The sequence below is a fragment of the Citrobacter sp. ANG330 genome, from assembly GCF_047467925.1.
GTDB lineage: Bacteria > Pseudomonadota > Gammaproteobacteria > Enterobacterales > Enterobacteriaceae > Citrobacter_A > Citrobacter_A amalonaticus_G.
The window spans coordinates 345,103-399,145 of record NZ_JASJUI010000001.1; the positions used below are offsets into that span (position 1 = coordinate 345,103).

69 protein-coding genes and 1 pseudogene (2 of these 70 running past the window's edge) are annotated in these 54,043 nt (G+C 51.8%); 19 read left to right on the top strand and 51 right to left on the bottom strand.

What is annotated here, in order from left to right:
• On the top strand, positions 1-694 hold the 3' portion of the coding sequence (locus QNN88_RS01670) for an alpha,alpha-trehalase (RefSeq protein WP_414238686.1). The gene continues 1,013 nt to the left of window position 1, outside the view; 694 of the gene's 1,707 nt are visible here — the last part of the coding sequence; its start codon lies beyond the left edge, outside the window; it ends in the stop codon at positions 692-694.
• A gap of 50 nt (positions 695-744) precedes the next feature.
• Here the strand turns inward: QNN88_RS01670 and QNN88_RS01675 are convergent, their stop codons facing one another.
• The 5 genes from QNN88_RS01675 to QNN88_RS01695 all read right to left on the bottom strand — a co-directional run bounded on the left by QNN88_RS01675 (position 745) and on the right by QNN88_RS01695 (position 7,548).
• A complete protein-coding gene (locus tag QNN88_RS01675) occupies positions 745-2,856 on the bottom strand; it encodes a TonB-dependent siderophore receptor (RefSeq protein WP_414238687.1) in 2,112 nt (703 codons plus the stop codon).
• A gap of 266 nt (positions 2,857-3,122) precedes the next feature.
• Positions 3,123-4,004, bottom strand: coding sequence for a protease HtpX (gene htpX, locus QNN88_RS01680; RefSeq protein ID WP_042318474.1), 882 nt, complete (start codon positions 4,002-4,004; stop codon positions 3,123-3,125).
• Positions 4,005-4,198: 194 nt separating this feature from the next.
• Positions 4,199-6,247 (bottom strand): carboxy terminal-processing peptidase, encoded by a 2,049-nt coding sequence (gene prc, locus QNN88_RS01685; RefSeq protein WP_414238688.1) that lies wholly within the window; start codon positions 6,245-6,247, stop codon positions 4,199-4,201.
• Between the two features lie 19 nt (positions 6,248-6,266).
• Positions 6,267-6,953: an RNA chaperone ProQ gene (proQ, locus tag QNN88_RS01690; protein WP_414238689.1), complete on the bottom strand. Its 687-nt coding sequence runs from the start codon at positions 6,951-6,953 to the stop codon at positions 6,267-6,269.
• Between the two features lie 97 nt (positions 6,954-7,050).
• The gene (locus QNN88_RS01695; RefSeq protein WP_414238690.1) at positions 7,051-7,548 is read right to left on the bottom strand and encodes a GAF domain-containing protein; all 498 of its coding nucleotides are present in this window, start codon (positions 7,546-7,548) and stop codon (positions 7,051-7,053) included.
• 129 nt (positions 7,549-7,677) lie between these two features.
• On the opposite strand from QNN88_RS01695, the gene yebS reads away from it, so the two are divergent.
• The 5 genes from yebS to QNN88_RS01720 all read left to right on the top strand — a co-directional run bounded on the left by yebS (position 7,678) and on the right by QNN88_RS01720 (position 13,723).
• The gene (gene yebS / locus QNN88_RS01700) at positions 7,678-8,961 is read left to right on the top strand and encodes a membrane integrity lipid transport subunit YebS (protein WP_414238691.1); all 1,284 of its coding nucleotides are present in this window, start codon (positions 7,678-7,680) and stop codon (positions 8,959-8,961) included.
• Positions 8,930-11,563 (top strand): MlaD family protein, encoded by a 2,634-nt coding sequence (locus tag QNN88_RS01705; RefSeq protein WP_414238692.1) that lies wholly within the window; start codon positions 8,930-8,932, stop codon positions 11,561-11,563. Before yebS ends, QNN88_RS01705 begins: the two co-directional genes overlap by 32 nt.
• Positions 11,564-11,640: 77 nt before the next feature.
• Entirely contained in the window at positions 11,641-13,080 is a 1,440-nt protein-coding gene (gene rsmF, locus QNN88_RS01710; RefSeq protein ID WP_414238693.1) for a 16S rRNA (cytosine(1407)-C(5))-methyltransferase RsmF, read from the top strand.
• Between the two features lie 114 nt (positions 13,081-13,194).
• Entirely contained in the window at positions 13,195-13,431 is a 237-nt protein-coding gene (locus QNN88_RS01715; protein WP_161215572.1) for a YebV family protein, read from the top strand.
• Positions 13,432-13,531: 100 nt separating this feature from the next.
• On the top strand, positions 13,532-13,723 hold the full coding sequence (locus tag QNN88_RS01720; protein ID WP_414238694.1) for a YebW family protein: 192 nt from the start codon (positions 13,532-13,534) through the stop codon (positions 13,721-13,723).
• On the opposite strand, the gene pphA is transcribed toward QNN88_RS01720, so the two are convergent.
• The 3 genes from pphA to QNN88_RS01735 all read right to left on the bottom strand — a co-directional run bounded on the left by pphA (position 13,724) and on the right by QNN88_RS01735 (position 16,057).
• Positions 13,724-14,386, bottom strand: coding sequence for a protein-serine/threonine phosphatase (gene pphA / locus QNN88_RS01725; protein WP_414238695.1), 663 nt, complete (start codon positions 14,384-14,386; stop codon positions 13,724-13,726). It abuts the gene before it with no gap.
• A gap of 367 nt (positions 14,387-14,753) precedes the next feature.
• A complete protein-coding gene (locus QNN88_RS01730) occupies positions 14,754-15,026 on the bottom strand; it encodes a prophage tail fiber N-terminal domain-containing protein (RefSeq protein WP_414238696.1) in 273 nt (90 codons plus the stop codon).
• Positions 15,026-16,057, bottom strand: coding sequence for a late control protein (locus tag QNN88_RS01735; RefSeq protein ID WP_414238697.1), 1,032 nt, complete (start codon positions 16,055-16,057; stop codon positions 15,026-15,028). The genes QNN88_RS01730 and QNN88_RS01735 overlap by 1 nt, the downstream gene beginning before the upstream one ends.
• A 262-nt stretch (positions 16,058-16,319) precedes the next feature.
• On the opposite strand from QNN88_RS01735, the gene QNN88_RS01740 reads away from it, so the two are divergent.
• On the top strand, positions 16,320-16,937 hold the full coding sequence (locus QNN88_RS01740; protein ID WP_414238698.1) for a Rha family transcriptional regulator: 618 nt from the start codon (positions 16,320-16,322) through the stop codon (positions 16,935-16,937).
• Positions 16,938-16,966: 29 nt separating this feature from the next.
• On the opposite strand, the gene QNN88_RS01745 is transcribed toward QNN88_RS01740, so the two are convergent.
• Entirely contained in the window at positions 16,967-17,173 is a 207-nt protein-coding gene (locus QNN88_RS01745) for a tail protein X (RefSeq protein ID WP_414238699.1), read from the bottom strand.
• 18 nt (positions 17,174-17,191) lie between these two features.
• Here QNN88_RS01745 and QNN88_RS01750 point away from each other — a divergent pair, with 18 nt between their 5' ends.
• Positions 17,192-17,527 (top strand): superinfection immunity protein, encoded by a 336-nt coding sequence (locus tag QNN88_RS01750; protein WP_414238700.1) that lies wholly within the window; start codon positions 17,192-17,194, stop codon positions 17,525-17,527.
• 2 nt (positions 17,528-17,529) lie between these two features.
• On the opposite strand, the gene QNN88_RS01755 is transcribed toward QNN88_RS01750, so the two are convergent.
• The 20 genes from QNN88_RS01755 to QNN88_RS01850 form a co-directional block, all read right to left on the bottom strand.
• Entirely contained in the window at positions 17,530-19,185 is a 1,656-nt protein-coding gene (locus QNN88_RS01755) for a hypothetical protein (RefSeq protein WP_414238701.1), read from the bottom strand.
• 117 nt (positions 19,186-19,302) lie between these two features.
• Entirely contained in the window at positions 19,303-19,587 is a 285-nt protein-coding gene (locus QNN88_RS01760; protein WP_414238702.1) for a phage tail assembly protein, read from the bottom strand.
• Between the two features lie 354 nt (positions 19,588-19,941).
• The gene (locus tag QNN88_RS01765; RefSeq protein WP_414238703.1) at positions 19,942-20,451 is read right to left on the bottom strand and encodes a phage major tail tube protein; all 510 of its coding nucleotides are present in this window, start codon (positions 20,449-20,451) and stop codon (positions 19,942-19,944) included.
• A gap of 10 nt (positions 20,452-20,461) precedes the next feature.
• Positions 20,462-21,982, bottom strand: coding sequence for a phage tail sheath family protein (locus tag QNN88_RS01770; protein WP_414238704.1), 1,521 nt, complete (start codon positions 21,980-21,982; stop codon positions 20,462-20,464).
• Positions 21,983-22,062: 80 nt separating this feature from the next.
• Positions 22,063-23,934, bottom strand: a complete 1,872-nt coding sequence (locus QNN88_RS01775) for a phage tail protein (protein ID WP_414238705.1) — start codon at positions 23,932-23,934, stop codon at positions 22,063-22,065.
• The gene (locus QNN88_RS01780; protein WP_414238706.1) at positions 23,927-24,472 is read right to left on the bottom strand and encodes a phage tail protein I; all 546 of its coding nucleotides are present in this window, start codon (positions 24,470-24,472) and stop codon (positions 23,927-23,929) included. Before QNN88_RS01780 ends, QNN88_RS01775 begins: the two co-directional genes overlap by 8 nt.
• A complete protein-coding gene (locus QNN88_RS01785; protein ID WP_414238707.1) occupies positions 24,469-25,413 on the bottom strand; it encodes a baseplate J/gp47 family protein in 945 nt (314 codons plus the stop codon). The genes QNN88_RS01780 and QNN88_RS01785 overlap by 4 nt, the downstream gene beginning before the upstream one ends.
• Positions 25,410-25,823, bottom strand: a complete 414-nt coding sequence (locus QNN88_RS01790; protein ID WP_414238708.1) for a GPW/gp25 family protein — start codon at positions 25,821-25,823, stop codon at positions 25,410-25,412. Before QNN88_RS01790 ends, QNN88_RS01785 begins: the two co-directional genes overlap by 4 nt.
• Positions 25,786-26,451 carry a phage baseplate assembly protein V gene (locus QNN88_RS01795; RefSeq protein WP_414238709.1) on the bottom strand — a complete coding sequence of 222 codons (666 nt, stop codon included), beginning with the start codon at positions 26,449-26,451 and terminating at the stop codon, positions 25,786-25,788. Before QNN88_RS01795 ends, QNN88_RS01790 begins: the two co-directional genes overlap by 38 nt.
• On the bottom strand, positions 26,451-27,068 hold the full coding sequence (locus QNN88_RS01800; protein ID WP_414238710.1) for a phage tail protein: 618 nt from the start codon (positions 27,066-27,068) through the stop codon (positions 26,451-26,453). Before QNN88_RS01800 ends, QNN88_RS01795 begins: the two co-directional genes overlap by 1 nt.
• On the bottom strand, positions 27,065-27,580 hold the full coding sequence (locus QNN88_RS01805) for a phage major tail tube protein (protein ID WP_414238711.1): 516 nt from the start codon (positions 27,578-27,580) through the stop codon (positions 27,065-27,067). The genes QNN88_RS01800 and QNN88_RS01805 overlap by 4 nt, the downstream gene beginning before the upstream one ends.
• Positions 27,580-28,140 carry a hypothetical protein gene (locus tag QNN88_RS01810; RefSeq protein WP_414238712.1) on the bottom strand — a complete coding sequence of 187 codons (561 nt, stop codon included), beginning with the start codon at positions 28,138-28,140 and terminating at the stop codon, positions 27,580-27,582. The genes QNN88_RS01805 and QNN88_RS01810 overlap by 1 nt, the downstream gene beginning before the upstream one ends.
• Positions 28,137-28,757: a hypothetical protein gene (locus QNN88_RS01815; protein WP_414238713.1), complete on the bottom strand. Its 621-nt coding sequence runs from the start codon at positions 28,755-28,757 to the stop codon at positions 28,137-28,139. The genes QNN88_RS01810 and QNN88_RS01815 overlap by 4 nt, the downstream gene beginning before the upstream one ends.
• Entirely contained in the window at positions 28,754-29,110 is a 357-nt protein-coding gene (locus QNN88_RS01820) for a hypothetical protein (protein ID WP_414238714.1), read from the bottom strand. Before QNN88_RS01820 ends, QNN88_RS01815 begins: the two co-directional genes overlap by 4 nt.
• Positions 29,110-29,373, bottom strand: coding sequence for a hypothetical protein (locus tag QNN88_RS01825; RefSeq protein ID WP_414238715.1), 264 nt, complete (start codon positions 29,371-29,373; stop codon positions 29,110-29,112). The genes QNN88_RS01820 and QNN88_RS01825 overlap by 1 nt, the downstream gene beginning before the upstream one ends.
• Positions 29,374-29,424: 51 nt before the next feature.
• Positions 29,425-31,497: a phage major capsid protein gene (locus QNN88_RS01830; RefSeq protein WP_414238716.1), complete on the bottom strand. Its 2,073-nt coding sequence runs from the start codon at positions 31,495-31,497 to the stop codon at positions 29,425-29,427.
• Complete coding sequence (locus tag QNN88_RS01835) at positions 31,451-33,055, bottom strand: phage portal protein (protein ID WP_414238717.1); 1,605 nt, start codon at positions 33,053-33,055, stop codon at positions 31,451-31,453. Before QNN88_RS01835 ends, QNN88_RS01830 begins: the two co-directional genes overlap by 47 nt.
• A complete protein-coding gene (locus QNN88_RS01840) occupies positions 33,052-33,591 on the bottom strand; it encodes a hypothetical protein (RefSeq protein WP_414238718.1) in 540 nt (179 codons plus the stop codon). Before QNN88_RS01840 ends, QNN88_RS01835 begins: the two co-directional genes overlap by 4 nt.
• The gene (locus QNN88_RS01845; RefSeq protein WP_414238719.1) at positions 33,581-35,632 is read right to left on the bottom strand and encodes a phage terminase large subunit family protein; all 2,052 of its coding nucleotides are present in this window, start codon (positions 35,630-35,632) and stop codon (positions 33,581-33,583) included. The genes QNN88_RS01840 and QNN88_RS01845 overlap by 11 nt, the downstream gene beginning before the upstream one ends.
• Positions 35,607-36,137 (bottom strand): terminase small subunit, encoded by a 531-nt coding sequence (locus QNN88_RS01850; protein WP_414238720.1) that lies wholly within the window; start codon positions 36,135-36,137, stop codon positions 35,607-35,609. The genes QNN88_RS01845 and QNN88_RS01850 overlap by 26 nt, the downstream gene beginning before the upstream one ends.
• Positions 36,138-36,563: 426 nt before the next feature.
• Between QNN88_RS01850 and QNN88_RS01855 the strand changes: the two genes are divergently transcribed.
• Positions 36,564-36,986, top strand: coding sequence for a hypothetical protein (locus QNN88_RS01855; protein ID WP_414238721.1), 423 nt, complete (start codon positions 36,564-36,566; stop codon positions 36,984-36,986).
• Positions 36,987-37,033: 47 nt separating this feature from the next.
• Here QNN88_RS01855 and QNN88_RS01860 read toward each other — a convergent pair whose 3' ends face one another.
• From QNN88_RS01860 to QNN88_RS01950, 19 genes and pseudogenes are all read right to left on the bottom strand, one after another.
• A complete protein-coding gene (locus QNN88_RS01860; protein ID WP_414238722.1) occupies positions 37,034-37,243 on the bottom strand; it encodes a hypothetical protein in 210 nt (69 codons plus the stop codon).
• Between the two features lie 33 nt (positions 37,244-37,276).
• Entirely contained in the window at positions 37,277-37,960 is a 684-nt protein-coding gene (locus QNN88_RS01865; protein WP_414238723.1) for a phage antirepressor KilAC domain-containing protein, read from the bottom strand.
• A gap of 295 nt (positions 37,961-38,255) precedes the next feature.
• Complete coding sequence (locus QNN88_RS01870) at positions 38,256-38,594, bottom strand: hypothetical protein (protein ID WP_414238724.1); 339 nt, start codon at positions 38,592-38,594, stop codon at positions 38,256-38,258.
• A gap of 218 nt (positions 38,595-38,812) precedes the next feature.
• On the bottom strand, positions 38,813-38,968 hold the full coding sequence (locus QNN88_RS01875; protein ID WP_414238725.1) for a hypothetical protein: 156 nt from the start codon (positions 38,966-38,968) through the stop codon (positions 38,813-38,815).
• Positions 38,965-39,174, bottom strand: a pseudogene (locus QNN88_RS01880) (tellurite/colicin resistance protein); the annotation flags it as partial. The pseudogene QNN88_RS01880 and the gene QNN88_RS01875, both read right to left, overlap by 4 nt.
• A gap of 188 nt (positions 39,175-39,362) precedes the next feature.
• Positions 39,363-40,130, bottom strand: a complete 768-nt coding sequence (locus tag QNN88_RS01885) for an antitermination protein (RefSeq protein WP_414238726.1) — start codon at positions 40,128-40,130, stop codon at positions 39,363-39,365.
• Entirely contained in the window at positions 40,127-40,276 is a 150-nt protein-coding gene (locus QNN88_RS01890; protein ID WP_414238727.1) for a YlcG family protein, read from the bottom strand. Before QNN88_RS01890 ends, QNN88_RS01885 begins: the two co-directional genes overlap by 4 nt.
• Positions 40,273-40,884, bottom strand: a complete 612-nt coding sequence (locus tag QNN88_RS01895) for a recombination protein NinG (RefSeq protein ID WP_414238728.1) — start codon at positions 40,882-40,884, stop codon at positions 40,273-40,275. Before QNN88_RS01895 ends, QNN88_RS01890 begins: the two co-directional genes overlap by 4 nt.
• A gap of 156 nt (positions 40,885-41,040) precedes the next feature.
• Positions 41,041-41,208 carry a hypothetical protein gene (locus tag QNN88_RS01900; protein WP_414238729.1) on the bottom strand — a complete coding sequence of 56 codons (168 nt, stop codon included), beginning with the start codon at positions 41,206-41,208 and terminating at the stop codon, positions 41,041-41,043.
• Positions 41,209-41,322: 114 nt separating this feature from the next.
• Entirely contained in the window at positions 41,323-41,949 is a 627-nt protein-coding gene (locus tag QNN88_RS01905) for a hypothetical protein (protein ID WP_414238730.1), read from the bottom strand.
• Between the two features lie 80 nt (positions 41,950-42,029).
• The gene (locus QNN88_RS01910; protein ID WP_414238731.1) at positions 42,030-42,290 is read right to left on the bottom strand and encodes a hypothetical protein; all 261 of its coding nucleotides are present in this window, start codon (positions 42,288-42,290) and stop codon (positions 42,030-42,032) included.
• A 93-nt stretch (positions 42,291-42,383) separates the two neighbouring features.
• Entirely contained in the window at positions 42,384-42,638 is a 255-nt protein-coding gene (locus QNN88_RS01915) for a pyocin activator PrtN family protein (protein WP_414238732.1), read from the bottom strand.
• Positions 42,638-42,868: a hypothetical protein gene (locus QNN88_RS01920; RefSeq protein ID WP_414238733.1), complete on the bottom strand. Its 231-nt coding sequence runs from the start codon at positions 42,866-42,868 to the stop codon at positions 42,638-42,640. The genes QNN88_RS01915 and QNN88_RS01920 overlap by 1 nt, the downstream gene beginning before the upstream one ends.
• A gap of 18 nt (positions 42,869-42,886) precedes the next feature.
• A complete protein-coding gene (locus QNN88_RS01925) occupies positions 42,887-43,624 on the bottom strand; it encodes a DNA cytosine methyltransferase (protein WP_414238734.1) in 738 nt (245 codons plus the stop codon).
• Between the two features lie 438 nt (positions 43,625-44,062).
• Positions 44,063-44,251 (bottom strand): hypothetical protein, encoded by a 189-nt coding sequence (locus tag QNN88_RS01930; protein WP_414238735.1) that lies wholly within the window; start codon positions 44,249-44,251, stop codon positions 44,063-44,065.
• A 70-nt stretch (positions 44,252-44,321) separates the two neighbouring features.
• Positions 44,322-44,801, bottom strand: a complete 480-nt coding sequence (locus QNN88_RS01935; RefSeq protein WP_414238736.1) for a replication protein P — start codon at positions 44,799-44,801, stop codon at positions 44,322-44,324.
• Positions 44,740-45,885, bottom strand: coding sequence for a helix-turn-helix domain-containing protein (locus tag QNN88_RS01940; RefSeq protein ID WP_414238737.1), 1,146 nt, complete (start codon positions 45,883-45,885; stop codon positions 44,740-44,742). Before QNN88_RS01940 ends, QNN88_RS01935 begins: the two co-directional genes overlap by 62 nt.
• Before the next feature lie 16 nt (positions 45,886-45,901).
• Positions 45,902-46,342: a toxin YdaT family protein gene (locus QNN88_RS01945; protein WP_414238738.1), complete on the bottom strand. Its 441-nt coding sequence runs from the start codon at positions 46,340-46,342 to the stop codon at positions 45,902-45,904.
• A gap of 24 nt (positions 46,343-46,366) precedes the next feature.
• Positions 46,367-46,600 (bottom strand): transcriptional regulator, encoded by a 234-nt coding sequence (locus QNN88_RS01950; RefSeq protein WP_414238739.1) that lies wholly within the window; start codon positions 46,598-46,600, stop codon positions 46,367-46,369.
• Between the two features lie 95 nt (positions 46,601-46,695).
• Here QNN88_RS01950 and QNN88_RS01955 point away from each other — a divergent pair, with 95 nt between their 5' ends.
• The gene (locus QNN88_RS01955; RefSeq protein WP_414238740.1) at positions 46,696-47,079 is read left to right on the top strand and encodes a hypothetical protein; all 384 of its coding nucleotides are present in this window, start codon (positions 46,696-46,698) and stop codon (positions 47,077-47,079) included.
• 240 nt (positions 47,080-47,319) lie between these two features.
• Here QNN88_RS01955 and QNN88_RS01960 read toward each other — a convergent pair whose 3' ends face one another.
• Entirely contained in the window at positions 47,320-47,586 is a 267-nt protein-coding gene (locus QNN88_RS01960) for a hypothetical protein (protein ID WP_414238741.1), read from the bottom strand.
• Between the two features lie 315 nt (positions 47,587-47,901).
• Here QNN88_RS01960 and QNN88_RS01965 point away from each other — a divergent pair, with 315 nt between their 5' ends.
• From QNN88_RS01965 to QNN88_RS02005, 9 genes are all read left to right on the top strand, one after another.
• Positions 47,902-48,096 (top strand): hypothetical protein, encoded by a 195-nt coding sequence (locus QNN88_RS01965; RefSeq protein ID WP_414238742.1) that lies wholly within the window; start codon positions 47,902-47,904, stop codon positions 48,094-48,096.
• Positions 48,089-48,283 carry a hypothetical protein gene (locus QNN88_RS01970; RefSeq protein ID WP_414239358.1) on the top strand — a complete coding sequence of 65 codons (195 nt, stop codon included), beginning with the start codon at positions 48,089-48,091 and terminating at the stop codon, positions 48,281-48,283. The genes QNN88_RS01965 and QNN88_RS01970 overlap by 8 nt, the downstream gene beginning before the upstream one ends.
• Entirely contained in the window at positions 48,234-48,425 is a 192-nt protein-coding gene (locus QNN88_RS01975) for a DUF1482 family protein (RefSeq protein ID WP_414238743.1), read from the top strand. The genes QNN88_RS01970 and QNN88_RS01975 overlap by 50 nt, the downstream gene beginning before the upstream one ends.
• A 71-nt stretch (positions 48,426-48,496) precedes the next feature.
• Complete coding sequence (locus tag QNN88_RS01980) at positions 48,497-48,976, top strand: pentapeptide repeat-containing protein (RefSeq protein ID WP_414238744.1); 480 nt, start codon at positions 48,497-48,499, stop codon at positions 48,974-48,976.
• Between the two features lie 230 nt (positions 48,977-49,206).
• A complete protein-coding gene (locus QNN88_RS01985; protein ID WP_414238745.1) occupies positions 49,207-51,135 on the top strand; it encodes a hypothetical protein in 1,929 nt (642 codons plus the stop codon).
• Between the two features lie 23 nt (positions 51,136-51,158).
• Positions 51,159-51,434 carry a hypothetical protein gene (locus QNN88_RS01990; RefSeq protein ID WP_414238746.1) on the top strand — a complete coding sequence of 92 codons (276 nt, stop codon included), beginning with the start codon at positions 51,159-51,161 and terminating at the stop codon, positions 51,432-51,434.
• Complete coding sequence (locus tag QNN88_RS01995) at positions 51,412-51,648, top strand: DUF4060 family protein (protein WP_414238747.1); 237 nt, start codon at positions 51,412-51,414, stop codon at positions 51,646-51,648. Before QNN88_RS01990 ends, QNN88_RS01995 begins: the two co-directional genes overlap by 23 nt.
• A gap of 108 nt (positions 51,649-51,756) precedes the next feature.
• Positions 51,757-51,972, top strand: coding sequence for an excisionase (locus QNN88_RS02000; protein WP_414239334.1), 216 nt, complete (start codon positions 51,757-51,759; stop codon positions 51,970-51,972).
• The gene (locus QNN88_RS02005; protein WP_414238748.1) at positions 51,950-53,029 is read left to right on the top strand and encodes a tyrosine-type recombinase/integrase; all 1,080 of its coding nucleotides are present in this window, start codon (positions 51,950-51,952) and stop codon (positions 53,027-53,029) included. Before QNN88_RS02000 ends, QNN88_RS02005 begins: the two co-directional genes overlap by 23 nt.
• A gap of 388 nt (positions 53,030-53,417) precedes the next feature.
• On the opposite strand, the gene QNN88_RS02010 is transcribed toward QNN88_RS02005, so the two are convergent.
• Both QNN88_RS02010 and copD read right to left on the bottom strand, forming a co-directional pair.
• On the bottom strand, positions 53,418-53,756 hold the full coding sequence (locus tag QNN88_RS02010; protein WP_414238749.1) for a YebY family protein: 339 nt from the start codon (positions 53,754-53,756) through the stop codon (positions 53,418-53,420).
• A gap of 16 nt (positions 53,757-53,772) precedes the next feature.
• Positions 53,773-54,043 carry the 3' portion of a copper homeostasis membrane protein CopD gene (gene copD, locus QNN88_RS02015; RefSeq protein WP_414238750.1) on the bottom strand. It continues 602 nt past the right edge of the window, so the window shows 271 of its 873 coding nt (coding positions 603-873); its start codon lies beyond the right edge, outside the window; the stop codon is at positions 53,773-53,775.

The window sequence follows — 54,043 nt, forward strand, 5'->3', positions numbered from 1 at the left end:
TCCGGTCGATCTCAACGCCCTGCTGTTCAAAATGGAGAAAATGCTTGCACGTGCAAGCAAAGCCGTGGGGGATGAGGCAAAAGCCAGCCAGTACGATACGCTGGCGAGCGCCAGACAGAAAGCTATTGAACATTACCTGTGGAATGATAAAGAGGGCTGGTATGCGGATTACGATCTGAAGAGCAAACAGGTGCGCAATCAGTTGACCGCCGCCGCGCTGTTCCCGCTGTATGTGAACGCCGCTGCAAAAGATCGCGCCAGCAAAATGGCCACCGCCACCCGCGTACATCTGCTACAGCCAGGCGGTCTTGCCACCACATCGGTAAAAAGCGGACAGCAATGGGATGCGCCAAACGGCTGGGCACCGCTCCAGTGGGTCGCCACCGAGGGTTTACAGAACTATGGGCAGAATGACGTCGCAATGGAAGTGAGCTGGCGTTTTTTAACTAATGTGCAGCACACCTACGATCGCGAACAAAAGCTGGTGGAAAAGTATGACGTTAGCAGCACCGGGACAGGCGGTGGCGGTGGTGAATATCCTTTGCAGGATGGTTTTGGCTGGAGTAACGGCGTCACGCTGAAAATGCTCGACCTTATCTGTCCGAAGGAAAAACCGTGCGACAGCGTGCCGGATAAACGCCCTGCCGCCAGCTCTGCCTCTGCTGAACAGCCGCAAAAACAGGCAACGCCGTAAGCGGTGTCGTATACCGGCCTGTCATCACAGGCCGGTTATCTCCTTAGCAATCAGAAACGGTAGCTTGCCCCGACCTGGATCGTGCGGTCACGACCAATCCAGCAGTTAGTGCTGTCATAGCAACTGAAGGTCTCTTTGTTGGTGATATTCTGGGCACTGGCTTTTAACGTCACGCCGCTCAAGGATGGTAGAGCCTCGCCTAAGTGATATGACACGGCGAGATCATACTGCGTTGTCCCCCCAAGCTTACCGCCCTTATTATCCGGTGTAATTTCCATTGGCCCGGTGTAGCGCGCCCCGGCCCCCATGGTCAGCCCACGCAATACAGTTGCATCAAAGGTGTAATCGCCCCACAGATTAAACGCATTCTCTGGCACCTGTGTCGGGCGTTTGCCTTCATAGGTTTCATCTTTAGTATTGATCGCATGGGTGTAAGCGTAATTGGCGATCAACGTGACGTTGTCACCTGGTCGACTGATGATTGAAAGCTCAGCCCCTTCTGATTCTATTTCCCCGGTCTGCCGATAATCCCAGGTTGGCGTGGCGGAAAGGACATTCTTCTGGCGAATGTTAAACACTGACACGGTCAGCGTCGTCGCGTAATCAACCAGCAGGTATTTCACCCCGCCTTCCAGTTGTTTACTGGTCGTCGGCTTGACGTCTTTCGCCGTGAGTGTGCCCTGCGGTGAAATCGGTTTAAAGCCTTCCGAGTAGCTGATGAACGGCGAAATGCCGTTTTCGAAGGCGTAGAGTGCACCCAAGCGTTTTGTCACCCGGTCCTGTGAGATCCAGGTTTTCTCGTCATTTTGCATCGCATCAGTGGTGGTGGAGCGATAATCGTCATAACGCAGACTGGCAAGCAGGTTCAGACCGCCAAACTCAACCTGATCCTGCAGGTAGTAACCGTTCTGCTGATAAGAAAGACGATTTTTCTGCGCGGTGTACAGCCCCAGATCGGCGGTGTGTACCTGATGGTAATCCGGGTCGCGCATGTCAATTCCCGGCGTGGCGCTGGCGTAACGGTAGAAATAGTGGCTGTCGAGTTTCTGGTAGTCAAATCCAGCCAGAATATGGTGCTGCCAGTCGCCCAGAGTGACCGTTTTCGTCACCTGGTTGTCAATGTTGAAACTCTTCAGGTCTTCATTGGTAGTATAGGCAAAGCGGTCCAGCATCCAGACCGGGTTTGCCCCGTTACCGGTTGAATAGACGCTGCGCTGGTGCGTATCAATGTCAAAATATCGCGCCTGTTGGTTGAATCCCCAGCCATTATCAAATTCATGCTCGAAATGATAACCCACCATCCACTGGCGCTGCTTAAAACCACTCCACTTGTCACCGGCGTAATCGCGACGATCGGCATAACCCGAGCGTAAATAGGCAATCGGTAACGGGTTCGATGGCGATAGCGACGGCGTATTCTGCGCCAGCGCCTCCAGCGTCAGGCGCGTCTGACTGTCCGGCTGCCAGGTGACGGATGGCGCTAACAGATAATCTTCATAGCGGGTCGTACGCGGCTGGTCATCCCCTTCAGTTGCCTTACCCAGCAGACGATAGTTCCAGTCGCTGTCGCTGATTTTGCCGGTGGAATCCAGATAGCCCTCTTTCAGATGCCGCGTACCCGTATTAAAACCGATTTCCGTTTTTTGCTCAGCCTGCGGTTTTTTGCCCTGAATATTCACCAGCCCTCCCGGCGAACCGTTGCCATACAGCACAGAGGCTGGCCCTTTCAGGATATCCACGCTCTCCACCAGCAACGGGTCGATACGCGCTTTAGTATTCCCGGTGACGTTATACGGCAACTGCAGGCCGTTGTAGTACTCCTGATCGACGGAGAAACCGCGAATCTTGTATTCGCTCATATAGGAGGTATTGCCGCGCACTTCCGTTGACACACCCGGCGCATAGCGCAGGATCTCGTTGACGGAATTTGCATGACGCAAAGCGATCTCTTTGTTATCGATAGTATTAATGACCTGAGGCGTTTTACTTTCAGGCACAGCAGATTTGGTGGCGCTGTTGGTCCAGGCGGGCAACAGGCTCTCCTGCCCGTTTGCTGAGACCACGATGGTGGATTCATTAGTTTGCGTTGCATGTAGCGGCGCTGTCAGCGCCAACGAGACACACCCAGAAAGTGCACAAAGTCGAAAGCAGAAAGTTGTCATAGTGAGAATAATTATCAGCTTAAATTGGAATGCTAATTATTCTCATTTCAGCGCGTAAATCAAGCGCGTCATTGAAGAGGATACCGTTAAAATGATTCCGCTTTACGGTCCTCTGGAAACAAAGCCCAGCGCCTGAGAAATATGCATAAAAAAATCCGGAAACGGGAGACATTTCCGGATTTTTACACCGCCACTGGCTCGATTAACCGATCCTTGACTCATCAGCATTACGCCCGTGGACACGTCTTTATTGCATACCGACAGGCTTACTTCAGGTATTCCCCGCTGCGCAGCGCTTCGATACGTTTATCCAGCGGCGGGTGAGTCATAAACAGTTCGCTCAGCGACTTACCCTTACCATTAATGCAGAACGCCATCATGCTGGAGGCTTCCTGTGGTTCATAACTGGTTTTCAGACGCTGCAGCGCGGCAATCATCTTTTCACGACCCACCAGCTTAGCGGAACCCGCATCGGCGTGGAATTCGCGATGACGAGAGAACCACATGGTAATAATGCTCGCCAGAATACCGAATACCAGTTCCAGGACCATTGCGACCGCAAAGTAGATCATCGGGTTGCCATTGCTGCCTTCGCCTTCATCACGGTTGCCACCGAGAAAACCGGCGGCAATCTGCGCCAGAATACGCGAGATGAAAATAACAAAGGTGTTCACAACGCCCTGAATCAGGGTCATGGTGACCATGTCGCCATTCGCAATATGGCTGATTTCGTGAGCAATAACGGCTTCCGCTTCATCCGGGCTCATGTTTTGCAGCAAACCGGTACTGACCGCGACCAGAGAGGCATCACGGCGAGCCCCGGTGGCAAACGCGTTGATGTCCGGCGCATGGTAAATAGCAACCTGCGGCATGGCGATGCCCGCCTGACGCGCCTGCGTGGCGACCGTATTCATCAGCCAGCGTTCTCTTTCGTTACGCGGTTGCTCGATCACTTCCCCACCGACGGAACGTAATGCCATCCATTTGGACATCAGCAGTGAAACGAAGGAACCACCAAAACCGAACAGCAGCGCCATAATCATCAGGCCCTGAACGCTGCTCGACTGAATCCCTGTCAGGCTCAGCACCAGCCCGAAAACGACCATGACAGCCAGGTTCGTTAACAGGAAAAGCGCGATTCGCATCATAATCTTCTTTTAACCTCAACTTAACAAAACGCACTATGCGATTACCCACATCGTATGGGTCGTCCCGCTATTTTCAAGCATCAACAGGCGGTAAGTCACCAGAAAGACACAACTTTACATTTTGTTGTACCAGGCTGACGCCACCCATACGCATGTTAAAAAAAACAGGCACAATTTCTTGTGCCTGTTTGCATTTACTTCGCCGCGGAGGGTTGTTCCGCGGGCTTCGCTTTCTCAAGCCTCGCCAGATCCAGCGCAATCTTCACCGTTTCATCAAGATACGGATCAGGCTCCTGGTAATCTTTTGGCAGGTCATCGAGTTGCTTCAGCACCGGTTTTCCTTCACGTTTAAACCGATCATTGATACGCGCCAGACGCATCGCATCATCTTCGTTATTCTCTTTTTCACGCTGCGCGTAATTCAGAGACGCAATGTTGCGTTTGTCCTTCATCGCATTAAAACGCGCGATATCCTTCATGATGTACTGGAATTCAGGATCCTTTGCGATACGGGCATTATGCTGTTGAAGCAACTCAGGTCCGAATGGCGTCAGATCGTCTGATTTCACATACGTTGCCGCTTCAATGCTATCCCACGGCAACGCATTATCTTCAAACTTCTCACCGGTTTCGGTCTCTTCGTTACCGGTTGGCATCATGATATCCGGCGTAACGCCTTTGCGCTGAGTACTACCACCATTTACACGATAGAATTTCTGAATCGTGTACTGAACAGAGCCCAGAGCCGGCCATTCCGGGCGCAGCATCTGATCGTAAATCCGGTTCAGGGAACGATACTGTTGTACGGTGCCCTTACCAAAGGTCGGCTCACCAACAATCAGCGCACGACCGTAATCCTGCATGGCCGCGGCAAAAATTTCCGATGCCGACGCACTGAAGCGATCAACCAGCACCACCAGCGGCCCTTTGTAGTAAACAACGCCGTCCGTGTCACTGTCCTCACGAACTTTCCCGTTGTTGTCGCGAACCTGTACCACCGGACCGGAAGGGATAAACAGACCAGACAGAGAAACTGCCTCTGTTAGTGCCCCGCCGCCGTTAGTCCGCAGATCGATGACGATGCTGCTGACGTTCTGTTTTTCCAGTTTCTGCAACTGGACTTTGACATCGTCAGTCAGACCAACATAAAAGCCCGGGATATCCAGTACGCCGACTTTCTCTTTACCCACCGTCTTCACAGACATCTTAACCGCACGATCTTCCAGACGGATGCGTTCACGCGTCAGTGTTACAATACGGGTTTTTGTTCCTTTACCGGCAGGCAGAACCTCAAGACGAACCTTGCTACCTTTTGGCCCTTTGATGAGCGCAACAACATCATCCAGACGCCAGCCGATCACATCGACCATGCTCTTACCGGTCTGCCCCACGCCGACAATGCGATCGCCAACGCTAATTGCCTTGCTCTTCGCCGCCGGACCGCCAGCCACCATGGAGTTAATGACCGTATAGTCATCGTCCATTTGCAGCACGGCGCCAATCCCTTCAAGGGACAGACTCATCTCGGTATTAAACTGCTCGGTATTGCGTGGCGAGAGATAGTTGGTATGCGGATCGATTTCGCGCGCAAATGCGGTCATCGCCAGTGAGAAGACGTCTTCACTGTTGGTTTGCGTCAAACGACGGATCGCGGATTTATAACGCCGTGTCAGCGTCTCACGAATTTCTTTATCGTTTTTGCCGGTCAGTTTCAGACTTAACTCATCGAACTTCACCTTGCCATCCCACAGCGCGTTCAGCTCAGCCTCGTCTTTCGGCCAGGGCGCTTTGCTGCGATCGAGATTGAAGGTGTCAGTTCCGGTGAAATCCATCGGACGTTCCAGTACTTTCAGTGCGTACTGAAAACGCTCGAAACGGCGTTTTTGCGTCAGATTATAGAGATCGTAAAAAACATCGAGCTTACCCGAACGCAATTCGTCGCCTAACTGCCCTTTCTTCTTCGCAAACTGCTCAACATCCCCCGCCAACAGCACGTTGTGGCTATAGTCGAGTAAATTCAGATAGCGGTCGAAAATTTTGGCGGAAAAGGCCGAATCAAGATCGAACTGACGATAGTGAGAACGCGTGAAACGTGACGTGACGCGCTCACTCACCGTCGCGTGCTGGGTCTCTTCCTTAAGGACAGGAATCTGATCGGCACGCGTAATATCGTCCACAGCGAAGGTCTGGCCTGCTATTGCAAGCAGGCCAGCTAACGCGGTAAGCCTAAAAAATGTGTTCATGCCAGGCCTGGCCTCCGTTTCAGAACACCAGGTGTTCTGCGCGTACAATCAAAGACATACCCGAATTCAGCTGTACACGGACGCCATCTTTGGTGATTTCTAATACGGTGGCATCCATCGCATCATTACCCGCTTTCACCTTAAGAGACTGTCCAACGCTCAGCGCTGAAATATCCGAAACCGGCGTCAATTTCTCTTCACGAGGTGCGCGAGGCGCTTTTGCGGCGGGTTTTTCAGCACGCGGTTTACGCTCAGTCGCTTCTTTGCGGCGTGGTGCAGGACGCGGCTTACGTTCACGGCGAGGAGACTCTTCGGTTTCCCCTGCGGCAGCGGCAGCTTCACGTTTTTTCGCTTGCTGTTCTGCACGCTGCGCCTGAACGCGAGCTTTCGCTTCTTCAAGCTGTTTACGCGCATGTTCAACGTGCTGCTCATCCAGCTCTCCACAAGGGTTGCCGTCGAGATCGACACGCGTTGCGCCCGGCTTAACGCCGTACAGATAACGCCAGCTTGAAGTATAAAGACGTAAAGCGGAACGAAGTTGCGTTTTGCTGAGGTTCATTTCGCCCTCAATACGCTCTACCAGATCCTGAAAAATGCCAATTTTCAGTGGGCGCGCTTCGCCTTCCGCACTAAAACACTGCGGAAAACGCTCGGCCAAAAACGCGATGACTTCTTTACTGCTATTCAACTTAGGTTGATTTTCCATGAAATTTCCTGATTACAACGGACGTAGCCAACAAGCAGCAGGCATGAACAGGCGTCATTATAATGACGCCATCAGTAATTGCTACGTTATCCGTTGATTATCCTGCGACGCTCGCAAAGAATTTTTTGTAATCCGTCATTGCAAGCACGGTTTCAAGCTGCGCAACGAGCCGACGAAGACCTTCTTCATCCTCAACGGTGAAGCGCCCAAATACCGTACTGTCGATGTCCAGTACGCCAATAATATGACCTTTGACGCTTATTGGCAGAACAATCTCCGCATTACTGGCCGCATCGCAGGCAATATGACCATCAAATGCGTGAACGTCCTCAATTCGCTGAACCTGGTTCTGGGCAACGGCTGTACCGCACACGCCGCGCCCCACCGGGATCCGCACACAGGCAATTTTGCCCTGAAACGGACCTAATACCAGCGTATCGCCTTCGAGCAGGTAAAATCCTGCCCAGTTAACATCTGAAAGACGTTCATACAACAGTGCGCTGGTATTCGCCAGCGTCGCCAGAAAACTGGTTTCACCTGCCATTAAAGCCTGGAAATCGCGGTTCAGATCCGCGTATAGCTCTGTCTTGTTCATTATATAATCACTTAGTTGTCTTACTCCGATACTGCAGCCTATTAAAATAAGCATTAAATGCGTTAATGCTCAAGATCATTCCCGTCATGAGTTAAGATTACATAAATCTAACATTTTGATTCGCGATACATGGCTCTTAAGACTCAACATATAACGCCTGCAAAAAAAATAGCGATTCGGTCCATCAGCGAAGCACTGCCGCGTGCGCACTATCAGCGTTGTCCGCAATGCGACATGCTGTTTAGCTTGCCGAAGATGCGTTCCCATCAGAGCGCGTATTGCCCACGCTGCCAGGCGAAAATTCGCGATGGTCGGGACTGGTCGCTCACGCGACTCGGCGCGATGGCGGTCACCATGCTGCTGCTGATGCCTTTCGCCTGGGGCGAACCGCTACTGCATATCTATCTGCTGGGCATTCGCATTGACGCCAACGTCATGCAGGGCATTTGGCAGATGACGAAGCAAGGCGATCCAATCACCGCGGCAATGGTGCTGTTTTGCGTTGCGGGCGCCCCGCTGATCCTGGTCAGTGCGATTGCCTACCTGTGCTTTGGCAACATTCTCGGCATGAATTTGCGCCCGGTGTTGCTGATGCTGGAGAAACTTAAAGAGTGGGTGATGCTGGATATTTATCTGGTCGGTATTGGCGTGGCGTCAATCAAAGTTCAGGATTACGCTTTTTTGCAACCGGGCGTGGGGCTTTTTGCCTTTGTTGCGCTGGTCATTCTCAGCATTCTGACCCTTTCGCATCTGAACATCGAACAACTGTGGGAGCGTTTCTATCCGCAACGCCCGGCCAAACGCCCGGACGAGAAGCTCCGCGTCTGCCTCGGCTGTCATTTTACCGGCTATCCGGATATCCGTGGCCGCTGTCCGCGTTGCCATATTCCCTTGCGCGAGCGCCGAAAACAAAGCATCCAGAAATGCTGGGCGGCGCTGTTGGCATCGATTGTTTTTTTGCTGCCTGCTAACCTGATGCCAATCTCGGTTATCTATGTCAACGGCGGACGCCAGGAAGACACTATCATGTCAGGCATTATGTCGCTGGCGAGCAGTAATATCGCCGTTGCCGCGGTGGTCTTTATTGCCAGTATTCTGGTGCCGTTTACCAAAGTGATTGTCATGTTTACCCTGCTGCTCAGTATTCACTTCAAATGTGAGCAGGGTTTACGCACGCGTATGCAACTTTTGCGTCTGGTCACGTGGATCGGGCGCTGGTCGATGTTGGATCTGTTCGTGATTTCCTTAACCATGTCGCTAATCAACCGCGATCAGATTCTTGCTTTTACTATGGGACCGGCTGCGTTTTATTTCGGCTCAGCGGTCATTTTGACTATTCTTGCTGTGGAATGGCTGGACAGCCGCTTACTTTGGGATGCACATGAGTCAGGAAACGCCCGCTTCGCAGACTGAAGCGCAAATTAAAACAAAACGTCGTATTTCACCGTTCTGGCTACTGCCGCTGATTGCGTTAATGATTGCGGGATGGCTGATATGGAACAGTTATGAAGATCGCGGCAACACCGTGACCATCGACTTTCAGTCCGCAGACGGTATCGTCGCTGGCCGTACACCCGTTCGCTATCAGGGCGTGGAAGTCGGCACGGTGCAGGATATCCGCCTGAGTAAGGATCTGCGTAAAATCGAGGTTCGCGTCAGCATTAAATCCGATATGAAAGACGCCCTGCGTGAAGAGACGCAGTTCTGGCTGGTAACGCCCAAAGCGTCGCTTGCAGGCGTCTCTGGCCTGGATGCGCTGGTGGGCGGGAACTATATCGGCATGATGCCCGGCAAAGGCGCGGAAAAAGATCACTTTGTCGCCCTGGATACCCAACCGAAATATCGACTGGATAACGGCGATCTGATGATTCATCTCAACGCACCGGATTTGGGCTCGTTGAACAGCGGCTCGCTGGTTTATTTCCGCAAAATCCCGGTCGGTAAAGTCTACGACTACAGCATTAATCCGAACAAACAGGGCGTCACCATCGACGTGCTGGTGGAGCGTCGCTTTACCAATCTGGTGAAAAAAGGCAGTCGCTTCTGGAACGTTTCCGGCGTGGATGCTGACGTTAGTCTGAGTGGCGCGAAGGTTAAACTGGAAAGTCTGGCGGCCCTGGTGAATGGTGCAATCGCCTTTGACTCGCCCGATGACTCAAAAACCGCAGAGCAAGATGATACCTTCGGCCTGTATAAAGATCTGGCCCACAGTCAGCGCGGCGTCATTATTAAACTTGAACTGCCGGGCGGCGAAGGACTGAAGGCCGATTCTACGCCCCTGATGTATCAGGGGCTCGAAGTCGGCCAACTCACCAAACTGGATTTACAATCCGGTGGCAAAGTGACCGGTGAAATGACCGTCGATCCGAGCGTGGTCACGCTGTTACGTGAGACGACGCGCATTGAACTGCGCAGTCCTAAACTCTCGCTGAGTGATGCCAATGTCAGCGCATTGCTCACAGGCAAAACCTTTGAACTGGTGCCCGGTACGGGTGAACCACGCAACGAATATGTGGTGGTTCCCGGTGAAAGAGCGCTGCTGCACGAACCGGACGTCCTGACCTTTACCCTGACCGCGCCGGAAAGCTATGGCATCGATGCCGGTCAGCCGCTGATCCTGCACGGTGTGCAGGTCGGTCAGGTTATCGAACGCAAGCTGACCAGCAAAGGCGTAACGTTTACCGTCGCAGTCGATCCGCAACATCGCGACCTGGTGCAGGGCGACAGTAAATTCGTGGTTAACAGCCGTGTGGATGTCAAAGTCGGTCTTGATGGCGTTGAGTTCCTCGGTGCCAGCGCCAGCGAATGGATCAACGGCGGTATTCGCATATTGCCGGGCAGCAAAGGGGCCATGAAGTCCACTTATCCGCTGTATGCCAATCTGGAAAAAGCCGTGGAGAACAGCCTGAGCGATCTGCCGACCACCACCCTGACTCTGCGTGCGGAAACGCTGCCGGACGTGCAGGCCGGTTCTGTCGTGCTGTATCGTAAATTTGAAGTCGGTGAAGTGATCACCGTGCGCCCACGTGCCGACGCATTTGATATCGATCTGCACATTAAGCCGGAGTACCGCAACCTGCTGACCAGCAACAGCGTCTTCTGGGCGGAAGGCGGCGCTAAAGTGCAACTCAACGGCAGCGGGCTGACGGTGCAGGCCTCTCCCCTGTCGCGCGCGCTGAAGGGCGCGATCAGTTTTGACAACCTGAGCGGTGCCAGCGCCAGCCAGCGTAAAGGCGACAAGCGTATTTTGTATGCCTCTGAGACCGCTGCACGCGCGGTCGGCGGACAAATTACTCTCCACGCTTTTGATGCCGGGAAACTGGCTGCCGGTATGCCCATTCGCTATCTCGGCATTGATATTGGGCAGATTCAGACGCTTGAACTGCTCACCTCACGCAACGAGGTCCAGGCGAAAGCGGTACTGTACCCGGAATATGTGCAGACATTCGCCCGTGGGGGTACGCGCTTCTCCGTGATTACGCCGCAAATCTCCGCCGCAGGTGTGGAGCACCTCGACACCATCCTGCAACCCTACATCAACGTCGAGCCGGGCCGGGGTAATCCGCGCCGTGACTTTGAACTACAGGAAGCGACCATTACTGACTCACGCTACCTTGACGGGTTGAGTATTGTGCTTGAAGTCCCCGAAGCAGGCTCGCTGGCGATCGGTACACCAGTGCTGTTCCGTGGGATTGAAGTCGGTACGGTCACCGGCATGACGCTCGGCACCTTGTCTGACCGTGTGATGATTGCCTTACGCATCAGCCAACGCTATCAGCACCTGGTCCGTAACAACTCCGTCTTCTGGCTGGCCTCAGGATACAGTCTGGACTTTGGTCTGACCGGCGGCGTCGTGAAGACTGGCACGTTTAATCAGTTCATTCGCGGCGGTATTGCGTTCGCCACGCCGCCGGGCACCCCGCTGGCGCCGAAAGCGCAGGCCGGAAAACACTTCCTGCTGCTCGAAAGTGAGCCGAAAGAGTGGCGTGAATGGGGAACCGCACTGCCACGCTAAAGTCAGGCTCCGGCGTGCTCGCGCCGGAGCCTTTATGCTACACTGCGCGCTTGTTTTATTGCCGGTGGTGCCCCCCCGTGACTCAACACGCTGTTTATTTTCCTGACGCCTTTTTGGCACAAATGCGCGAGGCGATGCCCGCACACCTCTCCTTTGATGACTTTCTCGCCGCCTGCCAGCGCCCGTTACGCCGCAGCATTCGCGTGAATACGCTTAAAATTTCGGTTGCCGATTTCCTCACCTTAACCGCACCGTATGGCTGGTCGCTGACGCCGGTTCCCTGGTGTGAAGAAGGCTTCTGGATTGAGCGCGAGGATGAGGATGCACACCCGCTGGGCAGTACTGCCGAGCATCTTAGCGGCCTGTTCTATATTCAGGAAGCCAGCTCCATGCTGCCGGTCGCCGCGCTGTTTGCCGACAATACTTCGCCGAACCGCGTGATGGATGTTGCCGCCGCGCCGGGTTCAAAAACCACGCAAATCGCGGCACGCATGGGCAACCAGGGGGCGATTCTCGCGAACGAGTACTCAGCCAGTCGGGTGAAAGTGCTGCATGCCAATATCAGTCGCTGCGGGATAAGCAACGTCGCGCTGACCCATTTTGATGGCCGCGTATTCGGCGCAGCGCTGCCGGAAATGTTCGACGCGATTTTGCTCGATGCCCCCTGCTCGGGTGAAGGCGTCGTGCGAAAAGATCCGGATGCGCTAAAAAACTGGTCCGTTGAGAGCAATCTTGCCATTGCTGCAACCCAGCGCGAACTGATCGACAGCGCTTTTCACGCGCTGCGACCGGGGGGCTCGCTGGTTTACTCCACTTGTACATTAAATCGCGAAGAGAACGAAGCCGTACTGACCTGGCTAAAAGAGGCGTATGCTGATGCAGTTGAGTTTTTACCGTTAGGCGATCTTTTTCCTGAGGCGAATCAGGCGCTGACGGCAGAAGGTTTCCTGCATGTGTTCCCGCAGATTTATGACTGCGAAGGGTTTTTCGTCGCGCGTCTGCGTAAAACGGCGTCCCTTCCCGCGCTGCCTGCGCCGAAGTACAAAGTAGGCAACTTCCCTTTTACCCCCGTCAAAGGCCGCGAAGCCACAAACATTAACCAGGCCGCTAACGCCATGGGTTTGCACTGGAGTGAAAATCTGCATCTCTGGCAGCGCGATAAAGAGATCTGGCTTTTCCCGGCGGAGATTGAAACGCTGATCGGTAAAGTGCGCTTCTCCCGCCTTGGTGTGAAGCTGGCAGAAACCCATAACAAAGGTTATCGCTGGCAGCACGAAGCGGTTATCGCGCTGGCTGATATAAATCACCGCTGTGCGTTTGAACTGTCTCCCCAGGAGGCAGAAGAGTGGTATCGTGGTCGCGATGTCTACCCCCAGACTGCTCCTGCCACGGACGATGTGCTGGTGACCTTTCAGCATCAGCCAATAGGTCTTGCTAAGCGGATCGGTTCACGGCTGAAAAACAGCTACCCGCGCGAACTGGTGAGAGATGGAAAATTGTTTACCGGTAACATCTGAAATCGGAAAATTTGCGCATTTTTTGACTGGCGCTTTTGCCTGCGTTGACTACGCTGAAAAATGGACGTCCTGACTGGTCGTACCACAATCAGCGAATCAACGGAGAGCACGATGATGAAAACCAGTGTGCGCATTGGCGCTTTTGAAATTGACGATGCCGAGTTACACGGCGAGTCGCCGGGAGACCGAACGTTAACCATTCCATGTAAATCTGACCCGGATTTATGCATGCAACTGGATGCCTGGGACGATGAAACCAGCGTTCCAGCCCTACTGAATGGCGAACATTCGGTTCTTTTCCGTAAACACTACGACCGTAAGTCTGATGCCTGGATCATGCGTCTTGCCTGATTCAAAAAGAACCCGTCTGCCGGCGGGTTATTTATTCTCCCTTCCCGCTTGCGTTAATTCCTCCTACACTTTTGTTATGGCTGTACAAAATGAGGATAGGATGTTCGCACTGGTTTTGTTTGTCTGTTATCTGGATGGCGGTTGCGAAGATATCGTCGTGGATGTTTACGATACAGAGCAGCAGTGCCTGTATTATATGGACGATCAGCGGATTCGCCAGGGTGGCTGTTTTCCGGTAGAGGACTTTATCGATAGCTTCTGGGCCCCTGCGCAGCAATACAGTGATTTTTAATTACTGTAGTTGTACCAGCGTTAACTCGCCGCCGAATACCGCGCCCGTATCAATGTAATGCAGATTAGCGCTATCGAAACGCTCGCGCAGCGGGGTATGCCCAAACCAGAAATGGTCAGCCCCGGTAATGGCGCTCCCCCCTCCCGCAAGATGCGCGTTCAGTCGTGCACGTCGCCACAATACCTCCTGGAGATTAACCGGCTTTTGCCACTGATAGACCTCTTGCGGGTAATCGGCGTGGGCGACGACATGCGTCTCCTCACGACAGTGCAGTTCCAGGATCCATGGCAATTGCTGGCAATATTCCAGCGCCAGCGTAGCCTGATGCCGTTTCTGCTCCGGCAGCGCCGAAAACCAGCCACCGCCATTCATCGTCCACAACGACCACTGTGACGTGCGCAGAGCATCGAGTGCCATCTGCTCATGATTTCCCCTGACCGCCACTATCCAGCGCTTACGCAGTAGTTGCAGACAGCGCAAACTGTCAGGACCGCGATCGATGAGATCGCCCACGGAGATCAGTAAATCCTGCCAGGGATCAAAGCGACAGGTCCGCAACTTTGCCATCAGCAGCGTAAAACAGCCGTGGATATCTCCGACCACCCAGATGTGCCGCCAGTGTGCCCCATCGATCATTTGATAACTATTTTCAGGCTGTTTCATGAGAGTTCTTGTCCTCAGTCACGCCCTAACACAAATTTAACAATAGCAGCAAAAAACGCTGGACGTTTATGCCCGGGTGTGGGTATGGTTTATTCAGAATGATATGTGCGAAATGCCATTAGGCTCAGGAAAAGCACGCGTTCTACAGATAAAAAGAGACCGAATACGATTCCTGTTTATTCCAAAATTTATTTTTCTTCTTTATTTTCAATTAAATAACCAATCTCCAGTACCAAAAACGTACAAATAAAGGTGTATTTTCAGGCACTAAAAATCATATAGTTAGCTAAAATTTCGGACATTTTCGGACCGGATTCGGGCGTTTTTTCCTTCCATGGATAACGATTCCTGATCATAGATTTAGCGTTTACTGGCTCAAAAAATCATTGAGCGTGCCATCGGCACTATCAGCGGATACCTCAATAACCCCGAGATAATCCACGTGCTTTCCTATTGTTGCTGACACTGCAAAACAACCGGTCAGCACGTTCATCGAATAACTGCCGTCAGTATCGGTCGTTACCGAGGCTGTTGTCCCGGATAGCGTTTCTGCCGTTGTTGTCCTGGCTGTTAACGTTATCGTCACTCCGGCCAGCGCGTTACCGAACGGATCATTAAAAATTCCTGAGATAGCCGCCATTACTCCAGCTCCATATTTACGACCAGCCCCGATGGGGTCAGCGAAAAGTCCAGTTTGCTGATATGCCAGTCCCGATCTTCTACGGTACCGAAATCAGCGGTCGTGATAAGGCATTGTGCAGTGAGGTCCATCATCTCCGGCTCGGCGGGCATCGAGACACTCATGCCGACCAGCTTTTTTTTGCTGTGGGTGGAGAATGAGGACGCCAGCTCCTGCGCATCTGCCAGTGTTGGCTCATCAAGATGTATTACAGGTTCACCGCTGCCGATCGTGATGCTTTTGTTTGTCCCGGTACCAAGATCGTAATAGCTGATAACCTGCGTACCGCTGCCGCTCGAACTGCTATCCGGGTGATCGCTGTTACTGTGATATGACCAGCTGTCGGTCATGTCCCGCTGGACCGTGTATTTTTTCAGGTCCTGGCCACTGATCGTGGTTGTCGCATCGCGGGGCGACAATATCCAATAGCCATGAGAGATTTTACTCACTGCGCCGGCGGCGGCGGCCAGCCGGGTTACCAGATTCATATCTGACTCATGAAGCTGGTCAACATGCACCAGCATCTTGCTGGCCAGCGCATCGGGTACGCGGGGCGTCAGACCGTGTTCCGTCGCGATGGTATTCAGCAGGTCGCCGAGCGTGATATTGGAAAACGAGCGCAACCGCTGAGACTGGACCGTGCTGTGGCCGTATGCGTTTGACTTGGAGAACGACCGGGCGACAATCTGAATCAGACGGGGGCCGCTACCTGAACCGCCGGAATTAACGGCATCAACAACGAAAGTCCCTTTGTCCACCAGCTCCTGCCCGAATCCGATCCCGACCTCAAGTTTTGCCCCTTTTTTTGGGAGGTCCAGCTTTTCAGAGGCAATGGTGATCGATACCTGATCACTCTTTTTCTGGTCGCCGCCATAATCTGTAATTGTAAGATTAACCAGGTTATTACGGATTTCATCGGTAATATCACTGCCTTCGGCAGATATTGAGAAATTAGGCTCCCACGGCATACCGCCAGATGTAACGTGTTGCATAGTACCTCTTTGTTAAGTTATAGTGCGAAGCACGAGGTGTCGAAACCTCCAGTAAGCGGATCAGACCCAACCCCGTCAGTGTTGGATTTTTTATGCCTATCATTCAGTGGACGCATTGCGCGGACACTACCCCGATCAATGTCGGGAGGGCGACTAATACAACACCCGCTTGCGGGGAATAAGTCCACGGTCTTACTGCCGTTTCGAACCTCCCGACGCCATTTTTGGCATTAAATTCGAAAAAACAGTAAGGAATCACCCCATGATCGACTCGCTCGCAACGGTAATCCCCGAAGTAAAAATTTCCGACAATCGCGCGGTAACCACGTCACTCGCCGTGGCTGAATACTTCCAGAAACGCCACGACGATGTGCTACGCAAGATCCGCTTAACGATAGGAGATTGCGACCCTGCGTATCATCTCCGCAATTTTACGGAGATGTTCCAGGATGTTGAGGTGGCTAAGGGGGCAGTCCGTAAAACACCCTACTTCGAACTCACCCGCGATGCCTTTGTCCTGATAGTCATGGGCTTTACTGGCAAAAAAGCCCTCCGGTGGAAAATCGACTACATCACCGCCTTCAACGAAATGGAGGCCGAGATCGCAAGGCGAAATACGCAGCCACCAGCGCCGGCTGTGATGCCTATATTTCCAGCTAATTCAGACTTCGACCTCTATACCTGCTTTCGCAATGGTGCGGCTGTCAGTGCACGAATTGTTCCGCAGGGAAAGGTTCTTATGGATTCGTCAGATGCGTGCGCCATGCTCAAGCGAATGGGGATAATACCGATTCACCATAGCGAACTTAGGTTCCTGGCTGCACCTGAAATTATCGCTCTGTGCGATAACGCAGCAAGAGAAGAGGCTCGACAAAGATAAGATAAAACCCCGGCATATGACCGGGGAATTCAATCCCACAGTGAATATGTATCATTCTTTTTATCAGCCTGAATTATTGGTAACTCAATCGTTACCCCTGCACTAAAAACCTCACTCGTTGTCAGGTCGTAATTTTTTGTGTCATAAAGTACCTGTTCAAAAGAATTGTTTGTAAATCCATAATGCTTAGCGCATATTGCGTCCAGTCTTTCACCGTCTTTTGTTGTGTATTTCATAATATCGCCGAGGGTTCTATGTCAGGATTGGATGTAATCACCGCCATTTTTGGAGTTTATATATGGCTATTTCACAACCCAATTATTGGAATTGTGATTTATTTACTTCCCATTATAATTGCAAATATCAGACATCATAAAAATGCTGGTGTAATAACAATTATCGGAATTCTATTCGGATGGATATTTTTGCTCTGGTTCATCCTCGTAATTTGGTCAGCGTTTGGTGAACAAAGTGAAAGCGAAGATCAAACCGCTAGTAATCAAATGACTGAAGAAGAAACTCTTGCTTATCAAAAAGCAAAAAAGCGAGAGACTGAAGCAAAAAATAGATTTATGAATTTGTATAAATAATACTATCCTTGAAAATCTACTGTCGGGCTAAACCCTACACCACCTAATAGTTTTTGCGATTGCTCATACAAATCTTGCGCCATATCCGCTGAGGATCCTGGCGCAAGATTCACAGTGAAATTGAAAGTCGGAGAGTGGGTCACAGTGCTCTGTGTTTCAGTCTTGGGTATATTAGGGACTTCGTTCAAAGAGTCATCTGCATAATTAGTATATGCCGTCTGGTCTGTATTGGAGTGCTCTTCACGCCATGCAATCTCACCAGCATTGGCAATATCGATTGATTCCTGATACCCAAAGCTGGCAGTCGATACTCCCCTTTTTTTTGCCTCAACTTCTAAGGCTCTTGTTCTGGCATCCTGAATCGTATCCATTTGTGCAGCTGTACGTTCGTCGGGCAAAAGCCATTTCAGTTTCTCCCCAACCGCGATCACCTCTTCACCAAAAGTTTCGAGGCCATCAACCAGCCTTTTGGGACCTCCACCTGTCGCCCAATCGCCAATTGATTTGGCGATTTCCTCCTTGTTCTCTTTAATCCATGTTAAGGCGCTATCTTCAAGGGATTTCAACTGAGGCTCCATAGCCTTGCCAACCTCCCCCGCCATCCCCATTAATGCAGTCTCGCCAGACGTCCAGATGTTGCTCAGCGTACGCGATGCCTCGATCGCACCTTCGGCCTCTGCGTTGGTGGTATTGTTCAGCCTGGCAGAGCTTTTCATCACTTCATCATAGGTCTGATTAAGGCCGATGATATAGGTTGCCAGCTTGTTCGCTTCACCGCCCATCAACTGGTCTGCTAGTGACTCCCCCTGTGTCGCCGTCAAATCCTTGGACCTAACGCGGCTGGTAATCGCCTGCATAACCGTGTCGAACTGCTGAGATTTAGACATGGCCAGCAGCCGAGATTTCACCGTGCCAATCTGACCAAGCATCAGGTTGAGGGTTTTATCATTCCCCTGCGCGCCGACTTTATTACTGAGTTCCTCAGCCAGATCACCAAAGTTCTCCCCGTTCAGACCTGCCTGCTCGGCCAGAATGCTACCCGCCTTATATTTCTCATATGACAGGCCGTAGCTTTTCGCCACGCCGGCCTCTTCGGCCAGCTTCTTATTGGCTGCAATGATCATGCCGGGTAAACCGACCGCCGCGCCAGCTGCGCCAACGGCACCCCATTTCAGACCATGCCCAATACCATGAGCTACAGATAATCCCCCTCGCCCTGCAGCAGAGTAAAAGGATTGCCGGCGCTTGGCGCTTCGCTGCGCTTTCGCCTCAATTTCCTGCTCTTTTTTGCGTTCAGCGTTGAGCTTTTCCAGCTCTTTTTCAGCTCGGCTAATACCGACGGCCACGGTTTTATATTCGGCGGTCAGTTTCGATACGTCCTCACCGGCCTTAACGCCGGCGCGGATCTTCTTCTCGAGGTTAGCTTGCTTGGCCGTCAGCGCGGCCATGCTTTTACCCATGAGATTCAGCTTGCTGGTGGTGGTTGTGGAGCCCTCCTGCAGCTCCTTCATCCATTTCGTCTGTACGCCCATGGTTTTGAGCGTGACTTTCTCGCTTTCCTGAATGTTGGTGGTCAGCCATTTCAGGGAACGGCCCAGCGAGCTATCAATGGAGCCGCCGAAGTTAACCGACGCGTTAAACTGTTCACTTTTAGCCATGTTCTTTGCTCAACCTTTGGGCTTTGGCCCGATAGAGGTTATGGATGCTGACCGGCAGATCCAGTTGCTCGGTCAGCGAGACCTTACACCAGCGCGTAATAATGCCCTGGCTATCGATCAGCGCTCGGTCTGTCTCTGGTCCGGGGGCAGCAAAAAACGGTTGGCTTCCGTCAGCAGTTGGTCATAGTCATACCCAGGAAGGGTATACAGGTCCACCGGAGCCAGACCGCAAAGGCTGGCAACCATATTAAGCTCGCGTTCGGTGGCGTCGCCCTTCGCTTTATTCAGCATAATGCGGTCGCGTACGGTAGGCTCACGCATGGTGATCTCGGTGACTTCTTTGCCATCGATGGAGAACGGACGGGACAGAGTAATAACGACGGTATCAGCTGGGTAATTCATGATTTATTCCCTATTAAATAATTAGTTAACTTTTTACAGCGGTGATGAAACTGGACAAAACCCAGACAAAGGGGATAAGCCACAGCAAGATAAATCGCCAATTTGGTAGACGTTCGCTCATAATTCGCACCTCTCTGAGAATTTTGCTAATATAGATGGCGCTGAGTTTCTTCATGGATGCTGTAAACTCCGTTTAGAATCAAGTTTGCTATTGTTGTTGTGCATTCAATGCTCCTTGTATGCCAATAAAAAACCCCGCCATGCGTCAACATGCGGGGTTTTGTCTTTTATGCCCCTTATTGGGGTTATTCTTTCAGGCTGTCAGCCGTAAAACATCTTGTTCCGACACCACCACTATTTGCGCAGCGCGCTCTTTTCGTACGCCAGCGCGTTCACGCCGTTGATGCTGCGGATCATATGCGCCGGGTCTATTTCAATCAGCACTTTGTCGTCTGCCGTCAGTTTGTAATAACTGAGGTTCATGGTGACCGACATGCCGACGCTCTCCTGGCCGTCGGTGGCTGTTTCATCCTGCTCGATGGTGGCGATGATGCCCTCGAACTCATCCACCCAGGTGTGAAAATCACCGTTCGTGTCTTTGAACGTCCGGCGCACCTGCGCGCGGGTGGTATTGCCCTGCACAAAACCGAACAGCGTCAGCACGTCCTGATCGCAGGCGGTTTTAAACTCCAGCTGCATCGCCTCCATGCCGGTGTCCACCGGGATCGGCATATCCATCCAGGCGGGTTTATAGCTGCCAATGGTGGCGGTCAGTGGCGGCGGCGTGATGGATTTGATACCGCCGACGCTCACGTTGTCCTGCAGCCAGAGGCCGGACTTCGAATAAATAAAACCTGCGTCCATTTACTGCTCCTTATGCGGTTGTGGTCGAGGATGAAGATGACAGGCCCAGCGCCTGGACGGTGTAAGAGTTATCGATCGAGTACGTCCCGATGATCTCTTCTGCCGGCGATTTGGTACCGAGCGCGACGTTGTAATAGAACTGGCCGGCGGCCAGCGTTTCTTCGGTGTTCAGGTCCGGGTCAGCCCATGCGCGCCCGCCGTTCAGCGGACGGCCAGAGCCGGTATTCTGGCGGATATAGCTGTTAATGGACCCGAGCAGCGAGTCGCTAAAGGCGGCATCGATGGGGCGGTCGGTGTAATTTTTGGTGATCATCAACTGGATGGAGTCCTCAATGGCGTCCATTGTGCGGCGTACCGCCTCGAAGCGCAGCTGAGGATCGGAGGAGCAAAGGCGGTTACCCCAGTGTTTATAGCTGTCCTGCATAATGATGGTGCTGACGTTCGCCTGGTTCAGTTGGTTAACGGTGCAGGTATCACTACCGATGACATAATCGTCCACCTGCTCCAGCCCGGTGAAGCCCAGCACTTCCTTGTTAGACTTCGACCACCAGTAACCGTAATTACTGTCAGTGGCTACGCGAAGTCCCGCCGCGACCGCTGAGTATGGACGGGCAGAGTTTTTGCCGGTGATATCGCTCGTCACCATGATGCGCGGACGCAGGATTTCTACGCGGGCACCATACTCCTGCGCGCGGATTGCGACACTTTCGGCGGTGGCCATCGAGGGCGAGTCGAGGTAGGTCACCGCGCGTAAGGTTGCGGCCATACTCTCCAGCGCCTTACCCACGCCGTCGTCTGTGCTCCAGTCCGGAGCAATCAGGATTCTGGGCTGATAGTTCAGCGTCCCCTGCCCCAACTGCAGCGCCTGAATCCCCTGGATAATATTGGCGGTCTGCTGTTCGGGGTCATCATCGTCCTCAGCGCGGACCACCACCACCAGCGCGCCGATATTGTTCAAAATATCATTCATATCGGCATACAGTGTGCCGCTGTATCCCAGCTGCTTCGCCTTGCTGCGACTACCGGAAATCAGTGCCGGGGTATACAGAGGAAACGGCTCGGCGGCGCCGCCGGTCAGGTTCGTTGCCGAAACAGGAGCGACAACGCCCGCGCCGGTGGTGCCGGAATAGAGCGCGGCGGTAATACCGGAGTCGGCCACAGCGGTAACCGCGGCGACAACATCCACCGCCGTGGCAGTAACGGCCCCCGTTTCGTCGGTGCCGAGAGTAATAGTCAGCAAATCGTCAGCGAATACTGCGGAAGTCGTCGCGCCCACTGGCGCATCCGGATCGGAAGTATCCGGCACGCCAGAGACGGCGGTAACCTGTAGCTGGTTGCCGTCGGTACCGACAGCCGCCGCGGTATACACAATCGAGTTATTCACCAGCGTGCTGCCGAGCGTCAATGTTGCCGCCGTTCCGGACAGTGCGTCAGGAGCGGTACCAACGAGGCCAATCACCGACATATTGACAGTTGTGATTGCCTGAGTTTGCGAGTCAGATTCTTTCGTGACCGCGCCATGTACATCCATAGTCGTCTCCAATAAAAAAACGCCGTAGCGGGTAGGTTGAATTGAGATATAAGAAAGCCCACTCGCGGTGGGCTGTTAACTTAGACGGGCGGCGTGGGCCACAATACCGGAGATTGAGTTAAATCGACGATTGCCGGGTCAGTCAGTTCAACAGCGTACTGTTGCAACTCCGCCAGCGCTGATTGCTGTTCTACTGTAGCTATGCCGAGCGCAACAGCAGATTGCAACGGGAACGCGGCATCAATACACGCGCGCAAGAGACGGTTGTAAGTTCGCATATTACTGGCAACTACTTGTTCCTGAGTCGGCGCGGGGATATCACTCCACGTCGGCATACCGTCATCACCCGCTACGCGATATTTGCCGTCAGGTGCGGAGCTGGCTGCAAACTCCGCAAAAACAGAATCATCAACCGAAATGGCATCATCGGGCCACGTATTGAAATAGATATAATCAGCGTATAGCTTCGCTGCATAAAACGCGTTATTTGCTGCCGAGTAGTAGTATTGCGACGTCAATTCCGGCAACTCAAGCAGTGATTTCGCCGCAGCCGGAGCAGTGCCTCCAGTTGCAATCCAATCAACACCTACCGCAATCGAACCGTTGTCAGCGGATAGTGACGCCCCAGTTTCTGTTATATCGTAAAAACCGACAACACCCGGATCTATTTTAAATTCAGCGGTAGTTCTGTTTGTACCACTTATAACGACACGTGTATTTGGAAACGCGATTGGATAACTGAAAGAACTACCCTGCCACACTGAATCTGTCGCCGTCTGGATAATAAAACCTGTACTGGTATCGTGGAACCAGCTACGAGCACCCAGCGACGCAGTATTCAGTTTTTGATACCCGGATAAATCCGTTGCAGGAGGGGCGTATGACGTACTGTAAAATGACTGCCCCGTCCACGCGCCGTCAGCATCTCGACAGAGCAGCACCATGGGTTTACTTGTATTGTAAGCTCCATATGCTGACGCAAATAAAACGCACTGCTGACAGTTGTCTCCTGAGTTAAAATCCGCCGCCAAAGTGTAAAAAGTAAGATACGCAATTCCATCCAGATAATTAGTAATAGCTGCAGGAACATTTTTACTTTCGCTCATATTAACGAGTTGATGCTGTCCTGCAATAAAACTATTACTGTCAAAATCAATGGTATTTGAGTCCTGGCTTGTCAGGCCGATACCCAACCAGCCAACAACGGGAACGCGGCCAGTTGTAACGTCAGTATCCGACTCTACAACGTCCAGAACCGCAGCTGTTTTCAGGCCCATATTTTTTCTACTATCTGCGGCGTCATCCAAATCGGACAGGTTTTTACTACTCTGGAGTGCACCTGTTATTCGGCTATCATCTCCAGCGGCTACAGTTCCGTCCGCAGTGCCGGTGTCTTTTGTGGCGGAGTTTCCCAGCCCGAGATACCCGCGCGCCGCTGACTGCGCAGAACTGCCTGCAGAAGCAATTTCGCTTAAGTATTTGTCCTGCCGTAAATACAGGGTATCCGCCTCACTCTCCGTCAGATACGTGGCATCTGTAACGGTTAGCGTAACGTCTGCTGTGTCTGAAACAGCCAGTTGAGCCAGAATTTCCAGCGATACAGCAAATCCGCTGTCTGGTGCGGGTTTATCCTGATTGGCGTAATTCCCGGTAGCGTACAGCGTACCGTCGGATGTGTAAATCGCGATACCACGGATCGTATATCCTCCACTTTTAGCAGGGATGACGCACTGTGCTACCAACGCAGAGCTATCGTCAGAACTGGGCGTTAATGAACTGATCGGCCCGCGATACTCTTCGTTAGCAAAAGTGGTCTGCGTGGGATCAGGGATAAAATCAACCCCGCCGTCACAGACCCCGAACTCGCTCAGTTCTACGGGCGTCCCACTGGTGTGCGCCGATACCTCAAGCGCTGCTCCAGCATCGGTTATAAGAATGTAGTAATCACTCATCTCTGGATTTGGCCTTTATAGTCACGGACTGGCGGACGTAAACAGCGCCGCCGATATAATAGTTACCGAATACCTTTTGCTCGTTTATCAGTATCCCGGTGAGATAGCTGCGGGCGTTTTTAACACTCGCTATTTGCGCACTAACCTCTGCGATTTGGTCTTGGGTAATGTCGTTACCGTGGATAGTTGCCCGGAACGTGTAAGGATCTGCCCTTGGGTCATCCTCGAACCATTCGACGATGTCGGTGACCACATCGAGAGAGGCCAGCGCACGTTTTACCGCACCAGGTGTACCGCGTGTTTTGTTCACCAGCGCGGCATTTTTTACAACGTCTCGCTGCTGCTCTTCAGTCCAGTCGGTATCCCAGTTCGCAATCGCGTTTTCCCAGGCAAGCCAGGGCAATAATTCAATGGGGCAGGTTTCCGCATTTTTAACCGTTCTGATATCGACAGGTCCATCGCTGATGTGTGCCATGACCTGCTCAAGCGCTCTTTCCGGATCTGTAGCGTTCGGGGGGAGCAATGTTGGGTAACTCATGACAGTTTCCCTTCTATCAGGGGCGCTTGAGTGGATGTGTCTGGTTGCTCTACCGCTAAGGTGATTGACGTGCAGTAGGTGGCGGCACCCGGGCCAGGGTCAATATTGGCGGTCGGTGAATCCAGCTTCACATCGTCAACGCCTGCCGATTTGGCACCTTTATATATCCCTGAAATAGATACCAGAGTGTCAATACGGTGTGTGCTGTCGGCGTATTTTTGCGTCGCCTCCAGTGAGGCCTGTTGCACAGTATCTGCACTTGGCCCCGCTCCAACTTCCAGCGTGGCAGAAATCTGGTACGGGATTATCTTTGCGGCTTTGACAGTGACGTAATCTGTCAGCGGCCGGACAAAATCACCAGATAAAATACCTGTGACCTTATCCAGCAAATCCTGATCGGGTGTGCCGTCTCCCGTATTTACCAGGAGATACACCCAGACTTCACCAGGTGATATTGCGTCTGGCCACTGTTGCGGCCCGTATGCTTTTGCGTCCAGGATGCTGCCGTCAGAGGACAGCGCGTAATACTCGTACGCCTCAATAGAGCCTGCAGTATTGAGTGCGTACCAACTCAGACGTATGCGCCGGCGGTACGCGTCGTCGGATTCCATTACAGCTGCAGTTGGAGGGATTGTGGTATTGTCGGCAGGAGTAACAACCAGACGTTCAACGTCGAAGTTGGCTCCCAACTGATCAAGATCCGCGCCTTTGGCGTACGCTACCAGAACAGCCAGTACACCCGAGTTAAAACGGGCAATATTGACCATTTCGCGATAAACCAGAATTTCCAGCTGCTTCATCGCCGGGTCGCTTTCCACCAGCGCGTTAAACGTTGGGTCAAGCGCCTGCAGTTCCGCCAGGCGCTGGGCCTTCAGGTCTTTAAACTTCGGCATCTCAATGATCGACGGCGGCGGTAACTGAGATAAATCAATGACGCTCATAGGCCAACATCCTCTAGTAATACAGTGCGCTCTGTCTCCACATCCGTCGCTGAAATTGTCAGCGCAATTTTCCCCGGCATTGGCGACGCAACTTTTACAGAGTTCACACGTATACGCGGCTCCCAACGTGCTAGTGCCACCGCAGTAGCCATCACAATGCGAATCTGGGTTACAGTGTCGGAAGGGTTATCAACGAGATCAGGTAAATCACTGCCGTACGTTTCCAGCATCACCCGGCTACCGAGTGGCGTGGTCAGGATATCGTTTACCGATTGCCGAATGTGGTCGATACCAGACAACGGCTGCCCGGTATTGCGGTTCATTCCCTGCATGAAGTTCTCCAGGCATAAAAAACCCGCCGGAGCGGGTTGGTTAGAATTTCTGATTTGGCGGGTTCGTTGTGCCACCACCGTCCCCGTTTTCCTGGTGGTCGTGCTCGTTGTAGGTTTCGCGAATTTTCGCCATCGAGCTGCTGGAATCGCCCTGGTCAGAAATATTACCGGTCGCGGAAATATTCCCTCCGGAGGACAGGTCGCCCTTAACCTCCGCTGTTTTCTCAACGGTCAGTGTCTCGGTAATCGTCACCGGGCCATCAAGCGTGATGCCTCCCGGCGCCTTGACACTGGCGGTGCCACCATCAGGTAATGACACGGCGGCGGCGTGCGTTGATGTATCATAAGAAACACTGGCGCCATCGCTGTATTTCGTCACATGCTCGGTCGCCGTGCTGCCGGCGGCAGTCTGGTTATCTGTGATGCCCAGCGGGTAAACAATGCCATTTTTTAGCACGCCGCCCTCGCTGAAGACGATCACTGGCGCACCAACTGCCGGCATATTCCAGGTAGTTTTTTCACTATCCGATGCAGCCCACCACAACAACCAATCGGAAACGTGTTCATCACCGTTCACTGGGTCTTTCCCGAACGTAACACGGCAGCGCGGTGGCGCAGCTTGTACGCTATGAATCGAGCCACGCTTAACCATGTTTCTGACCTGCTGCTGGAGCGCTGACACCTGATAAAGCAGGCTGTCGGCCATCAGGAATGCTCCTCAATAAACGACTTCATTTCCGCCCAGGCGGATTTGATTTTTGAGCCTTTGGTGGTGAATCCCAGGGAAACGGTATCCGGTACCGCCTGATCCTGCTCAAGACGCGCGCCGTAATGCTGTAGCGTCAGAGCCACGTTCTGGTGCTTTGCCTCGCTATTGAGCTTAAACTCATCAATGGTCCGGCTCATATCTGTCATTACCCAGAATCCTTTCACCTCACCCGCGCCAGTTACCAGCATCTGGGGAATTTTGCTGTTTGCCTGTAGGCGTAGCGCTGTAATCGGATTCACGACAACTTCATTTACCACACCCTGCTTTTTCAGGACCATCGTAAGAATCGTCTGATTAACCAGGTGTGCGTAGATCTCGCAATCGAATTTGATGGTTGGGCGTTTTTTACCGGTATATTGCAAACGGTCTGCACGCCCGAAACGGGATTGAGCCGCCCAGTTCCACGACTCTTGCGTTGTTAATTGCTTGTAGGCCATCGTATCGAGCTGAAAGATGAAGTCGCCCCACATCATCAGCGGTGGGAGCTGATCGAGATAGTTTTCCACCTGGTCGCGCAGGTTCGCGCCAATCAGCGCCAGCGGGTCAATTTTCATAGAATCAGGTTCAGAATATTGTTAGGTATGCCCAGCACATTAATACCGAGAATTTTTCTCAAACCGTGGATCGGGCTAATTTCAAGCAGCGGCACACCCAGATTTGTAGAAACTCTGTAGTACGACGCGGAGACCGCGATTAATTGCCCGACTTCGGCTTTATTGTCGCTCCCCTGGTCGTCCGCTTTCACCGATGTGATCATCCCTTCCACCTCTTCATCGAGATAAGTGACCCCAGAATCGTTAAGCACGCCACGATAGGCGCGCCGGACTGACAGCCTCGCCCGGATGCCTGGAATTGCGCCAAACAGCAGGATCGAACCGTAATCCATGCCGACACATTTATAGGTCGCTGTCATCGCTTTTGTACCACAGTCCACCGGTACCGGCGCGTTCATCGCACCGGCTTTAAACCAGCGGGTTTCGGTCGCAATTTCCGGCGGGATGTAGTTCACCATGTTGGGAACGTCGAAGCCGTTCAGCATCAGGGAGCAGCCGCGGTAAAGTGACATTAATCGCCCTCCTTCGCGCTGGCCACCAGCTCATAATCGTCCTTATGCTTCGGTCCGATATTCGGGAAGATACCGAACCAGAACTCTTTCGCGGTCGGATTGCCGGCAACCTCAAACGGATCGGTACCGACGGCCAGCAACTGGTTAAACGTGATAGCCCAGCTGGCATACGTGCTCTTATCGTTATCGGCCCATTGCACTGGCTCGGCTGACACCATCACCGCCGGAGCCATGCATGGACCAAATTGCCGGCCATGGATCCAGTCGGACATTTTCAACGCGGCATTACGTACCAGAACTTCAGGATCACCCTCTTCTTGATTAATTTCACCTGCCATAAAGCTGCGCAGAATATAGATTTCACACGTCAGATTCAGGGTAACATTGCCGCCCAGCTCTCGCTCTGCTCGCTCCCATGACGCAACATTGAAGAATACCGCCGGTGACGCAAAGCCGGCGGGAATATCAGGATAAAGGCCGGCGGTCACCACCCAGGGGATCTCGAGCAATCTGGCAACAACCGCATCCTGGTAATCATCGAGCCATTGAACGCCGTTCACTTAACACCTCCCGCCACGCGCCCGCGCAGGTCTTTTGAAAAATAATCCAGCAGCATGTCGCCGGCACCGACAAACACATCAGAATCAATCTGGCCTAACATCGGCTCGTAAATGGGTACCCGCGCCTCATTAACACGGCCATCCGTATTTCGGACCCAGATGGTGCGGCGGCCGTCGCGCTTAGCGACAAAAGAATTCGGGAATGATAGCGGGGGAATATCGGCGGCCTGTGGCGTGAATGATGCGCCAGCTGCGCCAGCTGCGCCACGGCCTTTAATAAACCGACCATCAGATCCGCGCTTCGGCTTTCGCCGGCTCTGGGGTTTAATTTTGCCTCGCAACGAGCTCACCGGGAGGCTATCCAGCCCGAACCAGATTTTGCCGCCGCCGGGTTTATCGCCCTTTCCTTTACTGACGAATACATGGACACGGCCCCGGACAATATGCCGCCCCTTGACACCCGTCCCCGAAATCATGGTGGCGCGCGCCAGACGCTCTAGCTTCGCTGCGGTCTGTCTGACGGCTTTGTTATACGCTGCCTTGCATTGCTCCTCCGTTGCGCCCAGCGCGGCGCGGAGCGCGTCAAACTCGCTGGCATCAACATAGAAACCACTCATAGCCGGGTCCCCCGGCGGTCGAGCTGGGAGGCCTGATACGGGGCCAGATAAACACGGCTTACGCCGGTACCATCCTGCTCGATGGCCAGCACGTACAGCGTTTTGCCGGCAACCGATACGGCACATTTTTTACTCAGGCCGGTGATATCGGTATCCGGTGCGGTAAACACATAATCATCACCATCAATTTCGCCGCCGCCGTCCATTCTCGTCCGGGAGAACGGCTCGTCATAAATAACGTTGATATCGCGTTTCGTACCGTCCGCCAGCGTCAGGCTGGCCACCACGGCAAAACCGCCGTCATCGTCAGTATCAAAAAACGCGGTGAGGTCTTCCCACGCTGGCGCTGGCATTATTTTTTACCCTTTTTATCGCTATCCGCATATGAGGTACCAGCCTGGCAAGACACTACTTCGGGTTGGCCTTCTACCTGTTCAGTCGACTCCACAGCCGCCAGTTCGTCGGCGGTGAGGTCGCGGATTTTTTCGTTATACTTCAGGCTGCCATACTCAGATTTCGATAATTCGACAATATCGCCAGGCTCGGCAATTTCACCGTCAATCATGAAAATTTTGGTGACAACGCCACGATAAATTTCAGGCTTTTTAATTCGCATTGCTTCATTACTCCATCATGTGAAGCGGGCCGCACTAGCGGCCCGTAGATATTACGCGTCCGGGGCGGTGTAGCGACCAACACAGAAGGATTCTGCGTGACGGACAGCGAAATCGATATCCTGCAGAACAACCAGGCGCAGCCCGCCTGATTTACTCAGAGATTTATCATCGACGTTCAGATCCAGGCCACCCCACATCCCAACAATCAAATCACTGAAATTCCCGAAGAAAACATCACCGTCAGTGATCTGGTTAGTTACCTGCGCACCGTAGCCGTTAATCTGGTTGCCAGGCTCCCAAATGGTGCCAGGTACGCCCCCAGTAGCGAATTTCAGCGTGCTTTTGGCGTAACCACGCATTCCGGCATTCACGACATAGGCCATACCAGCGACATCGGCGTTATCCGTTGCAATGGCGGTTTCCATCGCCACCAGCTCCTGATAAGTCGGACTGGAGGCGGAAAAGGCAACAGCGTTAACCCCGGTGGTTTTGGAGATACCCGTTGGCTGATTGCTCGCGCCGGTACCGTAGTAACCCGCCAGGTCAATCGCCAGCCCCACCGCTGCCAGCAGATCATTACGTACCAGCATTTCAGCGTCCGGAGTGGACTGCTGGAGCAGTTTGCGGGTGATATCGGTGTACGCACCTACCGTGTGCGGCGCCAACGTCACCTGACCGGTAACTGGATCGCCTTCCGTCGTGTCCGCGCCTTCACCAACCCAGTACGCGGTCGCTCCGCCGGTTTGTTTCGGGATATCCACATTCCCAACCAGACCGCCCATGGAGTGCGCCAGCTGCATGATGGTTGAGCGTGGGCGCAACATATCGATAAACGAGCCGGCCAGCAGTTCAGTTGCAACAATGTTGCCACCGCCAGCAGTAGTGCTAAACGAGCGCTTGCTGAAGTTACGCAGGACATCTTCCGGGACGATGAAGCCCTGCGCGGTGCGGCCGTACTGTTTCTCTGCGGTATAGCTGCATTCGATTTCAAATTCAGCCGCTTCGCGGGCGCGACGATCGAGCGGATTAGCCAGCGCGCGGACCAGGTTAAAAATGGAATAACGACGGATCTCGTCCTCGCTCATACCGATGCCGTTATCGCGCGCGCCGGCATCATCCAGAGGCTTGTTACCGTCGCGTTGATGATCTGCCGGTTTAGCCGGTTCCGGCTTGCCGCCCTTCGAGCGAATATTGATGTGTTCCAGCAACTGGCGCTGAAATTCTTCGGCTGTGGTCCCTTCGGTGATAGCTGTCATGCCCAGATCACGTGCATCATATGCCTCGGCCATTTCGCCGATAGAGCGAACGCGAGCTTTTTCCGCCTCAATGCCGCGTTTTTCAGCGTTGCGCGCTTCATCACTGGCGCTCTCGATAACCTCCAGCACCTGGGTAATATTTCCTGCTTCATCTACCATTGCGCGGACCAGATTGCCGGCGTTATCGCGAAGAGTTTTTTCCTTCATTGTTCTTGCCTTATTTTCATTGCCGGGTTTCGGCAGTTGGTTTTTATTTGAGGTGTTGCTCGCATCACGATCTACGCCGACGGTGTCATCAGCAGGTACGCTCACAAACGAGATTTCATAGGGTTCCCAGTCTGTGACGCGGTAGACGTGGGTATCACCATCACGGGTTTCATCCAGTTGAGCGCTCAGGACTCGATAACCGACTGAAATTTTGGTGCGGATTTTGTCCGCTACGTCCTGGAGGATTTCACTCGCCCGGGCGCTGCGGCTGAACTTCACTACCGCACGCCCTACGCGGTCAGCATCAATAGTCGATGAAATAACTACGCCAATCTGATCCTCCCAGTTATGGTCCATCAGTAACGATGCACCATTGTTCAGCCTGTCCATTCGGACGCTGGCGGGGGAATGATCAAGAATTTCGATACCGTACCAGCGCGGCACTTCGGCCTCAGACGAAAAAGCCAGCTCTACCGTGCGTGCTTCGAGATCCACATTGCGGATCTCCATTGGCATCTGGCGGGTGGGTGGTTCTTTGTTGAAGTCGGGAAGTTGCTGGGGGGGGGCACTACGGGTAAAAGAACGACCAAGCCATTCTGGGGTTCGGTCGGGATTATTCGGTTTTGGCTGTAGTGGCGGGGTCGCCATCTGTTTCTCCATTGTCTTTTCCTGTCAGGAGGTGTTTGTCCATGCCCATACTCTGCATGACCAGTTTTTCCGCCGTCTCCCGGCTAATCCCCTCAGCCACCAGCGCTTCAATTTGCTGCCGAACGTCGGCGGCCGTTTCGCGATAGATGGCCTCTGGGTCTCCACCTGCCTCACGAATGATGCGTGACGGAGAGGTAAGTAGATTGTTTTTTGAACTCTGCTGGGCATCGGCATCGGCGCGGGGATCTACCCATGACCAGCGGCGCGCCTGCCACTTAACAGAGAGGTAGGATGCGAGTCTTTCTGCTGGTAACGGGCGCCCTTTTTTATTGACGACACGGCCAGTGAGCAGCGCCCGGCGCAACCACGCCTCGTATACGGGGGTGAGTAAGTTCTCGGTGAACCATTCCTGCAGTTCTTTCCAGCGTTCACGCTCCTCGAGTACGCCCTGGCGAATACTGGAGAAATTAACGCCCTCCAAATCACTGGCGAGCGAGGGATATGAAACACCAAGGCCGGAGGCCGCACCCTGCAGCATTTGTTTGGTGAAGGATGCAAATTCCCCGTTCGGGTATTGAGGATCCCAGGAGGCGATATCCACACCTTCAGGAAGAATGGGTATCTCACCAGGACCGCCATCAACGAGGATCTCTTCAGGTTCGTCAGTGTCAGGGGTATAACCCTCAGCATATTTTGCAAACGCCATTTTGCCGGCGCTGGCTCGAGCGTTAATCAGCGCCGTCGTTTCCATACCGTCGAGCTGGCGCAGACGATAGAGCACGCTGGACAGCCAGGGCAGTCCACGGCGCTGATTTGCCATCTCTTCGACGAAGCCATGAATAATCTCCTCCGCCGGCACGCGCAAATAGTCCTGCCCGTTGTATTGATAGTTATCCGTTGCGTTATCCATCGTGCTGAAGTAGTACGCAACGGCGCGCCCGTAAGCGTTGAACTCTATCCCCTGGCGGATAAATCCGCCGCCGGGGAGACCGGACCGCTTCATGTTGACCGGACAACGCATAGGATCGATTACCTGTAGGGCAAATCCCCACGGCCCGGCATCAGCCCCCCACACCATTCGGACAAAGAACTCACCATCTTTAGCCGCACTTTCAACACATGCCGCCTGAATACCGCGCCATGATAACCGCCCGCGAATATCGCAATTACGACGGTCGCCCCACGCCTGGAATGCTGTTTCCAGCGCAGCGTTTGCCTGCTGGTCAAGCGCCCCCTTCCGCGTGCGTACCTTCGCCTGCAGACGGATACCGTCAGGGCCAGAGATATTGTTTGTGCATAATTTGATGTACTTTCGCGCATAGCCGTTACCAGCGACCTGCTGCCGGGAGCGGGCCACCAGCGACAAGAGAAAGCGCTCGACAATCCAGTCAGCAGACACCGGCTGCGTACTCCAGCCGGTTGTAAATCGATCGGTTTCACCGGCATCGATAAAGGCAGCACCCAGCGCGCGCTTTGACGTTGACGGGCGGCGTCTGCTGGTGGGTTTTGTTGCCGGTACCGGATCAGGAGGCGCAGCCGCACGTGCACCAAAACTGAATGGCCACTTCATTTCATCACCATCATGATTCTGCGGTTAAATGGGTTTTTACCGAGCCGCCGGGACTTCTCCCGGTTCACCTCGGCGCGGAACTGATTACGCAGGGCCAGCAGGTCAGCAATCGGTGTTCGGCTCAGTTCGCGATCATTAATTCGGTAACTTTGCTGGTCCATCGATGCGCGTTTTTCGATAACAGCATCAATCGCCTCGAGCACGCGCTCGGCATATGTCCGGCCATCAAAACCGGTGGGGACATTCGCGATATCTGGCGCAATGGCTATCTCACCCTTGCGCATTTCAATGACATCATCTCCGCTACTACCGCGCACGGCGAACCAATAGTCGCCTGGCTTCCAGGCTGCGGTCGTGGCGGCTTCAGCGTAAAAAATAAAGCTGTCTCCGCAAGCCGTTGCCTGAATATTGATAGTGGATGGACCCCGCAACATTAACGTTCCCTGCCAGCTGGATGCCGGGAAGTTATCGAAGCTCAGTTTTATTTTGAAGGTGAGACCGGCCGTAATAACGGTCGGGATAAAATTAACGCCCATTTCTTCCCCGTCCCGCTTTGCGGGTTTTTATTTGTTTATCGAGTGAGTGACTTTTCCTGATCCTTACCTCAACGGTGGCAGGTGCGTTTTCCGGTACGCCTGACTTCTCGGCCGGTTCAGTAACTTCTTCCGGTTCCGGGATAGTGATTTTTGCAGCCGGCAGCCGCACGCGGCGATCGGGTATTTTTTCGCTGCCCTCTATCTTCAGGCGCTTCGCGAGTTGCTTAAAGGAAGGTGACATAATCTTCAGCGCTGCATAGGCATAACCACGACAGTCCAGCGCTTCATTTCGCGCCTTATCTGGTTTCTTCCACTGCCGAACAGCGAACCCTTTCACGTAGTGCAATGTGAGTTTTTCCGCGGTTAGCTGCTGGAACCACTCCGCTTCACGATCTGCGGGAAAATGGCAATATCCCGGACCGGGAACGGTCAGCTGCAGCCGGCGGGAAACCACCAGCTTGACTTGATCCACGCCAACCAGGAACAGGTCCACATTTCTGCGTTTTCTCCCGGATTGTTTTCGCTGAGCTTTGCCCACAACGGGGCGGTCCCAGCCTGCAACACCTTTGATGGCAAAAAGACGCCTCCCGGTGCGCCCGGCGGCGTAGTCGTATGCGGCCTGCGTATAACCTTTGTTACCGCCCGTATCGAGACACGCCGCACTAACAGGCAGAACAGCGCCTGATTCGTGCTCCCACGTTTCAGCGAGAAGATCGTCTAAATCATTCCAGGGGTCAGGCATCATGGGGTCGCCCCATATGACAACGTAACCGAGAGACCATGACTCTTCACCCACGCCCCAGCCCACAATTTCAACCTCAAGGCGATCGGGCTGCATATCGATGCCGGCGGTGATATAGAGAACCCCCAACGGTGCAGCAGCGGAATATTCTTCGCGCCGGGCCATCAGGCTATCCGGATCAATTTCTTCTGCCGCCTCTTCCCACGTTCGGGCCAGGCTGACGTTGGTAAACGTCTGCAGATCGCCGGTACGTAACTTGTCCAGGTAATCACGGACGATTGCCGGTACGGTGCGGAAGACACTATAGAATTCGTTGAGGTGGTAACTGGCGTGACCGTCAAACGGTCGGAGCGCTTTCCAGCCCGCACCTTTTGATTCAGCCTGGCGGATAGCGGTAATACGCTCCCCCTCGCTCCACTGGCAGCCGCATGACGGGCAATACAGATGAGCGGTGTCAGGCTTTTGCTCATCGATGGCCACCAGCGTTTCTTCGTGGGTTTCGCGCTGGCCATCCCAGCGGACATTCTCCCATTCAATCGTCACATGCTCGTCACAATGCGGGCAGCAGACGAAGAAATGACGCTGATCGCCCATCTCGTAAGCGCTCTCGATATACGATGCGCCTTTAATCGTTGGAGTGCTGATTTCGACCAGAAAACGCTGGTCGCCAAACGTTGCAGAACGCTGCCAAAGCAGGCCGACAGGATGCCCCTCGACCGTACGTAAATAGCCGTCAACTTCATCACAAACAATTTTCGGCGCCGAGCGCCCACGCATGGTTTTCGGCGAGCCTGCCCAGGCGAACATCAGGAAGCCGCCGGGGTAGGATTTCATCTTCTGGTTGTTCACCCCATCGCGTCCGCGTGGTTTCGCCAGCACGCCGCTAATCTGCGTGCACTCTTCGGCCATGGGGTTAAATTTGGTTTCCAGCCAGGTGCGCAAATCGTCCTGGCTCGGTTGCATCATCATCTGACTCGCCGGCTCGGCGGCGATGTGATAACCCTGAATACAGAGCGCCAGCATGGTCTTGCCAACCTGCGCGCCCCACATCAGCGTGATGCGGTAGCAGTCCGGGTTAACGGCCATGTCCATGGGTTCGCGCTGGTACGGTGCGTTATCCAGACGCAGCAGGCCGGGAACGGCGTTGCCTGCAGGAATTTTGACGTTCTTCTCAGCCCACTCCGATGGTTTTAATTTGGGGGGAGGCAACAGGTGCTTGAGCGGAGGTCGCGCAGCAAGAGCTACGGCATCGAGGTTGTAAAATTGCGATTGGTTATTGCGGGTCGCCGTCACCTCCATTGCTGTCACCTTCCGTATAACCGTCCGTTAAATCAGCTTTAGCCAGTTCCTCCAGAACGATATCGATCTCCATCAGCATCACCTGCTTGAATTTGCGGGGATCTGATTCGCCAATCAGTTGTGAAACGCAGCGAGTCGGTAAATTGCGGATACCAGCGCGAACCTGAGCAAACACATGACTCATCATTCCCGACATTAGTTCCAGCGGGGCAACATCACCCCGAGCCTTTGCCAACTCAAGCTCAGCCATCACTGTTTCGGCTTCAAGTTTTCTCAGCTTGAGTTCGTCTTCCGTTAACGTGGTCTGACCGGTTGCAGCCTTGACCTTGTGATCCTCTCGCCACTGCGCTACTGCTGCGGTATCAAACACCCACGCCCGGCTCTTGCTTCCCTTTACAACGTAAGGGCAACCGGCATTAATCCAACTGGTGATTGTCGGGAGAGATACCCCCCAAATACTGGAAAGTTCAGCACGATTAGCCTTAATGCCAACAATCTCACTCATTTACCCTCCAAGAAGAAAACAACAATCCATTAAAAATCAAATAGTTAAAATAAAAAACATGGCTTACTTTCTTCTTGAATTTGTATTTTCATATTGATAATCAAAATGTTAACGGAAGAAGAAGAAAGTCAGATCCAAAGTTCCACGCACAACGCGAAAGCTGCGGTGCGTTGGCCCCCACGGTGCCACCCCCTCGGGAAGTACCTTTATAAATTGATAATTGTTATCACTTAGGTGGTGGCGGATCCGGTCGTCGGGCCGGTGCCTCTGGTGGGCGTGGCATGGGCAACTTGCGTCCCTTCGATATGTCCTCTCAATAATCACTACGCAGCTCTGGCTGGGTGCTGATTACTTTACCGCCACACGATTTGAGACAAAGGATTAGAGATAGCTCGGTAAAATTTCCATTTTTACAGGGAAATTAAGATGTCTCAGCCAAATATTGAAAAATTTAATACAATTGCTGGATTGGTGCTGGCAAATTTATACGATGCCTACCCTGAGCCGACCAGGTTAGATACCTATAACTACATCGTTAACCTTGATGAGCCGGATTGCCCTGTTACTGCATGGGCAAAAAGAAGTAGAGAAAAAAGATTTATTGCAGAATCTATTGAGCGACTTAAGGAAGCCGGCCTGCTAAATGCAAGTGCCATTTCAGAAAACTATTTTTATAACGCTGTGCTTACTGTGAAAGGGCTTGAGTGTCTGAAAAAAGTTCCTGATAACCTTAAGCCTAATGTTGGGAAAACCTTCACAGAGCATCTCAAAAATGTTGGAGCAGAGGGATCAAAGATCATTTTTAACCAACTGATAACCTTTGCCCTCACCTTTACTCTCAACTCTTAACGTAATAACTCACTATCGAGCGCCATCGCAATGACGCTCTGTAATAATTACTCAGTCTCTGCGGTCGTTGACTGCTGTTCACACGAACCACCAGCAGAATTAATACAGCCATTCGGCGTAGTGATACTGGTTCCCGGTGCGATAGCGACGCGCTTCACAGTGGTACCGTTAGTACCAGTTGCCTCGGTATAGGTGGAACAGGCAGACAGCGCGCACAGCGAAGCGCCCGCGATAATGGCGAGTACGATTTTCTTCATTGGGATTACCTTAATAGAGGTGTGAGGAGCGGCCTAAGCCGCATCCAGTTGCTTTGCCATAAGGATTTCAGCAATCCACTGAATCCCCTTAGGCGTGAATTTAACCTGAGTAAAAGCGTGCCCGTTGCCAGCCTCGCCCGTTTTCACAGTGAATCGACCTGCATCGATGTGCTGCGAGTATGGGGTTAGCTTTCCAGCAAGGTAGTACATCCCTTTCTGATCCACCAGCAGACAACGGAATTCATTCTCTTTCACCTTCAGCAGCTTGCAGGCCTCACGGAAGCCGAGAGAACCCTTGGCGGTAACGTAGCTATCAACGAACTCAACTTTAGGAGCGGCAAGTGCGAGCTGGCTTTCGAGCTGCTGACGCTGCTCAACTTCGATAGTAAGAGCCTTCAGAGCCGATAGGTAATCACCGGGCAACGACGGCTTGGCACTCTTCTCTTCCAGCTCCTGCCAGCGATCAACCAGCCTGGCGGTAAACTCCGGGGACAGTTGGGCGACAACGACATAACTGTCGCGCTTCCCAATAAGGTACTCGCTGTATTCTTGCCCATTCTGCGGGTGGGTGTACGCCGTCGGCGCATACCCCTCAATCAGCCCACCAGCCATCAGTCGCTCTATTGTTCGACACACGTCAGCGTGGCGGGATTCGACAAGATCCGCAATTTCGCGGCTGAACATCGTTATGTTGCTGGTTACAGATAGTTCTTTCATCGATTAAGCCTTTTAGTGATGAACCTTGTTCGCACAGGAGATCCGGCCCTCAGAAGGCAACCGATAGCCAGCCGGTTCCTCAAGGGTCATCCTGAAAGGTTCTGAGTTTTTGGCGCTTGCGACAGCGCAGATACAAAAAGCCCCGCTTATGCGAGGCTTATTTAGAGTTTTATGCTGGTGCTATTTCGGATGAATGGATATTTCCCCGGTAATTTTTCAACTACCATTCAATGGCGTCGGAATAATTCACTGGTTTTGCGTGTTGGCCATCACCACTTTGCAGAATTTTATAAAATCAGTCTATCTTCACTTTAGCGCCGGTATAGCGATGAATCGCCCACTCAATTGAACGCCGGATCCCACGAACACCACAGGCGGCAATAATAAAAGCCACGTCGTAACTGGAAAGGTGGATGCCAAGAAATGCAGGAAGTGCCGGGATATGTGGGCGAAATACGTGGATAAGAACGAGACTAATCAACCCCTCACCTGTCGCCTTTCGCCATTTCCCGCCGAAATATAATAACCGTCCCAATTCCACCAGCAAGATGATCAGCGACAGATAAACATCTTCCTTGTAGCGCTCGAACAACTGCATTAGCGCGTAAAACAGCGTCGGCACTCGATGCGGCATAAGTGCCTCCTGTATAAGTAGCGCCTCGCCCACTGCGTACACGGAGTATCTGAGGATGATTGGGCGGGCGCGTATTCGAATAAAAAACCCCGGAAGTGACCGGGAAAACGAATCAAAGCAATGTTTTCTGCAAACCCCACCGGGAGGATTTAACGACACACCGATAGTGAGAAGTTACCGATGAGGTTTGCAGAAAACGCCCCTCGGGGCGTTATTATTTAACGATATCGAAGCCGCCAGACGGCAACAACGATGGCAGCGACCCCAGCGGCCAGGAGCATTTCAGCCAGTGTATGCAACACCGCCCCGGCAAAATGCACCAGAATCACCACCAGCAGCAGCGCGGCAACCAGCGCAGCCGCGTAACGTTTCACAGATAGGCATCCAGATTGAGTTGCAGCGCGCCAGCAATTTTCTTAAGTACCGCCATTTCCTCATCGCCGATACCGTCCTGATCCGCGATATCGATACACAGACACAGAACAGACTCAGCGTCAGGCGTGTTGGCTACATCAGCCAGTTCGCGATATGCCTGAACGTTAGCGCTGCGTGGGGAAGCTTCGTAACGGGCGCGGATATGAAAAAAGCCCCGGGATATGCCAGGGCTGGATGATATGTAGCTGTAAAAAGCAAAAAACCCCGCCGAAGCGAGGTTTTAAATTTTAAAACGTTACAGGCGTAATAGCCCATCGTTAGAAGCAGCGTAACCAATTTCCGCCACTTTTGCAATAGTGCATTTTCTTAAGGGTCGTTATTTGCTCGCCAACATTACCGCGTAACCATGTTCAGCATCCTCTCTGCATACGATTCTTCTTCATGACAGTGGGTTACCAGGCGATCAAAGAAGAGCTTATAGCTTCTCCGCCACGTGGTTTCGGGAATGCCAAGCGCCTTGAAAATTTCCGTATCCTTCATTCGTGGATACCCACGCCCGGTACAACGGGGGCATGTCTTATAAACGGGAACTCCCTGCTGTTCACTTTTCTTTTTATCGACAACCTCACCTCGTCCACGGCAGCGGCATTCGTTTTTAACCTGGCCCTTTCCTTCGCAGGATTTACACAGCACTTTTACCTGCTCGCGAACTTCACGGCGGTGCTCATTAACCACCGATAGCGCCCTTGTTCGCTGGGAGGCAATTTTCATCGTGAACACCTCAGCATTAATAAACTTATCGCCGTTGCAGTTGCTGCACGTTACCAGGCTGGCAGCACTCAATGAATAGTCTCGGAAGACGTAACGCGCCAGTATGCGTATGAGTTCAGCCCGCCGGGATCCTTCTATCTTTTGTAATGCGCGGTTACGGTGGCCGCGTTCGGTGGCGAGCTGCTCGATATAATTAATAATATTGTCTACTGGCAGAACTCCAGCTTTTGCCAGATAAAGCTCTATGCCGATCGCAGCTTTTGCCGTGACCAGACCAAGCGATGCCATCACATCAGTAATGGTCAGAGTTTCCGCAGTAATACCGCATGGTATCGCACCAGGCATCATCGATTTCGGAGAAAAATATTTAACGATAGATTCTAAATTCATGATTTCTTCTCCAGCACATTCAGTAATCGACGGGCTTCATTCTGTAAAATTCGATAGTCAGCCAGTACAGAACCAGCAAAACGGTACAGGCGCAGTAAACGCCATTTCTCTCGCAGCGATGTAACCACAAGGCGATTAACAATCATCGTGCTGCCCCCCGCTTTTTCAGAGCGCGTAAATCTGCCAGCGCCTGCAGACGGATTTCCTTCAACTCTTCTACGGTCCACCGGTGTGTGGTGTTGTCGTTCTCCAGTTCCAGAACAGCTGGTTCACCGTATTTTTTCACCAGCCCGATGCGGTAAGCCTCAATATTCCCTGACTTATGAACATTGCAGACGTCACACTGGAGATTAATATTGATGCGGGAAAAACGGAGGTGGCTGGCGGCGGCGGTCGTACGATAGTGGCCTGCATGCCATGCGAATGCCGTTTTCGTTCCACAGGAAATGCAGCCTTCACCGTTGACCAGATCGGTTTCACGGCGTATGTCGTTCACCGCGCGCTGGGTGTAGTCGATCCAGTGTTTGAGGGGTTTTACTGCGTCTTTACGCTGACGCCAGGCAGCACGATCTTTCTTGCGCTGTTCGCGCTGCCGGGCAGCAGCCTTTCTTTGCGTGGCTTCACGAGCCTTTTTAGTCTGCTCTTTGGCGACCACACTGGCGCACTCAAAGCAGCAAACTATCTGCCCGCTACGGACCGGGTTAAACCACTGGCGGCAGGATGCATTTTTGCACTTGCGACGAGGTTGCCTCATGCCGCACCGCCTGGGTGCAGACAAACAGAAACACCGCAGATGATTACTGCAGCGCGGTACGGGGTACTACTTTGTAGGTGCGCCATAACTAATCCTGGTTAGGCGCGACGATTCAGTTCCGGTTGTTCATGCCGGATGAGTATTATAGCCTGCTAATTATTCCTTTGTCACTGTATAACCAGCTGCCTGCAGCAGCTCAATCAGGCTCTCCAAAGTTGCAATTCTGTGTCGGCCGGAAATGACGGTAACAGCCGTTACAGCCCCGTTGATAATAGTCAGCACAGCTCTGCCATTATCAGGCAATAAACTTAGAAAATCGCTCATAAAACCTCCAGAAAATATCTGGGGCTATTTGTACGATGAATTAGTATCCAAAAAAAGACTTAAAGCCTCAAAAAGTTGGGACAAAGGGGTTTGTACCAGAAAACACGAGAAAAATTAAAAACTACGCAACCATTTTCTTATGGTTTCTTCTGCAGGAGGTCGCTCATAATTAACTGAAAGTTTACTTCTTACATCACGTGCAACATTAGGTCCGGTCGCCTCCGGATGGCGTCGCATATACTCGCCGGCCAGCTCCATGGCTTCTCTGTACAGCTTGTGTTTTGGCTTACCACCACGCATCCCAGTAAAATGCGAAGCATCTCGGATGCGATACAACATCACCGCTGGCCGCATCAGTCTGTGCAGGTATTTCATTGCGTACTTATCCCGCCCCTGCACCACCAGCAGACAAAATGACAACGCCTCAATATCGTAAAAAATTTCTGACACACGGAGAGAGTCACATAATCGTTTTGCCGTCACGATCATGAAATCCATAGCAGGATCCCCCGAGCGCTCTTCCTGGTGATAGTCATAAAGTGAATCGCAGGTAATTTCAGAGAAGTTTAAATTTGGCCTGGTGGCGGCAAGCTCCATAATTCCTGCTGACAGGGTTTGGAATAATTCAGAAATGCGGCTAACGTATACCGGATGCTCAATAATCACGCTATCTCTGGTTCTGATAAAATCTAATCCGGAGACAAAGGATCGTCGCCAATTTTTGTAAACATCTTTCATCATTAAAACTCATAAATCAAAAAATATAATTCAAATTATGAATTATTCTACGCGCAAAGTAATCATACGAAAGATGAGAAATCCTATGGTTCGAGCTGAAAATCGTCGTCAAAATCCCATGCCTTTCTCTGTACGATATCCAACCCATCAATGAACCGCAGGCCGTCAAAAAGAGACACGGGCTGCTCCAGTTCAAGCCAGAAACAATCGTCGTATACCCTGCCCAGCCAATACCCACCGCCGCATTCCTTCGGGCGCTGGAAAAACGCCCATTGCCCAGGAAGATAGCTTTCAAGGCTCTGTCCCCGATAGATAATCTGGTAATTCGTATCCTTGACGCCCATATGCACACCCAAAACACTGTATAAATATACAGTATCATTTTTTCAGGATTGATCAAGTATGCATAAAAAACCCGCCGTAGCGGGTCATGGACGTTAACTATTGATATGTTCGTAAAGCTCTCGCGCCTCTTTCCTTGCCCTGTCTATTTGTTCTGCCAGGTCACTCAGATGCACAAGCCGTGGCGCTTTTTGACTCTCCCCGATCCGAAACGTTGGCAAAGTCAACTCACCTCGTAGCGCCTTTTTCTCTGCTGTAGACGGCTTTATACCCAGATACTTTTCACAGATATCAGATAGCGCCGGGGTCACCGTCTCAAATTCTGCCATGAGGAAATATAGAGTGTTCATTAGGATTTATTAACCTCGTCAGCCTTGAGGCGCTCCTTCGCCCTTTCAATAATCTCGCCCAGATCCTTCAGATTTGCGCGAGGCACCTCCTCCATTCGGATGATCACATCGGTCCTTACTGGTATCTCACTCATGGCTGCATGAGCCTCCTCGCAATTATTAAAACCGGAACCGCCGTTAATTTGCGGTACGCAGTCAGCGCAAATCCCGCATTGTTTGTTATTGGTCATTTAATCAATCTCCCTTACTCAGCCTGATTGTGTGAATTGCGGGTCCGTTAGTAGTGCGGCGAATGCTGCTGCAGCCACTCTCGGAACTTGCCCATTGCCAAGGGCTTTAATTTGGTCCACCCGATGGGCCACCCCATTAGCCACTCTTCCCACCTCGGGTTCAACAGGCCACCAACCTGGTCGTTGAGGTTCCGTGAGCGTCGCGGATCGTTCCATCTGTCCAGAGAGCCAGACCGGTAATCCCTCGCCTGTGGTGTCGCGAACATTTCTCCCGACCAGCCACAAACGGTCTCGCTTATGAGGCGCACCAAGTTCTTTTGCTGAAACACGACTCCATCGGCAATCAAACCCAATTTCGGCAAGGTCACTGATGACTCGCACAAGTCCTCTTCCAATAAGGAGCGGTGAGTTTTCCACGAAGACGTATTTAGGTCGTACCTCATCGATGATTCTTGCCATTTCCTTCCATAGGCCTGATTTTTCACCATCGATTCCTGCGCCGCGGCCGGCCGAACTGATGTCCTGGCAGGGAAACCCGCCAGAAATGACGTCAACAATTCCTCGCCATGGCTTTCCGTCAAAACTGCGCACATCAGACCAAATCGTGAAAGGTCGGAGAATTCCATCGTTTTGTCGTTGCGCGAGAACTTGTGCGGCGTAGGCATCACGTTCAACTGCGCAAACCGTTCGCCAGCCAAGGATGTGCCCTCCGAGTATTCCTCCGCCAGCGCCTGCGAAAAGAGCCAGCTCATTCATTTTTCGCCTTTTGAGGTTATCATTCTGTTACCACCCCTTAAATGTGAGTCCAGCCGTGCGCAAGCGCGAATTTCATCAGCAAGCCACCCACAATCATTCCCCCACATAAACAAGTTAAATACTTTATGCATGTTGTTACCGCCCCTTGCGGGGCGTCTCCGTTAGGCTGTGGCGCGTGATGCGCTACCGAAAATCTTGTGAATCTTGTATCCGCTCCAGTTCTGGCGGCATTGTTCGAAGATGTCTGGTTTTGTGCGTTCACAGGCCAGAGAGCCCTTTCTCTTCTCCCGGAAATACAGTGTGTTTCCTACTTTCCGAGTGACCGTTAGATCACCCTTATCTCTGAGTCGGGTTATTGCGTTGCAAACTGCGGTACGTTTGCGGCCTATCTGTTCAGCTACCTGATTCACACTGAATTCACCGCCACTGCTCAATAACTCAATGACCTGATTTTTGACTGTCATCGTTTTTGTCCTCGCGTAATTTTTCAACCAGTCCGCACCAGTTTTGCTGCAGTTTTTCCAGCGCTGCATTCCGGCTGCCAGCAGGACTTTCAAGCCCCACCCGACGGCAGTTATACGGGCACTTCATCTCCCCGCGACACAACCCAAATCTGTCGGTTTTCATCAGATATTCCGGTGTGTTTCCGCAATCCGGGCATTTTGGTAATTCATTCTGTTTCACAAAATTCTCCTGGTTAAATTAGTCCAGTCGCTTTACGACAGTTGTATTGTTCAAGTAGCAGCTGTGCTGGCGTTGGTCCGGATGGATGCCGGGGAGCCGCAATTTGTTTTCTCACTGGTGGGATCGGCCTTCCCTCAGAGAGGTGTTTTTCCCACTTAGTCAACTGGCACACCGCATGTCTCTCCAGTTCTGGCTGGGTCATCTGACGTTCCACTCCGGTGCGGCGTAACCCAGTGCAAATCTGATACAGGACAGGGTGGCGCCACGGGAATTCCTCTGAGCAGCTATAGCGATACGACTCGTTGCGCCAACGCTTGTATTCCGCCATCACATCCGACGTGGTTAATCCCAACAGACCGCCGCCAGCGTCAGCAACTAGAGCAACAAACTCAGCCAGGCTCGGGGGCCACGTATTACCGCCAGAGCAACGGCTAACAAGGGAGTTGCAGACGTTCGTCATCTGGTCGCTGGTCAAACTCCCAATCTGCGCCATCCAGAGCTCGTCCGGCACAGCTCCATTCTTCGCAATCCACTGTTGCCCGTAAATTTTCCCCATCACCTCCCATAGCCGCCGGGCTGTCGCCCTGCTCCCAGCGGTCGAGGGCCTCGCGGATCTGGCGTGTTGCGGTTGATTCCCCGGTGTTCTGTACATGCTGTGGTTCTCCAGTCTGGAATTTCGCCGTCAGGGTGTCCCACTTCTCTCGGAGCTTTGACGGGCATAGGATGTTCGTGCGCCAGAAGCTGTCCTTATTGGCGCGCTTGAATAATTTGCAAATTTCTTTGTGCGTGAATCCGTCGATCTGGCGTATCAGGCGCACGTCGTTCGCCCACTCGGTCCAGTTGGGCTGACGCTGAGTAGGGTTAATAATTTTGACTCGCTCGAAAATCCAGGCTGCGCAGTCGAGATCAGCTTGTGTTCCCCAAGATTTACCGCTGGGTGTGTACACGGCAGCATCAGGATGACGAGATAGAAATTTTTCAGTTTTGTCCTGGTCGGGGGATTCGCCAGAATTCTCCGACGTAGAGATCTCTTTTGACTGGTTCAGTGACTGGTTCAAAAGAGTGACTGATTCGGGTGCAGCTGGTGCACTAGGGGGTAGTGAATCTGGTGCACTACCCTGGTGAATCTGGTGCACTACCCCTGTTGCACCTGGTGCACTAGGGGGTAGTGAATCTGGTGCACTACCCTGGTGAATCTGGTGCACTACCCCTGTTGCACCTGGTGCACTAGGGGGTAGTGAATCTGGTGCACTACCCTGCGCGCGGGGCTTCTTGGGTAATTTGAATTTCGCCAGCATCGCGGCGTTGCCGTTTTCAGGGGTGATAAAATAAATATTGCTGGTGTTACCGTTCGGGCCTTTACGCAGCTCTTTTCGGAGAAAACCACACGCGCACAGCTTGGCGACGTGATTTACCGCAGTGCGTTTGCTGATCTCGCACTGATCTGCAATATGCTGATAGCTCGGCCAGCACTCACCTTTATCGCTGGCGTTGTCTGCCAGTTTAAGCAGCGCAAGCTTGCTCAGCGGGTCGCCAACTTTAACTTTCATAACCCGAACCATCAGATCCATACTCATAACAAAACCTCAAAACCTACGCTGCACGCCGTTCATGCGCGATATGGACCACTAAACCTGCCAGCTGTGCTAGCGCATCGATGGCTTCAAACGCTTCTTTCCGGACAAATGCTGATGGCTGTCCTGTCAGCGCTGCGTTCGTTGCCTCGATGCACTCGCGGTTCGCAGTGGCAACACGGCTCTGAACATCGGTACGTTTCCCCTGCTCTGCTCGCATTGCAGCGCGTATGGCAGGCATCAGTTCGCGGATCTTGTCGCGTTGCATCTGCGTGCGACCTTCAATCCAGCGGTGAAAGATGTTCTGCTGGTTATTCCAGACGTTGCCGACCACCAGCGGAAGATTTCCGCCACCCTGGGCGTGGTAATGCTCTGTGATGGATGCAGCCGCTGCAGCTTGTCCCATCTCTGCCGCCATAGACAGCAATAGCGAAACGGTTTGATCGTGTGTGATTTCCATTAATCAGGCTCCCTTGCTTAATTTCTATAAATTACTTGGTACAAACTCAGGCCAAATTTTTCTCCAATCGTCTGGGCGCATATCGGCGCGAGTGACAAGCCCCTTGGTTGCAGCTTCGATCTCAATACAGCGAGCAGGAGAAATAGAAGCCTTCCCGGTAGCTAACTGTGAGAGGTACGATTTTGAAACACCCAAAATTTCAGCCAGTTGCTTGGCGTATCCACGCTCTTGGTTCTCGAGATAATCACTTAACTGCATATAAACTCCTGCGTTCGAATGAAGCGAGTTTATAGTTTACTAAACTGGCAAGTCAAGTATTTGCTTGTTAATTATTTACTAATCAAAATAGCTTCATGGATATGAAAGAGATTCGGCGCCAGCGCCTTAAGGAATGGTTCTCTAGCCGTTCTATACCTGAAAGAGAGAAGAGCTACCTATCACAGTTGATGAGTGGTAAGACTTCGTTTGGAGAACGCGCAGCGCGTAGGCTTGAGGGTGACTATGGTATGAGTCCAGGGTATCTCGACACGCCGCCTGATGATGATCAGGCACCTTCACAAACGCTCCTTACAGAACAACAGCAGCGATTGCTCAATCTCTTCGACCGCCTGCCCGAAAGTGAAAAAGAGCCTCACATAGCATCACTCGCGGCGATGGTCGAAAATTACGATAAACTTTTCAATGAAATGCTAAAATCCAGAAATATCAAGGATTTAATTAAAAAAACAACAAAGTAACACCGAGTAAAACAAGCCAAACCCACTTCAAAAAGAAAAAACAAATAACTAAAAATCAATTAGTTAATTGTTTTTTACACCATCAGGTTTATATTTTACTTTACAGCAAGGTTTACTAAACTATAAACTCCATCTCATCAAGTTACAGCGCGTGACGATTCAGGTTAAGTTCGGCCTACCCGGCCTTAAGGGTAAGAGTTGGAGGACATGCAGGAAGGAAGCGCATCCTTGCGCTTTGACTTAATCCGTTAGGGTTGTGAAGTGCGGAGGCTGTTCCGGTGGGGTTTTATCCTTAAGTAATGAGTTGGTTTTCGAAGTAACGTGATACTGGAAAATAGCCTTCTCATCCGGTGTTGCTTTGCTAAGCAGGTATTCATTCAGGCTTGGAGATAAAGAGTACAGACCCTCAAGAGGGCATTTATACAGAATAGCCTCTTCTCCGGTGCCTAAATAGATACGAGTTTTCTCTGAGTTGATGCCGCAAATTGGGCACTCATTAAGTTGCATTAAAAATTACCTTCTATGTGTGAGAGCTAAGAAGGATACCACCTGGCCCGGGTGGCAAAACAAAGGGCGCACTAAATGATCAATAAATTCAACGAATTAATGCAATTTAGTTATGTTTTTTGAGTATTAATCATTGATATGAATAGCAGGCTTTAAGGTGCGGTGAATGCGGCTAAGCGCACGTGGTACAGTTGAATTACAAAGTCCTTGTTAGAGATGGGTGGAATGTCACCGAACGTAATGAGCTGGTTACGTTCACCGGGAGGCACCCGGCACTGCACCTTAAAGTCTGTTTATAAAAGTATGGAGACAATTGTGGAAAACAAAGTTCCCGTAGTTAGTTCTGCGCCGTTCTGCCCGGTGGTTATCTGTGCTGAATGTCACGCATCATGCACAGCAGATCTGCAACGTGCTGGCCGCATTGCTGCCGCACAACGTGAATACGACGCAGCAGCAGAAGCCTTGCGCATTGCTGAGAATAATTTACGTCTGGCGGTACAGCATGATTAATTTCAGCGCCGCACAGATACGTAATGCTATCGCAGCTATTGAGAATAAAAAAACTATCGCTGAATTCATTAACGACCAGAAAATGATTAATGAAGTCCGTATTGAAAAAGCACTCATCCTCGCAGAGGTCTGTAATAATGACTCAGTTATTCGCGCTCGTTTTAACGATTTGCTCAGCAAACAATAATTGTACTGATGCTGTAAAAGACATTTACACCACCAAAGTTCAATGCGAGCGAGAGGTATATGAAAAGCGCTATTTTTACGCAAATTGTCTTCCAGTTGAAAAAAACATTCGCACTGGTTATTTAGACAAAACTAACAATTAAATAAACATTAACACAATTATTTATGCCTTAGCTGGCAGGGATTCACACATACATAATACAGGATAAACCAAATGAACATTTCCGATTTAAATAATATTATTGAGTCTCATAAGGTATATGTAACAACATTCGGCAAGGATGGAAAGAAAGCCAACCTGTGTGATGCCAACCTGCGTGATGCCGACCTGTGTGATGCCAACCTGTGTGGTGCCGACCTGCGTGGTGCCAACCTGCGTGGTGCCAACCTGTGTGATGCCAACCTGTGTGGTGCCGACCTGCGTGGTGCCAACCTGCGTGGTGCCAACCTGCCAGACTTAACTTACGTCATCATGGGAGAGGAATACGTTATCACAATTACGAACGGTGAATATGTCCGCGCTGGATGCCAGAATCACAAATCAGAGGACTGGAGATCTTTTTCTAAAGATGAAATTGCAGAAATGGATGGTCGCCACGCTTTGAAATTTTATCCTCACCTGCTGGATATTATTGATTTCTACCTCGGGAAAGGTGAGCGCCCTGCATGGTTGAGCATCAAAGAGTCTAAATAATATGAGCGACGAAATTAAGCACTGCGCTGGCGGTTGTGGCTTCAGCGCAGACAAATCAATCATGCACTACAGGCCGGAATATGTGAATGGTTTTAAACGCGATTGGTATTACTGCGATAAATGTAATGAAAAAAAACTTCATCTTTTAAAGCTCAAATCACTAAGCCAGAGAGTAAGAAAACAATTACACAGCAACACACGCCGCTCACATAAATATTAATGAGGTTGTTATGACTATTGAGTTAAATATTTTTTCTGGAATATTAGAACCTAAAAAGGGTTCACTTGAGAAAAATAAAGATCTTCCTGTTTACGCTGGCACCGTGAGAGCAAAAAACAAATCCGCTGCACAAGTAATGTTACACGGAATTTTCCTGCAATTTGCGCCAGAACTTGCTGATGATTATTTCAAGCCTAAAGTATGGGAGGATAGCGAAGGCGTCCCACGCCCTAAACTTATGGGCGTATTAACTCCTGATTTTTTCTCAGATGAAATTGTCTGGAATGCTGAAACCGGCAAACCTGAGCGCGTACTGGCTGAGCCGGAACTTACCGACGACAGCAAGCAACAGAGCGAAGACCAGACAGAAGAAAAAATGACGGCAGTTAAGCCGCTGCCAGCGAACTACCGAGCCGCCAGCCTGGTGCTGTTTGGGTCAGTGCCTGAAATTACCACAATTCAATATGGCCGGGTGATGGATCTGGTTAATGATGATGAAAGCAGCTTTGCCCGGGAACTGGCGGAAGCCATCGCACGGGAACCTCGTGCACTGGAACTGCCGCCGGAACGCCAGGAAGAACTGCTGGCGCATCTGCGTGAGACCGTCAAAGAGACAGCGCAATGGACCGATATAAAAAGGCCAATTACGAAGTGGCTAGATGCCCCGTCAGAAAAACGCGGCAACATTGATGCAGACAACGCTGCAAACATCGAGCGGAACAATCAGACGATGCTCCGTTACAATATAGCAAGAGGTATTATCTCCCGCTCGATGGATTTTGATATTAACAGCACTCCTGTAGGTATTGAAATGCGCGCCAATTCAATGCTGAGCGATAAGAAAGATACGGAAATTACCGCGTGGTTGCTGCCACTTTCCCGTACACCTGGAATTTATGATTTCAACGCAGCATCAATTATCGCAATGATAAAAACTGCGGAAGAAAAGCTTTGTGTTTATCCGGGAGAACTCCGCAAATACATCGATAAGTGCATTGCGGGTTTTGATTGCGTTAATCCACCGCAACTGGTCATTGATATTGCCTGCAGTCGTACGTCTACCCCGCTGCCACAAAAAAATGATGGAGCAAAAACTGATGGTAAAACCGAACAGGCGTTACGGAACGAAAATTTACCACCAGCAGCCTGTCCAGCTCGCGCCGCGGAACTCGACAGGGAACTGGAAGCAGCATTTGCCGACAGCACGCCAGCAGAGGGCGAAGAACTTCAACCATTTAATGATGAAGAACTGCGCCATAAAACCAGCCTGATGCTGGCGCAGCAGCGCGGCGAGTGCATACCTGAATTAGGCGATGACCCGACCGACCCAAAATGGGACAGCATGGCCGGCAATGCCTCAAATGAGGGTGAAAAAACGGAATTGAACGAGCGGGAAGACGACCGCCTGCCAATGGACACCCGCGAGATTGAGATTGCCCACGCGCTTAATGACCTGCTGTCCGGACGTACCGACATTATGGGCAAAGAAGATGCGGAAGGTGTTGTGATCTGCGCCGGCAACCTCATCGCTGACGTTATTCCGCTGCTGATCATCGATATCGTAGTCACTGAATATTGCCTGTCACCTGATTTTACTGATGAAGAAATTTACGATGTCGCAACGACAATTCTTGATGGCTGGTCTGATGATGCCGCGGTGCGCCAGAAAATCGCCCTCGATGCAATTGTGGAATACCGTCGCCCTGAACCACCGAAGCCAGTAGTTATTGATCCGCCAGTTATTACCGTCAAACCTAAAAACGAACCAGAACCCGCGCCATTCGCTAAGGCTACTACCCTGACCTACCGCCAGCAACTGACGGTCGCAGCTCTGCAGGGAATGTGCACCAACCCAGCATGCAGGGGAGACTTCGACGAACTGGCGCTTATGGCGGTGGCGATGGCCAACGACATTATTGTTGCGGAGAAAAGCCTGTGAGCATAGCAAAAGAGGCGATCGCCGTGAGCAGATTCAGCGAGTTTCCGGACACGCTGGTCACGCTGGAGTTATGCCGTGTTTTCGCTCAACGAGAAAAGCGCCGTGTCGGTGAGTCACTGCGGGCTTGCGCCCGCGTATTGCAGAACAAGGTTCAGCATGAACGTCTGCGGGAAACACTGGAATCGATGAGTAAGAGCCAGTTCCCTGAAACACAAATAGCCCGCATACGTGATTGTGTCCGTCGAATGGAAACTGTTATTGACCGGGGTATGCCGCGTGCGACTGATAAATCGCAGTAAAAACGATCCTGTTTCCGGCGAGGCATGCGCTGCTGCTCTCAAGGCGCATGCTGAAAAATTTGGTGAGCATGGGAAGCAGTATACCCAGACCATGTACACAGTTCTGATTCAGGAAAAAAAAGTAACTGTCGAAGTTATCAATCGCCGTCGAAGTTACGTAGCAACCGCAATGACCGGTGCCCGCCATATTCAAAGGCTACCAGGGAATTACTGATTTTTGAGAATCAACCAGCGCCAGCTGTTACGTGTATCGTAATGGCTGGCTACCGAGGTGAAAGTGAAGCTTGTATCTCTCGAACGCTGGGCGGAACTCAGATACGAAGTGCCGCCGCCAATAGGAACGCTCAGGAAATGGGCACGTAATGGAAATATCTACCCTGCGCCAGAAAAGGAAGGTACGCAGTATCGCGTCAGGCCGGATGCCGTTTTCATTAGACCAAACAAATATTGCAAAACGATCAGCACAAACCAAAGCAGACACCCTTTAAAACGTCGATTAGTGGAGAGGATTATCGATGGCGAGGCCGGACAAGTATGACGCTAATTTACCTAAGAATCTGACATACCGTAAAGCCAGGAGGACATATTCCTGGCGCAACCCTCTCGACGGTAAAGAAATTTCCTTGGGTAAAATATCGCGCAGGGATGCGATCTCCCAGGCAATCGAAGCAAATCACTACATCGATAAAAATTACACTCCAATTGCTTTGCTTGAGCAGTTGAAAGGCGTTAACGAATACACAATGAAAAATTGGCTTGATCGCTATGAAGTGATCCTCCAGCGCCGAAAACTGGCAGTGAATACCTATAAAGTCAGAACCGGGCAACTTGCGACAATTGGCGAGCATTTTGGCGAAACGGTATTGGCCAGCATCACCACCCGCGATATTGCCGAGTTTCTGGAGCGCTGGATAGTCAATGGTAAAACAACAATGGCGGGAACGATGCGATCGGTGCTGTCTGATGTTTTCAGGGAAGCAGTGGTTGAAGGGCGTGTGGAGAATAACCCTGTAACACCTACCCGCGCACCGAAGATAGAAGTACTGCGCGAACGTCTCGAATATGAAATGTTTGTGGCCGTACGTGCCGGTGCAGAGAGAATGCCGGCATGGTTCAACCTGGCACTTGATCTTGCTCTGGTTACAGGCCAGCGCCGTGAAGATATAGCAGGGATGAAATTTTCTGATATCAGAGATAACCGTTTATATATCGAACAGCAAAAAACTGGGGCATGCCTTGCATTGCCACTATCACTAACACTGAAGACAGCTAACTTACGACTTGGAACAGTGATTGATCGTTGTAAACTAGTAAGCCGCTGTGATTTCCTCATCAGCCCTGGCATCAGAAAAAATAGCGAAGACGGAAGCATCAACCTGGATAGTCTGACGAAAGGATTTGTGAAAGCGAGGAATTTTTCAGGTTTAAAATTTTCAGAAAATCCACCATCGTTTCATGAAATTCGGAGTCTTGCGGGTAGGATGTATGAGAAGGAATGCGGGAAAGATTTTGCGCAAAAACTGCTGGGCCATAAGTCGGAAAAAATGACTGAGAAGTATCTTGATACGAGAAAAAAAGAGTATGTGATGATTTAATTTTTCTTCGTAAATGAATTGTGAATGTTAAAAATGGTGTGGTATAACGGACAAATACCGAATATTAGAATTCGGACAAATTTCGGACATTTTCGGACATGGAGCCTTAAGTGTCTGAAATTAAAGACCGATAAAAAGAGACCGAATACGATTCCTGTATTCGGTCCAGGGAAATGGCTCTTGGGAGAGAGCCGTGCGCTAAAAGTTGGCATTAATGCAGGCTAAGTCGCCTTGCCCTTTAAGAATAGATGACGACGCCAGCTTTTCCAGTCCACGACGAATGTGGCTGGAAAAAAGGCGATTGTCACCGGCTGAAATGCAAAAACCGCAAGATCATCTTCAGGATGCTTGCGGTTTTTTATTGGAAAGCAGAGAGAGTTTTTGGATATTAACAGAGCTTTTCCGCGCGTTCGATAAACGGCGCCAGGCTCATTTTTTCCCCCGGATTTGCCGGATCGTCAATCTGAATCACCGATATGGGTTGCGCGGTTGTTTTGCCGCTGGCCACTTGCTGCTGCGCCACATCGTTTAACGGATACTGAACAAGCGTGCTGGGGTTAATCACATACAGCGCGTTCCCCGGTCGACAGGTCAGCATCACCTCTTCGCGATTGAACGCCCACTTATCTTTGCCGATTTCAAAGCGGCTCACGGTGATGACCTGTGGCGCCGCCATCGCAACCCCTGAACTGGTCAGAAGCAACACAGAGAGAATCATTTTTTTCATGAATTTTGCCTGTCCCTCAGAATGGTTCCAGCGTCGCAAATACGCTGACGATTGCCAGCACAACGGCGCCAATTCCCCATTCGATCTTCGTCATCCAAATAAAATACACCGTAACGCGGCGGTTCTCCTGCCGCATACGTGGTACGAGAAGATACCGATTCACCAGTGCGATTGCCACCATTAGCAGGACAAGTGCACATTTTAGCAAAAGCAGTTGCCCCCAGGCTGTTCGCCACGGAAGTGCAACGCCCTGGATAAACAGCATATTGGCAATACCGGTGAGCAAA

Bases quoted from the DNA above. Each gene is read 5' to 3' on its own strand.
- QNN88_RS01675 (WP_414238687.1), bottom strand. From the start codon at position 2,856: ATGACAACTTTCTGCTTTCGACTTTGTGCACTTTCTGGGTGTGTCTCG.
- htpX (WP_042318474.1), bottom strand. From the start codon at position 4,004: ATGATGCGAATCGCGCTTTTCCTGTTAACGAACCTGGCTGTCATGGTC.
- prc (WP_414238688.1), bottom strand. From the start codon at position 6,247: ATGAACACATTTTTTAGGCTTACCGCGTTAGCTGGCCTGCTTGCAATA.
- proQ (WP_414238689.1), bottom strand. From the start codon at position 6,953: ATGGAAAATCAACCTAAGTTGAATAGCAGTAAAGAAGTCATCGCGTTT.
- QNN88_RS01695 (WP_414238690.1), bottom strand. From the start codon at position 7,548: ATGAACAAGACAGAGCTATACGCGGATCTGAACCGCGATTTCCAGGCT.
- yebS (WP_414238691.1), top strand. From the start codon at position 7,678: ATGGCTCTTAAGACTCAACATATAACGCCTGCAAAAAAAATAGCGATT.
- QNN88_RS01705 (WP_414238692.1), top strand. From the start codon at position 8,930: ATGAGTCAGGAAACGCCCGCTTCGCAGACTGAAGCGCAAATTAAAACA.
- QNN88_RS01715 (WP_161215572.1), top strand. From the start codon at position 13,195: ATGAAAACCAGTGTGCGCATTGGCGCTTTTGAAATTGACGATGCCGAG.
- QNN88_RS01720 (WP_414238694.1), top strand. From the start codon at position 13,532: ATGTTCGCACTGGTTTTGTTTGTCTGTTATCTGGATGGCGGTTGCGAA.
- pphA (WP_414238695.1), bottom strand. From the start codon at position 14,386: ATGAAACAGCCTGAAAATAGTTATCAAATGATCGATGGGGCACACTGG.
- QNN88_RS01730 (WP_414238696.1), bottom strand. From the start codon at position 15,026: ATGGCGGCTATCTCAGGAATTTTTAATGATCCGTTCGGTAACGCGCTG.
- QNN88_RS01735 (WP_414238697.1), bottom strand. From the start codon at position 16,057: ATGCAACACGTTACATCTGGCGGTATGCCGTGGGAGCCTAATTTCTCA.
- QNN88_RS01740 (WP_414238698.1), top strand. From the start codon at position 16,320: ATGATCGACTCGCTCGCAACGGTAATCCCCGAAGTAAAAATTTCCGAC.
- QNN88_RS01745 (WP_414238699.1), bottom strand. From the start codon at position 17,173: ATGAAATACACAACAAAAGACGGTGAAAGACTGGACGCAATATGCGCT.
- QNN88_RS01750 (WP_414238700.1), top strand. From the start codon at position 17,192: ATGTCAGGATTGGATGTAATCACCGCCATTTTTGGAGTTTATATATGG.
- QNN88_RS01755 (WP_414238701.1), bottom strand. From the start codon at position 19,185: ATGGCTAAAAGTGAACAGTTTAACGCGTCGGTTAACTTCGGCGGCTCC.
- QNN88_RS01760 (WP_414238702.1), bottom strand. From the start codon at position 19,587: ATGAATTACCCAGCTGATACCGTCGTTATTACTCTGTCCCGTCCGTTC.
- QNN88_RS01765 (WP_414238703.1), bottom strand. From the start codon at position 20,451: ATGGACGCAGGTTTTATTTATTCGAAGTCCGGCCTCTGGCTGCAGGAC.
- QNN88_RS01770 (WP_414238704.1), bottom strand. From the start codon at position 21,982: ATGGATGTACATGGCGCGGTCACGAAAGAATCTGACTCGCAAACTCAG.
- QNN88_RS01775 (WP_414238705.1), bottom strand. From the start codon at position 23,934: ATGAGTGATTACTACATTCTTATAACCGATGCTGGAGCAGCGCTTGAG.
- QNN88_RS01780 (WP_414238706.1), bottom strand. From the start codon at position 24,472: ATGAGTTACCCAACATTGCTCCCCCCGAACGCTACAGATCCGGAAAGA.
- QNN88_RS01785 (WP_414238707.1), bottom strand. From the start codon at position 25,413: ATGAGCGTCATTGATTTATCTCAGTTACCGCCGCCGTCGATCATTGAG.
- QNN88_RS01795 (WP_414238709.1), bottom strand. From the start codon at position 26,451: ATGGCCGACAGCCTGCTTTATCAGGTGTCAGCGCTCCAGCAGCAGGTC.
- QNN88_RS01800 (WP_414238710.1), bottom strand. From the start codon at position 27,068: ATGAAAATTGACCCGCTGGCGCTGATTGGCGCGAACCTGCGCGACCAG.
- QNN88_RS01805 (WP_414238711.1), bottom strand. From the start codon at position 27,580: ATGTCACTTTACCGCGGCTGCTCCCTGATGCTGAACGGCTTCGACGTT.
- QNN88_RS01815 (WP_414238713.1), bottom strand. From the start codon at position 28,757: ATGAGTGGTTTCTATGTTGATGCCAGCGAGTTTGACGCGCTCCGCGCC.
- QNN88_RS01820 (WP_414238714.1), bottom strand. From the start codon at position 29,110: ATGCCAGCGCCAGCGTGGGAAGACCTCACCGCGTTTTTTGATACTGAC.
- QNN88_RS01825 (WP_414238715.1), bottom strand. From the start codon at position 29,373: ATGCGAATTAAAAAGCCTGAAATTTATCGTGGCGTTGTCACCAAAATT.
- QNN88_RS01830 (WP_414238716.1), bottom strand. From the start codon at position 31,497: ATGGAGAAACAGATGGCGACCCCGCCACTACAGCCAAAACCGAATAAT.
- QNN88_RS01835 (WP_414238717.1), bottom strand. From the start codon at position 33,055: ATGAAGTGGCCATTCAGTTTTGGTGCACGTGCGGCTGCGCCTCCTGAT.
- QNN88_RS01840 (WP_414238718.1), bottom strand. From the start codon at position 33,591: ATGGGCGTTAATTTTATCCCGACCGTTATTACGGCCGGTCTCACCTTC.
- QNN88_RS01845 (WP_414238719.1), bottom strand. From the start codon at position 35,632: ATGGAGGTGACGGCGACCCGCAATAACCAATCGCAATTTTACAACCTC.
- QNN88_RS01850 (WP_414238720.1), bottom strand. From the start codon at position 36,137: ATGAGTGAGATTGTTGGCATTAAGGCTAATCGTGCTGAACTTTCCAGT.
- QNN88_RS01855 (WP_414238721.1), top strand. From the start codon at position 36,564: ATGTCTCAGCCAAATATTGAAAAATTTAATACAATTGCTGGATTGGTG.
- QNN88_RS01860 (WP_414238722.1), bottom strand. From the start codon at position 37,243: ATGAAGAAAATCGTACTCGCCATTATCGCGGGCGCTTCGCTGTGCGCG.
- QNN88_RS01865 (WP_414238723.1), bottom strand. From the start codon at position 37,960: ATGAAAGAACTATCTGTAACCAGCAACATAACGATGTTCAGCCGCGAA.
- QNN88_RS01870 (WP_414238724.1), bottom strand. From the start codon at position 38,594: ATGCCGCATCGAGTGCCGACGCTGTTTTACGCGCTAATGCAGTTGTTC.
- QNN88_RS01885 (WP_414238726.1), bottom strand. From the start codon at position 40,130: ATGAATTTAGAATCTATCGTTAAATATTTTTCTCCGAAATCGATGATG.
- QNN88_RS01890 (WP_414238727.1), bottom strand. From the start codon at position 40,276: ATGATTGTTAATCGCCTTGTGGTTACATCGCTGCGAGAGAAATGGCGT.
- QNN88_RS01895 (WP_414238728.1), bottom strand. From the start codon at position 40,884: ATGAGGCAACCTCGTCGCAAGTGCAAAAATGCATCCTGCCGCCAGTGG.
- QNN88_RS01900 (WP_414238729.1), bottom strand. From the start codon at position 41,208: ATGAGCGATTTTCTAAGTTTATTGCCTGATAATGGCAGAGCTGTGCTG.
- QNN88_RS01905 (WP_414238730.1), bottom strand. From the start codon at position 41,949: ATGATGAAAGATGTTTACAAAAATTGGCGACGATCCTTTGTCTCCGGA.
- QNN88_RS01910 (WP_414238731.1), bottom strand. From the start codon at position 42,290: ATGGGCGTCAAGGATACGAATTACCAGATTATCTATCGGGGACAGAGC.
- QNN88_RS01915 (WP_414238732.1), bottom strand. From the start codon at position 42,638: ATGAACACTCTATATTTCCTCATGGCAGAATTTGAGACGGTGACCCCG.
- QNN88_RS01920 (WP_414238733.1), bottom strand. From the start codon at position 42,868: ATGACCAATAACAAACAATGCGGGATTTGCGCTGACTGCGTACCGCAA.
- QNN88_RS01925 (WP_414238734.1), bottom strand. From the start codon at position 43,624: ATGAATGAGCTGGCTCTTTTCGCAGGCGCTGGCGGAGGAATACTCGGA.
- QNN88_RS01930 (WP_414238735.1), bottom strand. From the start codon at position 44,251: ATGAAAACCGACAGATTTGGGTTGTGTCGCGGGGAGATGAAGTGCCCG.
- QNN88_RS01935 (WP_414238736.1), bottom strand. From the start codon at position 44,801: ATGGCGCAGATTGGGAGTTTGACCAGCGACCAGATGACGAACGTCTGC.
- QNN88_RS01940 (WP_414238737.1), bottom strand. From the start codon at position 45,885: ATGAGTATGGATCTGATGGTTCGGGTTATGAAAGTTAAAGTTGGCGAC.
- QNN88_RS01945 (WP_414238738.1), bottom strand. From the start codon at position 46,342: ATGGAAATCACACACGATCAAACCGTTTCGCTATTGCTGTCTATGGCG.
- QNN88_RS01950 (WP_414238739.1), bottom strand. From the start codon at position 46,600: ATGCAGTTAAGTGATTATCTCGAGAACCAAGAGCGTGGATACGCCAAG.
- QNN88_RS01955 (WP_414238740.1), top strand. From the start codon at position 46,696: ATGGATATGAAAGAGATTCGGCGCCAGCGCCTTAAGGAATGGTTCTCT.
- QNN88_RS01960 (WP_414238741.1), bottom strand. From the start codon at position 47,586: ATGCAACTTAATGAGTGCCCAATTTGCGGCATCAACTCAGAGAAAACT.
- QNN88_RS01970 (WP_414239358.1), top strand. From the start codon at position 48,089: ATGATTAATTTCAGCGCCGCACAGATACGTAATGCTATCGCAGCTATT.
- QNN88_RS01975 (WP_414238743.1), top strand. From the start codon at position 48,234: ATGACTCAGTTATTCGCGCTCGTTTTAACGATTTGCTCAGCAAACAAT.
- QNN88_RS01980 (WP_414238744.1), top strand. From the start codon at position 48,497: ATGAACATTTCCGATTTAAATAATATTATTGAGTCTCATAAGGTATAT.
- QNN88_RS01985 (WP_414238745.1), top strand. From the start codon at position 49,207: ATGACTATTGAGTTAAATATTTTTTCTGGAATATTAGAACCTAAAAAG.
- QNN88_RS02005 (WP_414238748.1), top strand. From the start codon at position 51,950: ATGGCGAGGCCGGACAAGTATGACGCTAATTTACCTAAGAATCTGACA.
- QNN88_RS02010 (WP_414238749.1), bottom strand. From the start codon at position 53,756: ATGAAAAAAATGATTCTCTCTGTGTTGCTTCTGACCAGTTCAGGGGTT.